General features: G+C 68.0%; 53 protein-coding genes and 1 riboswitch (2 of these 54 cut by a window edge). Of the genes, 28 read left to right on the top strand and 25 right to left on the bottom strand.

What is annotated here, in order from left to right:
- From AC3WQA_RS07690 to dusA, 4 genes are all read right to left on the bottom strand, one after another.
- Nucleotides 1–358: the start of an ATP-binding protein gene (locus AC3WQA_RS07690; protein ID WP_492674488.1), read on the bottom strand. It extends 1,052 nt beyond the left edge of the window; only the first 358 of its 1,410 coding nucleotides appear in the window; its start codon is at nucleotides 356–358; the stop codon falls past the left edge of the window.
- Nucleotides 324–1,016, bottom strand: a complete 693-nt coding sequence (locus AC3WQA_RS07685; protein ID WP_492674487.1) for a response regulator transcription factor — start codon at nucleotides 1,014–1,016, stop codon at nucleotides 324–326. The genes AC3WQA_RS07690 and AC3WQA_RS07685 overlap by 35 nt, the downstream gene beginning before the upstream one ends.
- Before the next feature lies 1 nt (nucleotide 1,017).
- A complete protein-coding gene (locus AC3WQA_RS07680) occupies nucleotides 1,018–1,353 on the bottom strand; it encodes a PepSY domain-containing protein (RefSeq protein WP_492674486.1) in 336 nt (111 codons plus the stop codon).
- An 82-nt stretch (nucleotides 1,354–1,435) separates the two neighbouring features.
- Nucleotides 1,436–2,422: a tRNA dihydrouridine(20/20a) synthase DusA gene (gene dusA, locus AC3WQA_RS07675; RefSeq protein WP_492674485.1), complete on the bottom strand. Its 987-nt coding sequence runs from the start codon at nucleotides 2,420–2,422 to the stop codon at nucleotides 1,436–1,438.
- Between the two features lie 189 nt (nucleotides 2,423–2,611).
- Between dusA and AC3WQA_RS07670 the strand changes: the two genes are divergently transcribed.
- From AC3WQA_RS07670 to AC3WQA_RS07650, 5 genes are all read left to right on the top strand, one after another.
- On the top strand, nucleotides 2,612–3,235 hold the full coding sequence (locus tag AC3WQA_RS07670; protein ID WP_492674484.1) for an OmpH/Skp family outer membrane protein: 624 nt from the start codon (nucleotides 2,612–2,614) through the stop codon (nucleotides 3,233–3,235).
- A gap of 62 nt (nucleotides 3,236–3,297) precedes the next feature.
- The gene (locus tag AC3WQA_RS07665; RefSeq protein ID WP_492674483.1) at nucleotides 3,298–4,218 is read left to right on the top strand and encodes a M14 family metallopeptidase; all 921 of its coding nucleotides are present in this window, start codon (nucleotides 3,298–3,300) and stop codon (nucleotides 4,216–4,218) included.
- Nucleotides 4,219–4,666: 448 nt separating this feature from the next.
- Nucleotides 4,667–5,674 carry an HlyD family secretion protein gene (locus AC3WQA_RS07660; RefSeq protein WP_492674482.1) on the top strand — a complete coding sequence of 336 codons (1,008 nt, stop codon included), beginning with the start codon at nucleotides 4,667–4,669 and terminating at the stop codon, nucleotides 5,672–5,674.
- Nucleotides 5,675–6,330: 656 nt separating this feature from the next.
- A complete protein-coding gene (locus tag AC3WQA_RS07655; RefSeq protein ID WP_492674481.1) occupies nucleotides 6,331–7,560 on the top strand; it encodes an aspartyl protease family protein in 1,230 nt (409 codons plus the stop codon).
- Between the two features lie 290 nt (nucleotides 7,561–7,850).
- On the top strand, nucleotides 7,851–8,729 hold the full coding sequence (locus AC3WQA_RS07650) for a 2OG-Fe(II) oxygenase (RefSeq protein ID WP_492674480.1): 879 nt from the start codon (nucleotides 7,851–7,853) through the stop codon (nucleotides 8,727–8,729).
- On the opposite strand, the gene AC3WQA_RS07645 is transcribed toward AC3WQA_RS07650, so the two are convergent.
- A complete protein-coding gene (locus AC3WQA_RS07645) occupies nucleotides 8,720–9,226 on the bottom strand; it encodes an META domain-containing protein (protein ID WP_492674479.1) in 507 nt (168 codons plus the stop codon). The genes AC3WQA_RS07650 and AC3WQA_RS07645 overlap by 10 nt on opposite strands.
- A gap of 108 nt (nucleotides 9,227–9,334) precedes the next feature.
- Here AC3WQA_RS07645 and AC3WQA_RS07640 point away from each other — a divergent pair, with 108 nt between their 5' ends.
- The gene (locus tag AC3WQA_RS07640; RefSeq protein WP_492674478.1) at nucleotides 9,335–10,084 is read left to right on the top strand and encodes an HAD family hydrolase; all 750 of its coding nucleotides are present in this window, start codon (nucleotides 9,335–9,337) and stop codon (nucleotides 10,082–10,084) included.
- The gene (locus AC3WQA_RS07635; protein WP_492674477.1) at nucleotides 10,081–10,548 is read left to right on the top strand and encodes a PIN domain-containing protein; all 468 of its coding nucleotides are present in this window, start codon (nucleotides 10,081–10,083) and stop codon (nucleotides 10,546–10,548) included. The genes AC3WQA_RS07640 and AC3WQA_RS07635 overlap by 4 nt, the downstream gene beginning before the upstream one ends.
- Here AC3WQA_RS07635 and AC3WQA_RS07630 read toward each other — a convergent pair.
- A complete protein-coding gene (locus tag AC3WQA_RS07630; RefSeq protein ID WP_492674476.1) occupies nucleotides 10,503–10,781 on the bottom strand; it encodes a hypothetical protein in 279 nt (92 codons plus the stop codon). The genes AC3WQA_RS07635 and AC3WQA_RS07630 overlap by 46 nt on opposite strands.
- A 94-nt stretch (nucleotides 10,782–10,875) precedes the next feature.
- Between AC3WQA_RS07630 and AC3WQA_RS07625 the strand changes: the two genes are divergently transcribed.
- Nucleotides 10,876–11,064 (top strand): CPXCG motif-containing cysteine-rich protein, encoded by a 189-nt coding sequence (locus AC3WQA_RS07625; protein ID WP_492674475.1) that lies wholly within the window; start codon nucleotides 10,876–10,878, stop codon nucleotides 11,062–11,064.
- 75 nt (nucleotides 11,065–11,139) lie between these two features.
- Here the strand turns inward: AC3WQA_RS07625 and pncA are convergent, their stop codons facing one another.
- Nucleotides 11,140–11,781, bottom strand: a complete 642-nt coding sequence (gene pncA / locus AC3WQA_RS07620) for a bifunctional nicotinamidase/pyrazinamidase (RefSeq protein ID WP_492674474.1) — start codon at nucleotides 11,779–11,781, stop codon at nucleotides 11,140–11,142.
- Nucleotides 11,782–11,858: 77 nt separating this feature from the next.
- On the opposite strand from pncA, the gene AC3WQA_RS07615 reads away from it, so the two are divergent.
- On the top strand, nucleotides 11,859–12,227 hold the full coding sequence (locus AC3WQA_RS07615) for a hypothetical protein (protein WP_492674473.1): 369 nt from the start codon (nucleotides 11,859–11,861) through the stop codon (nucleotides 12,225–12,227).
- Here AC3WQA_RS07615 and cls read toward each other — a convergent pair.
- The 3 genes from cls to AC3WQA_RS07600 form a co-directional block, all read right to left on the bottom strand.
- The gene (gene cls / locus AC3WQA_RS07610; protein ID WP_492674472.1) at nucleotides 12,222–13,598 is read right to left on the bottom strand and encodes a cardiolipin synthase; all 1,377 of its coding nucleotides are present in this window, start codon (nucleotides 13,596–13,598) and stop codon (nucleotides 12,222–12,224) included. The two genes, AC3WQA_RS07615 and cls, sit on opposite strands and share 6 nt — an antisense overlap.
- Nucleotides 13,599–13,757: 159 nt before the next feature.
- On the bottom strand, nucleotides 13,758–15,182 hold the full coding sequence (locus AC3WQA_RS07605; protein WP_492674471.1) for an FAD/NAD(P)-binding protein: 1,425 nt from the start codon (nucleotides 15,180–15,182) through the stop codon (nucleotides 13,758–13,760).
- Between the two features lie 401 nt (nucleotides 15,183–15,583).
- A complete protein-coding gene (locus tag AC3WQA_RS07600) occupies nucleotides 15,584–16,177 on the bottom strand; it encodes a porin family protein (RefSeq protein ID WP_492674470.1) in 594 nt (197 codons plus the stop codon).
- A 244-nt stretch (nucleotides 16,178–16,421) separates the two neighbouring features.
- On the opposite strand from AC3WQA_RS07600, the gene tkt reads away from it, so the two are divergent.
- The gene (tkt, locus tag AC3WQA_RS07595) at nucleotides 16,422–18,422 is read left to right on the top strand and encodes a transketolase (RefSeq protein ID WP_492674469.1); all 2,001 of its coding nucleotides are present in this window, start codon (nucleotides 16,422–16,424) and stop codon (nucleotides 18,420–18,422) included.
- Between the two features lie 152 nt (nucleotides 18,423–18,574).
- Here the strand turns inward: tkt and AC3WQA_RS07590 are convergent, their stop codons facing one another.
- From AC3WQA_RS07590 to AC3WQA_RS07575, 4 genes are all read right to left on the bottom strand, one after another.
- Entirely contained in the window at nucleotides 18,575–19,189 is a 615-nt protein-coding gene (locus tag AC3WQA_RS07590; protein WP_492674468.1) for a hypothetical protein, read from the bottom strand.
- A 5-nt stretch (nucleotides 19,190–19,194) separates the two neighbouring features.
- The gene (locus tag AC3WQA_RS07585; protein ID WP_492674467.1) at nucleotides 19,195–19,512 is read right to left on the bottom strand and encodes a hypothetical protein; all 318 of its coding nucleotides are present in this window, start codon (nucleotides 19,510–19,512) and stop codon (nucleotides 19,195–19,197) included.
- Nucleotides 19,513–19,989: 477 nt separating this feature from the next.
- Complete coding sequence (locus AC3WQA_RS07580) at nucleotides 19,990–20,622, bottom strand: HAD hydrolase-like protein (protein ID WP_492674466.1); 633 nt, start codon at nucleotides 20,620–20,622, stop codon at nucleotides 19,990–19,992.
- Nucleotides 20,622–21,803: a phosphoglycerate kinase gene (locus AC3WQA_RS07575; protein WP_492674465.1), complete on the bottom strand. Its 1,182-nt coding sequence runs from the start codon at nucleotides 21,801–21,803 to the stop codon at nucleotides 20,622–20,624. The genes AC3WQA_RS07580 and AC3WQA_RS07575 overlap by 1 nt, the downstream gene beginning before the upstream one ends.
- A 122-nt stretch (nucleotides 21,804–21,925) precedes the next feature.
- Here AC3WQA_RS07575 and maiA point away from each other — a divergent pair, with 122 nt between their 5' ends.
- Nucleotides 21,926–22,588, top strand: a complete 663-nt coding sequence (maiA, locus tag AC3WQA_RS07570) for a maleylacetoacetate isomerase (RefSeq protein WP_492674464.1) — start codon at nucleotides 21,926–21,928, stop codon at nucleotides 22,586–22,588.
- A 126-nt stretch (nucleotides 22,589–22,714) separates the two neighbouring features.
- Here the strand turns inward: maiA and gap are convergent, their stop codons facing one another.
- The gene (gap, locus tag AC3WQA_RS07565; protein WP_492674463.1) at nucleotides 22,715–23,716 is read right to left on the bottom strand and encodes a type I glyceraldehyde-3-phosphate dehydrogenase; all 1,002 of its coding nucleotides are present in this window, start codon (nucleotides 23,714–23,716) and stop codon (nucleotides 22,715–22,717) included.
- A 138-nt stretch (nucleotides 23,717–23,854) separates the two neighbouring features.
- On the bottom strand, nucleotides 23,855–24,223 hold the full coding sequence (locus AC3WQA_RS07560; RefSeq protein WP_492674462.1) for an ArsR/SmtB family transcription factor: 369 nt from the start codon (nucleotides 24,221–24,223) through the stop codon (nucleotides 23,855–23,857).
- Nucleotides 24,224–24,369: 146 nt separating this feature from the next.
- On the opposite strand from AC3WQA_RS07560, the gene AC3WQA_RS07555 reads away from it, so the two are divergent.
- The 8 genes from AC3WQA_RS07555 (at nucleotide 24,370) to AC3WQA_RS07520 (ending at nucleotide 34,244) form a co-directional block, all read left to right on the top strand.
- Nucleotides 24,370–25,638 carry an NAD(P)/FAD-dependent oxidoreductase gene (locus AC3WQA_RS07555; protein ID WP_492674461.1) on the top strand — a complete coding sequence of 423 codons (1,269 nt, stop codon included), beginning with the start codon at nucleotides 24,370–24,372 and terminating at the stop codon, nucleotides 25,636–25,638.
- 54 nt (nucleotides 25,639–25,692) lie between these two features.
- The gene (locus AC3WQA_RS07550; protein ID WP_492674460.1) at nucleotides 25,693–25,905 is read left to right on the top strand and encodes a YgaP family membrane protein; all 213 of its coding nucleotides are present in this window, start codon (nucleotides 25,693–25,695) and stop codon (nucleotides 25,903–25,905) included.
- Nucleotides 25,906–25,928: 23 nt separating this feature from the next.
- Nucleotides 25,929–27,023: an efflux RND transporter periplasmic adaptor subunit gene (locus AC3WQA_RS07545; RefSeq protein WP_492674459.1), complete on the top strand. Its 1,095-nt coding sequence runs from the start codon at nucleotides 25,929–25,931 to the stop codon at nucleotides 27,021–27,023.
- Complete coding sequence (locus AC3WQA_RS07540) at nucleotides 27,020–30,235, top strand: efflux RND transporter permease subunit (protein ID WP_492674458.1); 3,216 nt, start codon at nucleotides 27,020–27,022, stop codon at nucleotides 30,233–30,235. The genes AC3WQA_RS07545 and AC3WQA_RS07540 overlap by 4 nt, the downstream gene beginning before the upstream one ends.
- Before the next feature lie 26 nt (nucleotides 30,236–30,261).
- Nucleotides 30,262–31,080, top strand: coding sequence for a S1/P1 nuclease (locus AC3WQA_RS07535; protein ID WP_492674457.1), 819 nt, complete (start codon nucleotides 30,262–30,264; stop codon nucleotides 31,078–31,080).
- A 69-nt stretch (nucleotides 31,081–31,149) separates the two neighbouring features.
- The gene (gene pyk / locus AC3WQA_RS07530; protein WP_492674456.1) at nucleotides 31,150–32,625 is read left to right on the top strand and encodes a pyruvate kinase; all 1,476 of its coding nucleotides are present in this window, start codon (nucleotides 31,150–31,152) and stop codon (nucleotides 32,623–32,625) included.
- 41 nt (nucleotides 32,626–32,666) lie between these two features.
- Complete coding sequence (locus AC3WQA_RS07525; RefSeq protein ID WP_492674455.1) at nucleotides 32,667–33,110, top strand: energy transducer TonB; 444 nt, start codon at nucleotides 32,667–32,669, stop codon at nucleotides 33,108–33,110.
- A gap of 129 nt (nucleotides 33,111–33,239) precedes the next feature.
- Nucleotides 33,240–34,244, top strand: a complete 1,005-nt coding sequence (locus AC3WQA_RS07520; protein ID WP_492674454.1) for a class I fructose-bisphosphate aldolase — start codon at nucleotides 33,240–33,242, stop codon at nucleotides 34,242–34,244.
- 111 nt (nucleotides 34,245–34,355) lie between these two features.
- On the opposite strand, the gene AC3WQA_RS07515 is transcribed toward AC3WQA_RS07520, so the two are convergent.
- Both AC3WQA_RS07515 and AC3WQA_RS07510 read right to left on the bottom strand, forming a co-directional pair.
- A complete protein-coding gene (locus AC3WQA_RS07515; RefSeq protein ID WP_492674453.1) occupies nucleotides 34,356–34,943 on the bottom strand; it encodes a porin family protein in 588 nt (195 codons plus the stop codon).
- A gap of 252 nt (nucleotides 34,944–35,195) precedes the next feature.
- Nucleotides 35,196–35,834, bottom strand: coding sequence for an energy transducer TonB (locus AC3WQA_RS07510; protein WP_492674452.1), 639 nt, complete (start codon nucleotides 35,832–35,834; stop codon nucleotides 35,196–35,198).
- Nucleotides 35,835–36,275: 441 nt separating this feature from the next.
- Between AC3WQA_RS07510 and trhA the strand changes: the two genes are divergently transcribed.
- On the top strand, nucleotides 36,276–36,938 hold the full coding sequence (trhA, locus tag AC3WQA_RS07505) for a PAQR family membrane homeostasis protein TrhA (protein WP_492674451.1): 663 nt from the start codon (nucleotides 36,276–36,278) through the stop codon (nucleotides 36,936–36,938).
- Here the strand turns inward: trhA and AC3WQA_RS07500 are convergent.
- A complete protein-coding gene (locus AC3WQA_RS07500; RefSeq protein WP_492674450.1) occupies nucleotides 36,935–37,423 on the bottom strand; it encodes a DUF456 domain-containing protein in 489 nt (162 codons plus the stop codon). The two genes, trhA and AC3WQA_RS07500, sit on opposite strands and share 4 nt — an antisense overlap.
- Nucleotides 37,424–37,555: 132 nt before the next feature.
- Nucleotides 37,556–38,017: a YehS family protein gene (locus AC3WQA_RS07495; protein WP_492674449.1), complete on the bottom strand. Its 462-nt coding sequence runs from the start codon at nucleotides 38,015–38,017 to the stop codon at nucleotides 37,556–37,558.
- Nucleotides 38,018–38,079: 62 nt separating this feature from the next.
- Here AC3WQA_RS07495 and AC3WQA_RS07490 point away from each other — a divergent pair, with 62 nt between their 5' ends.
- Nucleotides 38,080–38,637, top strand: a complete 558-nt coding sequence (locus AC3WQA_RS07490; RefSeq protein WP_492674448.1) for a DUF3228 family protein — start codon at nucleotides 38,080–38,082, stop codon at nucleotides 38,635–38,637.
- 169 nt (nucleotides 38,638–38,806) lie between these two features.
- Here AC3WQA_RS07490 and AC3WQA_RS07485 read toward each other — a convergent pair whose 3' ends face one another.
- Together AC3WQA_RS07485 and ahcY are read right to left on the bottom strand one after the other, a co-directional pair.
- Nucleotides 38,807–39,295, bottom strand: a complete 489-nt coding sequence (locus AC3WQA_RS07485; protein WP_492674447.1) for a hypothetical protein — start codon at nucleotides 39,293–39,295, stop codon at nucleotides 38,807–38,809.
- A gap of 259 nt (nucleotides 39,296–39,554) precedes the next feature.
- Nucleotides 39,555–40,976 carry an adenosylhomocysteinase gene (gene ahcY, locus AC3WQA_RS07480; RefSeq protein WP_492674446.1) on the bottom strand — a complete coding sequence of 474 codons (1,422 nt, stop codon included), beginning with the start codon at nucleotides 40,974–40,976 and terminating at the stop codon, nucleotides 39,555–39,557.
- Between the two features lie 49 nt (nucleotides 40,977–41,025).
- Nucleotides 41,026–41,102, bottom strand: a riboswitch (S-adenosyl-L-homocysteine riboswitch).
- 161 nt (nucleotides 41,103–41,263) lie between these two features.
- Between ahcY and ppc the strand changes: the two genes are divergently transcribed.
- From ppc to AC3WQA_RS07445, 7 genes are all read left to right on the top strand, one after another.
- Nucleotides 41,264–43,972, top strand: a complete 2,709-nt coding sequence (gene ppc, locus AC3WQA_RS07475) for a phosphoenolpyruvate carboxylase (protein ID WP_492674445.1) — start codon at nucleotides 41,264–41,266, stop codon at nucleotides 43,970–43,972.
- A gap of 321 nt (nucleotides 43,973–44,293) precedes the next feature.
- Nucleotides 44,294–45,547, top strand: coding sequence for an efflux RND transporter periplasmic adaptor subunit (locus AC3WQA_RS07470; protein WP_492674444.1), 1,254 nt, complete (start codon nucleotides 44,294–44,296; stop codon nucleotides 45,545–45,547).
- A 179-nt stretch (nucleotides 45,548–45,726) separates the two neighbouring features.
- Nucleotides 45,727–46,497, top strand: coding sequence for an ABC transporter ATP-binding protein (locus AC3WQA_RS07465; RefSeq protein WP_492674443.1), 771 nt, complete (start codon nucleotides 45,727–45,729; stop codon nucleotides 46,495–46,497).
- A complete protein-coding gene (locus tag AC3WQA_RS07460; protein WP_492674442.1) occupies nucleotides 46,494–48,950 on the top strand; it encodes an ADOP family duplicated permease in 2,457 nt (818 codons plus the stop codon). The genes AC3WQA_RS07465 and AC3WQA_RS07460 overlap by 4 nt, the downstream gene beginning before the upstream one ends.
- Before the next feature lie 2 nt (nucleotides 48,951–48,952).
- Entirely contained in the window at nucleotides 48,953–51,367 is a 2,415-nt protein-coding gene (locus AC3WQA_RS07455; protein WP_492674441.1) for an ADOP family duplicated permease, read from the top strand.
- A 120-nt stretch (nucleotides 51,368–51,487) separates the two neighbouring features.
- Nucleotides 51,488–52,879: a sigma-54-dependent transcriptional regulator gene (locus tag AC3WQA_RS07450; protein ID WP_492674440.1), complete on the top strand. Its 1,392-nt coding sequence runs from the start codon at nucleotides 51,488–51,490 to the stop codon at nucleotides 52,877–52,879.
- A 25-nt stretch (nucleotides 52,880–52,904) separates the two neighbouring features.
- Entirely contained in the window at nucleotides 52,905–54,203 is a 1,299-nt protein-coding gene (locus AC3WQA_RS07445) for a sensor histidine kinase (RefSeq protein ID WP_492674439.1), read from the top strand.
- A 55-nt stretch (nucleotides 54,204–54,258) separates the two neighbouring features.
- On the opposite strand, the gene AC3WQA_RS07440 is transcribed toward AC3WQA_RS07445, so the two are convergent.
- The 3 genes in view from AC3WQA_RS07440 to AC3WQA_RS07430 are tightly spaced (at most 44 nt apart) and all read right to left on the bottom strand, a layout consistent with a single transcriptional unit that may run on beyond the window.
- Nucleotides 54,259–54,531: a GIY-YIG nuclease family protein gene (locus AC3WQA_RS07440; RefSeq protein ID WP_492674438.1), complete on the bottom strand. Its 273-nt coding sequence runs from the start codon at nucleotides 54,529–54,531 to the stop codon at nucleotides 54,259–54,261.
- 4 nt (nucleotides 54,532–54,535) lie between these two features.
- Nucleotides 54,536–55,165 (bottom strand): glutathione S-transferase family protein, encoded by a 630-nt coding sequence (locus AC3WQA_RS07435; RefSeq protein WP_492674437.1) that lies wholly within the window; start codon nucleotides 55,163–55,165, stop codon nucleotides 54,536–54,538.
- Nucleotides 55,166–55,209: 44 nt separating this feature from the next.
- Nucleotides 55,210–55,732 carry the end of an ATP-binding cassette domain-containing protein gene (locus tag AC3WQA_RS07430; RefSeq protein ID WP_492674436.1) on the bottom strand. Its footprint extends 1,334 nt past the window's final position, so the window shows 523 of its 1,857 coding nt (coding positions 1,335–1,857); its start codon lies beyond the right edge, outside the window; it ends in the stop codon at nucleotides 55,210–55,212.

The following is a 55,732-nucleotide window of genomic DNA, read 5'->3' as shown; positions in this document are numbered from 1 at the left end:
GGAAGTCGTGGCCGATGGCCGAGGCCGATTCCCAGCGGTAACCATCCGGGCCGAGAATCAGTGCATACAGGCCGGAGCCGGGCTGGGAGAATTTCTGTGGTGGCGAATCGGGCGGCAGCAGGCGGCCGTCGCGGTTGGCGTCGGTGTGGGTGATGATGTCGGTGATCGCGGCGTCGCGCAGCCGATCCTGCAGGTTGTTCAGCGCACTCTGCTTCTTGGCCACGGCCATGACCACGCCGACCAGGCCGAGAAAGGCCGCCAGCACGAAGCCGGTGGTGATCGCCGAGCGCGCCGCCAGCGAGAGCGGGCGGCGCGGTGCGGGCTTACTCGTCGTCGCCGTCGGTGCGGGGGATGGCAAAGCGGTATCCACGGCCACGCACGGTCTCGATGGGTTTCAGGTTGCCTTCCGGATCCAGCTTGCGGCGCAGGCGGCCGATGAAGACCTCCAGCACGTTGGAGTCGCGGTCGAAATCCTGCTGGTAGATGTGCTCGGTGAGGTCAGCCTTGGAAACCAGTTCGCCGGCGTGCAGCATCAGGTATTCCAGCACCTTGTACTCGTAGCTGGTGAGGTCGACCGGCTTGCCCTCGGCCGAAACGGTCTGCGCGGTGGTGTCGAGCTTGATCGGGCCGCAGGCCAGCACCGGCTTGGACCAGCCGCTGGCGCGGCGCACCAGTGCGTTGATGCGGGCCAGCAGTTCCTCCACATGGAAGGGCTTGACCAGGTAGTCGTCGGCGCCCTGCTTCAGGCCTTCCACCTTGTCCTGCCAGCCGCCGCGCGCGGTGAGGATCAGCACCGGGTAGCGCTGGCCCTGCTCGCGCAGCGCCCTGATGAGCTCCATGCCGCTCATCTTGGGCAGGCCCAGGTCGATGATGGCCAGGTCGAAGGGCACTTCGCGTCCGAGATAGAGTGCTTCCTCGCCGTCCTGCGCCGCGTCCACCGCGAAACCGTCGCGTTTCAGGCGTGCCGCCAGCGTTTCGCGCAGCGGCGCCTCGTCTTCCACCAACAGGATGCGCATTTCAGTGTCTCTCCTTGCCGCCGACATGGCGTGCGGGGGGCATTCGGCTGGCCGAGGCGGCTGGCCGCGCGGATTCGCCGTTGCCGGCGGGTACCGTCATCACACGTACGTGGCCCTCGGGCGTGAGTACCTTGATGCGGTATTCGGTACGCCGATCCCAGCGGCGGGATTCGGCCGACAACACCTGACCACTGGTTTCCTTCTGCACGCGGGTCACGGCCTGATCCAGGCTGAGGTCGCTGGCCACTCGTGCGGGGGGCTGCGCAGCGGCGACCGGACTTGCGACCAGCGCCAGCACCAGCCATGCCAGATGGATGTTGAATCGTTGCGTGCTCATGGTCTTGCTTGAACCACAGTCTGCCTTGGCCCGTTCAGTTTGGACAGGCCGGGCTGAATAGTGACCGGACGGGCGGCGGCTGTCACGTGACGCTCGCCATGGCCTGCTCCAGCAGCGCCCAGCCGGCACCGGGTCGGTGCGCTCCTTCGCTGAGCACGCGGCGGAAACCGCGTGCGCCCGGCTCGCCCTGGTAAAGGCCCAACACATGGCGAGTGATGTGCTTGAGCGCCGTGCCGCGCGCCAGTTCGGCTTCCACGTAGGGGCGCAGGCGTTGCAGCACGGACTGGCGCGAAGGCAGCGGCGCGCCATACAGCGCGTGTTCGAGCCGGGCGAGCAGGTAGGGATCGTGGTAGGCGGCACGGCCCAGCATCACGCCATCCACGTGGGCCAGTTGTTCCCGCACAGCCTCGACCGTGGCGATGCCGCCGTTGATCGCCACCACCAGGTCGGGGAACTCGCGCTTGAGGCGATGCACGCGCGGGTAGTCCAGCGGCGGGATCTCGCGATTCTCCTTGGGCGAGAGGCCTTGCAGCCAGGCTTTGCGGGCATGCACGGTGAGCACGCGCACGCCGGCTTCCCGCATGGTTTCGGCGAAGCGCTGCAGGTCGGCGTAGGCATCCTGTTCGTCCACGCCGATGCGGCATTTCACCGTGACTTCCACGGCCACCGCGTCGCGCATCGCCTTCACGCAGTCGGCCACCAGTGCCGGCTCGCGCATCAGGCAGGCGCCGAAGCGGCCCGATTGCACGCGATCGGAAGGACAACCCACGTTGAGGTTGATCTCGTCGAAGCCGGCCGCGGCACCCAACTGCGCCGCCGTGGCCAGCTCCAGCGGATCACTGCCGCCCAGTTGCAGCGCCACCGGATGTTCCTCGTGACTGTGCTCGAGCAGGCGCAGCGCGTGCCCGCGCACCAACGCCGCGCTGGTCACCATCTCGGTGTACAGCCGTGCGTGCGGCGACAGCAGGCGGTGGAAGAACCGGCAATGGCGATCCGTCCAGTCCATCATCGGGGCGACGGACAGGCGCCAGGGTTCGGGGTTCGGAGTTTCGCGGGGGTTGGCGGACACGGCGGGCCTTGATCGATCCCGCGGCTCGCTGCTGCGCCGGCGGGGAGGCCGGCAAGTGTGCCACCAGTGCGCGCGATCTGCGCGGATCGGCCGTGTGGCAGGCGGTTTTCTGCGAGTATGCTGGCGTTTTGCCGGGTGCCGCTGTTCGGTGCGCGGCGCCTGCCAACCCCAACTTCCGGAAACCGTCCCATGCAGATATCCCGCTCCCTGTACACCGCCGCCCTGGTTGCTGCGGCTGGCCTTTCCTTCACCCTGGCTGCGCCGGCGCATGCCGCCACTGCCGCCGCGCCGGCCGATACGCTGGTCGGCAACCCGGTGCCAGGCGTATGCATGCTCTCGCGCGAGGCGGTGTTCGCACAGGCCAAGGTGGGGCAGGCGGCCAGCGAACACCTGAAGCAACTGGCCGCCCAGCAGCAGTCGCAACTGGACAACCAGCGCAAACCGCTGGCCGCCGAAGTCCAGGCTTTCCAGGCGAAGTCGGCCTCGCTCAGCGAAGCGCAGCGCCAGCAGCAGGGCACGGCCTTGCAGCATCGTATGCAGGCGTTCCAGGGCCAGGTGAGCCAACTCGACGAGCGTGTCCAGCTGACCCGCGGCAAGGTGATGCAGCAGATCGGCGCGCAGGCCCAGCCCATCATCGCCAGCGCCTACCAGGACCACCACTGCGGCCTGCTGCTCAACCGTGATGCGGTGCTGGGCGGCAATGTGAGCAACGACCTCACCGCCGAGGTGGTGCACGGCCTGGACGCCAAGATCACCACGCTGAACTTCGAACTGGAGCCGCTGCCGGCCCAGGCGCAGCCTGCCGGCAAGTAATCGCCCCCGCATGCTGGCCGCGTGCCTGTGCGCCGGCCAGCAACCCCAAAGGAATACACACCATGCCTCATGCCGCCTTTTATCCGATCGGCACGCCCGGCACGCCATGGGGGCCGGCCGAGGTCGCTGCCTGGCGCGCGCGTCAGGTGCGCCAGCGCAGTTACGTGGACGATGTGGTAGCGCGCATCGACGCGTTGCGCGCCGGCTTCGACGTGAGCCAGTACGGCCAACTCGACTACGCGCCCGAACGCTATCCGCTTTACGCGGTGCGCAGCCGAGGCTGGCGCGACGGGCTGCCGCTGATGGTGGTCACCGGCGGCGTGCACGGCTACGAGGCCAGCGGCGTGCACGGCGCGCTGCAATTCCTGGAGCGTCACGCCGGGCGTTACGCCGGGCGCATCAACCTCCTGGCAGTGCCCTGCGTGAGTCCGTGGGGCTACGAGCGCATCCACCGCTGGAACCCGGCGGCGCTCGATCCCAACCGCAATTTCCGTGCGGGCAGCCCTGCGCCGGAATCGGCTGCGCTGTGGTCGCTGCTGGCGCCGCTGGCCGCGCAGGTGCGCATGCATATCGACCTGCACGAAACCACCGACACCGACGAGAGCGAGTTCCGCCCCGCGCTGGCAGCGCGCGACGGCAAGGACTACGCGCCCGGCACCATTCCCGACGGCTTCTACCTGTGCGCGGACAGCGCACGCCCCGAGCCGGCTTTCCAGCAGGCGGTGATCGCGGCGGTGGCCAAGGTCACCCACATCGCCCCGGCCGATCCGGACGGCACCATCATCGGTTCCCCGGTGGTGGCGCACGGCGTGATCGAATACGCCTGCCGCGAGCTGGGGTTGTGCGCCGGCATCACCGAGGCGCACTACCGCACCACCACCGAGGTCTACCCCGACAGTCCACGCGCCACGCCCGCGCAGTGCAACGATGCGCAGGCGGCGGCGGTTGGCGCGGCCATCGACTACGCGCTGGGAATACGCTGACCACGCGACAGCAGGGGTTGCACGGCGGCTGTGGTGTTGGCGCCAGAACTGGTCAGAGTTGCAGGGGGTACAAGAAACCTGGCGCGTAAATTCATGCTGATTAGGTGTGCGTTCGACCGCACATGAGCGATTGACAGTCGGCGATACGATGAATAACAACAAATGGTTGTGGGCACTTAATGCAATTTGATCGTGTGCGTAATATTTTGCGGCTAACCATGCCTAAGAAAATTTCCTATGGATGTATGCGAACGAGCCATTAACCTTTAGACGACGCGATACATGCAAAGTGTTTCGTTGACCGTATCAAAGCGCCGTATCGAACCAACAGGGAGTCGGGTTTGTCGCAGGAATTGTTTCGACAGGAAGTCACTGAGGCGAATGGCTTGGAACGATCAGCCTCGCCACTCCGCTGTCGTTCGTATGGTGGCTCTTGCTGGCATTGACGATGGCTACTGTCATCGTGCTGTTTCTGACCTTCGGCCACTACACCCGCCGCGAATCAGTCACCGGCCAGTTGTTGCCGCACGAAGGGCTGCTCACGCTAACAGCACAAACCACCGGGACGGTGACACTGGCTTTGGTACATGAGGATCAGCGTGTCACCGCTGGGCAACCGCTGGCTGAAATTTCCGCCAACCTCGATACCAGCATGGGCGACACCCATGAATTGGTTGACACCCAACTGCGTGCACAGGAAGCGCAGGCCCGTGTCACCCTCGCCAACTTGCAACCCCAGACAGAGGCTTCAACCGAAGGCCTGCGCAGCCGCATCGGCATGCTGCGTACGCAGGTCGACCAGTTGGACAGTCAGCTGGTGCTGCAACGCCAACTGACCGAAACCGACTCGAACCTGTTGAGAAGTATCTCGCCTCTGAAAAAGAGTGGAGAGATTTCCACGGTCGAATTCAGCCAGTATCAGGCAACCGTTTTGGCCCAAAAAAGCCAGACCAAAGCGGTCATGAGCCGGCGTCTCACTATTCAACAGCAATTGAGTAGTTTGCGGGCGCAGATGACGCAATTGCCGCTCACCACAGCGGCCCAGGCCAGTCAATTGCGCGAAAAACTCGCGCAGTTGGATAGTCAGATTGCCGAGAACGCAGCCGAGCGCGGCACCGTGCTGCACTCCCCGCAAGCAGGCACCGTCTCCGCCCTGCTGGTGAAGGCTGGACAAAACGTTTCGATAGGGCAGCCTTTGCTGTCGATTTTGCCACAAGGCTCTGAGCTCGAAGCCCAATTGTTGGTGCCCAGCAGTGCGACCGGATTCATTGAGCCGGGAAATCGCGTAGTGCTTCGTTATCAGGCGTACCCATACCAAAAATTTGGCCAGCAATACGGCAAGGTCATACAGGTTTCCCGCAGCGCACTTACCTCTGCTGAGGCTGCTTTGCTGTTGGGCCGTACTGCCAAGTCTCCACTATATCGCGTGATGGTCGCGTTCGTGGGTGAAGTGTGACACGCCGATTATTGGGGCGGCGTATATCCCAAGCCAATAAGCGAAGGAAAAGGAGCAATACATGCGTGATCTTACTGTTGGCGAGATAAGCCAGGTCGGCGGAGGGTCGTTTTCGTGGAACGATATATGGAACGCAATCAAGAAATACTTTAACGATAGTTCTTCTTCAGGTGAGTCGCAGAATCCCTGCGGCCCGGGAGTGGAGTGGCATATGCAGGATAACAGAACCGGTTCTGATGGTGCTGTTAGTGTTGGGGTGGTTTCGGAGGGGGCGGGAAGCTTTACCTTCCAGTACCATCATACGACGGGTGGCGGCGTGACCCAGTCGTGCACATTGCCTCTTGGTGGGGCGCCTGCCCATGGCGGCAGCGCCGGGAATAGCTCGGCCATGTCGCAATAGCGATAGAAGCTGATTTGGATTGCCGCCGCCTTTCCTCGGAGATGGGCGGCGGCATTTTTTTGATTGGAGGTGGATGACCGTGAGACTTGCGTGGATTCGCATGGCGGGCGCCTGCGTGGCTATGGTGTGCGTTTGCAGCTGTGGCGTAGATAGACACCAAAGAGTGCTTGCGCCATTTGACCAGCTGAATCATGCCGTATTGCGTGGCGACATCAAGCTTCTGCCAGACTGCCGAGGCGACAAATGTGCCCCAGCCATGAAATGGCTTGTGAAAGCGACGGCTGCCAGAATCAATTGGAAGTTGGCCGACTCGTTAGCCATGTCACAACATTGCGAGGCGTTGTCGCGAAAAAGCGGCGTCACAAGCGTGGTCAACTTGACGATAAATTACGCGTGCGCGCGACTGGTCAATCAGAATGCCACTAATTTACGTGGCTTCGACGGGAACGTTGAAACTATCGGAATGCTGGCGGCGTCCTTTGAGCAGCTTTACAGGAACCACGTCCCCGGGACGGACGGAACGCCGCTGAAAAATGCCATCATCCGCGAATCCAGGAGACTGGCCGGAGTTGGCGTTTTACCTGAGCGCGTGGTGCATGATGGAACGGCCAGGGCGGTTGAATTAGCGGCAGCCCCTGGTGCTGATGCTTCGAAGGTCGTGACCAAGAATCCTGCTTTTCCATTGGTTCACGTGAACATCAATGGGAAAATTTTGACTTTGCTCATGGATACTGGCGTAGGCTCGACGGTTCTTTCGTCATCCGCCGCGAAGAAAGTGGGGGCGAATTATGTGGCCGGCGCCGTATCAATGAACGCTGACATCGAAGGGCGAGTGGCGCCGAGCGCCGTGGCAACCGTTGCTTCGCTATCGTTTGCCGGCGTGACCATAAACAACGAATCGGTCGATGTCGCCGAGAGCGCCGGTGGCGGGCCGTATGATGGAATTTTGGGCCTGGATGTTCTTGACAAGATCGGGTCGTTCGAGTTGACGCCGACGCAATTTATCGCGAACCCCGTGTTTCCGAACGGTTGCGCCAAAGACATCACCATGGTGACCGATTTTGGCGGACCCATGGCTTTGATATCCATTCCCGGCGTGAGGTTCAACGGCAGCCCGGTTGTAGCTATTTTGGATACAGGAAATTCCATATCCGACGTGATGCCCACGTTGCAGTTTGCACAGCGGTTCGGGCTCAAGGCGTCCGGTGGTGATGTCGACATCAATATTCGTGGCAATAACGGTATCTACGCACTGAAAACCATGGCGGTCAAAGGGTCGGTTGATTTATTTGGAGACAGCCGCGAGCGAACGATGATCGTTGCTGCCAGCTATCCAGACAAGGCAATTGATTTGAATGTAGGGATGCCCTATTTCCGTGGCAAGGATCTTTATGTTGACCTCAGACGCATGGTTATGTGCGTCACCCCCGATGTGCGATTGGCGGGGAAAAAGAAAGGGGTGGAATTCGAGGTTTCCACGCCGTAACTATCAAGCCCCCTTTTGCCCAATGCTCCGAGCTTGACTGTCGGACTCCGCCAGGTGGTTTGACCATGCTGGCCGAAGGCCGGGACGACGGTGCGTGTGGAGGCGGGTTGGCTGGGGATGCTGGTGGGGGCGTGATGGGCTTTGCAGGTCATGCTTCGGACTGAGTAAGCCATGGATGTCGGCGTGATGGTATAAAGCGTGGTCGCGCGCACGCTTTGCGCTGCGCGGTTTCCGATAATACGGGTTTGGCCGGCGCCGTGCCGGCGTGCTTGTTCAGCGAGGGGAGTCGTGTGCAGGCCCAGGCAGCACTGTCTTCCGAGTGGCGCGATTGGATCATCGAGAATCTCGCGCGCGGCTGCGCGCCGCAGATGTTGGTGGAGGACATGGTGCGCCAGCGTTTCGACCGCAGCGAAGCCAGCGCGCACGTGATGCGGCTGGCCTTGCGCGAGGTGGGCGTGCCCGATGCGCCGGCGCCTGCGCCGGGTGCGGGCGCGGCCAGGCCCGCCGCCTACGTCGACGAGACGCCGCGACTGCCGGCCGACAACGTGATCCGCACCCACGATCGCGACGTGCGCGTGGCGCTGCGGCTGGCAAAGCCTGCGTTGGCGGTGCTGCATGACGTGCTGAGCGGTGAGGAGTGCGCCGAGCTGATCCGCCGCTCGCGCGACAAGCTGGCGCGTTCCACTACGGTGGACCCGCAATCGGGCCGCTACGAGGTGATCGCCGAGCGCACCAGCGAAGGCACCTTCTTCGAGCGCGGCGCCGACGACTTCATCGCGCGCATCGAGCGCCGCCTGGCCGAGCTGATGGGCATGCCGGTGGAAAACGGCGAAGGCCTGCAGATCCTGCACTACGGCGTGGGCGGCGAATACCGCCCGCATTTCGACTACTTCCCGCCCGACGATCCGGGCAGCGCGGCCGTGATGGCCACCGGCGGCCAGCGCGTCGCCACCCTGGTGATGTACCTGAACGCGGTGGAGGACGGCGGCGGCACCATCTTCCCCGAGCTGGGGCTGGAGGTGCTGCCGCAGCCCGGTTCGGCCGTCCATTTCGAATACTGCAACAGCCTCGGCCAAGTCGATCCGCGCACCCTGCACGGCGGTGCGCCGGTGCGCGCGGGCGAAAAGTGGATCGTCACCAAATGGGTGCGCCAGCGTCGCTACGGCTGACCAGGCGCGGTCACACCGGTGAAGTTCAGCAGGTCGCCGCTGCTGGTGCGCAGTTCGAGTTGCGGCGCCATGCCGCGTATCGTCACGGTGATGGCGGGATGACCTTCCAGACGGGAACTGATTTGGCCGTCCAGACGGTTCAGCGCCGGATCGGCGCAAGCCATCATGGTGTGGCGCATGGCGGACACCTGCAATTGCCCGTCCGCGACGCGGTAGTTGCCGCTCATGCCGTTGCAGCCGCCGGATACGCGCAGGCTGTCCTGGGTGAAGTCCAGCTGCAGCGGCTTGTCCGCGCGCACGAACAGCGCATCGATGCGCTGGCCATGGGCATCGGTGGCCTGGGCCAGGCGCCAGTGCTGGCGACCCAGCATGGCGGCATCGGGCGCATGCGTGACGATGCCCTCCGAGGCCTTGGGCGGCCCGCCAGCGGCGGGTGCGGCCGGGGCGATGGCGCAGGCGGCGAGGACGAGCGGCAGCAGCAACAGGTGGTGGCGCATGGCGATGTTCCAGTGGTGGCGGGCCAAGCTTAGGTCATCCGCACACGGGAGCATGGCGTCGCGCGCGGGCTGGTTCGACGGTATTCATGCACGCGGACATGGCGGACAATGACCGTCGGTTTTGCCGCGCGCGGGGTGCGCATGCTGAAGATGGTGGGCTTCGACGGCGACGACACGCTGTGGCGCAGCGAGGACTACTACCGCGCCGCCAGCGCCGAGTTCGCCGCCATCGTGGGCGGCTATGTCGACGTGGCCGATGAGGCGGTGCACGCGCGCATGCTGGCCACCGAGCGGCAGAACCTGGCGCTGTTCGGCTACGGCGCCAAGGGCATGACACTGTCGATGGTGGAAACCGCGATCGCGCTCAGCGACGGGCGCATCGGCGCGGCCGACATCCACCGGCTGGTGCAACTGGGCAAGCAGTTATTGCAGCATCCGGTGGAACTGTTGCCGGGTATCCGCGAGGCGGTGGCGGCGGTGGCAGCGCGGCATCCGGTGGTGCTCATCACCAAGGGCGACCTGTTCCACCAGGAGAAGAAGGTGGCCGAGTCGGGCCTGGCCGGGCTGTTCCGTCGCATCGAGATCGTGTCGGAGAAGGACACGGGCACCTATCGCCGCCTGCTCGACGAATTCGGCATCGCGGCGCACGAGTTCGCCATGGTGGGCAATTCGCTGCGCTCGGACATCGAGCCGGTGTTGCGCCTGGGCGGCTGGGGCGTGCATATGCCCTACCACGTGACCTGGGCGCACGAGTTGGAGAACGGCCTGGATGCCAGCCATGCGCCGCACCTGCGCAGCGTGGCCAGTGCGGCGGAGATCCCGGTCGCGCTGGCGCAACTGGCTGAGCTGGCGGCATGAGCGCCGGGCCGCCGCGCCTGGTGCTGGACACCAACGTCTGCCTCGATCTTTACGTCTACGGCAACCCGCATTGCGCCGCATTGCACGCGACGCTTGCGGCTGGAAGGCGGTGGGCGCTGACCAACGCCGCCTGCCGCGACGAATGGCTGCGCGTGCTCGACTATCCGCAGCTCGCGCTGGATGCGGCGCGCCGCGCGGCGGCCGCGGCGATGTTCGACGCGCAACTGCGGATGTGGGCGGAGCTTGCCCCGCCGGGGGCGCCCGCCTTGCCCCGCTGCAGCGACCCGGACGACCAGAAGTTTCTCGAACTGGCGCAGGCCTGTGGCGCGCAGCACCTGCTCACCCGCGACAAGGCACTGCTCAAGCTGGGCAAGCGCGCGCGGCGCGAGCACGGCTTCGACATCCTCACGCCGCAGGCTTACGCCGCGCTGGGGGCGTCGGGCGCGTCGGCGAAGCCGGTGTAGTTTTCGGGAAACACCGGCGTGCCGTCCTCCTCCAGCGCCAGCACGGCCGCCAGCGCGGCGTCCGCGGCGCATTCGGCCACGTCCTGCTGGCGGAAGCTGCGGTTCTCGCAGATCGCGTAGTACACGGGGAAGCCGTGGCCGTGCGGCAGCACCGCCAACCAGGCGGTGTAGCGCGAGCCTTCGAGGCTGGCGCCGGAGCGCACGGTGAAATCCAGGAATTCGCGTTCGGCCATGGTTCCGGTCCGGCGTGGCGTGGGGCGCCAGTGTACGCGCTGCGTCGACATTTCCTGTGCGAATCTGGTTTTGTCCCGGTTGCAGGAGCGTGTCATGCCGGTCCCCTGGCGCATCGATTGTCCCTACTGCGGCGAGATCATCGAGTTGCTGCTCGACGAATCGGAGCCGGATCAGTGCTACATCGAGGATTGCGCCGTGTGCTGCCGGCCCATCGTGCTGGCGGTGGCGTTCGACGCGGGCGGCGTGCCGCGGGTGCACTCCGCGCGCGAGGATGACACCTGAGCGCAGGTGGATAACCGGTTCGTCTGCTGCGCCCGCGCGACGGCGCTCGAATTGTTCGCGGGCGCTGGCGTGGCCTCAGTCGATGGCCGCCACCCGCGCGATGCCCTGCGCCGCCAGTGCGGCGCGGGTGGCGTCGTCGCTGGACGGCGTCACCGGGCGGCTGAGCTCCCACAGCATGCCGGCGCGGAAGCCTTGCGCCACCGCGTCCTGTGCCGTCCACAACACGCAGACGTCGCGCGCCAGGCCACACACCAGCACATCCTCCACGCCGCGCTCGCGCAGCCAGCCGGCGAGGCCGGTGGCGGGACGTGTGCCGTGCGGGCCGTGGTTTTCGCGGAAGGCACTGTAGGAATCCACCTGCGGATCGCTGCCCTTGCGCAGGATCAGATCCGCCGCCGACCAGTCGATGTCCGCATGCAGCGTCGCGCCCGGCGTGCCCTGCACGCAGTGATCCGGCCACAACGTCTGCGGCTGGCCGTGCAGTGCGATCTGCTGGAACGCCTGCGTGCCGGGATGCGCGCTGGCGAAGGAGGCGTGGCCAGCCGGATGCCAGTCCTGGGTGGCCACCACGTGGCGGAAGCGGCGCGTGGCGAGCAGGAGCGCAATGCCCGGCACGATGGCGTCACCCTCGTGGCAGGCCAGCGCGCCGCCGGGCATGAAATCCGGCTGTACGTCGACCACGATCAGGGCGGTGCGTTCGGTGATGGCGTCAGGCATGGCGATCCCGCGTGCGAGGCAAGGGCGCGAGTCTAGCGCGGGCATAATGCGGGTCGGCACCGGTGGAACAGGACGCAATGAATTACGACCAGACGTGGATGGGCTATGGCTGGGTCGGCGGCCTCGAAGCGGGCGCGATCAGCCTCGTCGCCGGCTTCGTGCTGTACCTGCTGTTGCATGGGCCGGGCCGGCGCCACGGCTGGAGCGCCGGACGCCGCATCGGTTGGGCCTATCTCGCCGCGCTGGCGCTCAGCGCCCGCAAGGATCTGTGGAACCTGTTCTATTTCAACTACGGCCGCCTGCAGTCGCTGCAGTTGCTGCAGGCCAAGCTGGCCGAAGTACACGATCCCGACGGCATCGGCACGCGCGTGCTGTGCGAGCTGGTTGGCGCGGCGGTGGGCGTGTTGCTTGGCTGGTGGCTGGCCGGGTTGCGCAAGGATTCATAACAGCGGGTCGAACAGCCGCGCCACGTGCATCAGCACGCGATGCAGGTAGGGCGCGTCCTGGTATTCGCACCGCGTCACTTCCATCGCCCTGGCGAAATCGGCGACGAGCATGGCTTCGACGTCGCCGGCGAAGGCCGTGTCCAGCGCCAGCGCACTCACCTCGAAGTTCAGCCGGAACGAACGGCTGTCGAGGTTGATGCTGCCCACCGCGGCGCAGTCCCCGTCCACCAGCAGCACCTTCTGGTGCAGGAAGCCGGGCAGGTAGCGAAACACGCGCACACCGGCGCGCAGTGCGTTGTGGGCGTGCAGGGTGGAGGCGAGGAACACGGTGCGGTGGTCGGGTCGCGCCGGGATCAGCACGCGCACGTCCACGCCGCGCAGCACGGCCAGGCGCAGCGCGGCGCGCACGGCGGTGTCGGGCACAAAGTAGGGCGTGGTGAGCCACAGTCGTCGTCGCGCCGCGTTGATGGTGGCGACGAAGAACAGCGAGCCGGTTTCCTGCGGGTCGGCCGGACCGCTGGCGATGGCGAGCACGCGCGTCGCGCCGCAGCCGGCGGGGGCGTCATGTTGCGGCGGCGGCGCGCCGGTGATCCATTGCCAGTCGTCGGCGAACAGCTGCTGCAGGTCGGCCACCGCCGGGCCGCGGATTTCCAGGTGGGTGTCGCGCCAGGGCGCCAGCGGTGGCTTCAGGCCCAGGTATTCGTCGCCCACGTTGAGGCCACCGACGTAGGCGCGTTCGCCGTCCACCACGACGATCTTGCGGTGGTTGCGGAAGTTGAGCTGGAAACGGTTGCGCCAGCGCCGCGTGGCGAAGGGATGGATCGCCACGCCGCCGGCGCGCAGCGCCTCGACGTAGTGGCGCGGCAGGTCGTGGCTGCCCACGCCGTCGTACAGCACGCACACGCGCACGCCGGCGGCGGCGCGTTCCAGCAGCGCCTGCTGCATGCGTCGGCCCAGGCCGTCGTCGTGGAACACGAAGAACTGCACCAGCACGGTGTGCCGTGCCTGCGCGATGGCGCCGAGGATGGCGTCGAAGGTGGCCGCGCCATCGAGCAGGAGGCGCAGCGCGTGGCCGTCGCGGAACGGTCGTCCCTGCATCGCCACCAGCGCGCTGAAGCGGCCGGCGCCATCGTCCGGCGGATCGGGGCGTGCGCGTGGCGCGTCGTTGCGATGGGTGTCGAGGTAACCGCGAAAGCGGCTGGCGCCGAGGAACAGGTAGGGCAGCAGGGTGAGCTCGGGCAGCAGCAGCAGACCCAGTACCCAGGCGATGGTGCCTTGCGGCGTGCGCGTGTGCATCAACGCGTGGGCGGCGGCGAGCACGCCGGCGAGGTGCAGCAGCAGGGCGAGGTCGCCGATCGGGCCGAAGCTCATGGTGCTCCTCTGAAAACCTCACGTGCCCGCGACACGCGGCGCTGCCGTGCGCGATCGAGTGCGGTAGCGCGCGACCCATAGAACCGGAACTGCGCCGGACCCGGCGACCCGAGGCACTGGCCGGATGCCGGCGCGTCGAGGGTTTCATGGCAACGCGCGCTACTCCGCCAGCAGTTGGTCGGCCACGACGCGCGCCTGCTGGCGGATTTCCGGCATCGCGGTGGACTCCCATAGCGTACCGCGCAGCAGGCTGCCAATGGCGTAGAAGCGCGGCCAGGCGCCGCCGTCGTGCCGCAGGCGGCCTTCGCGCGTGGCTTGGCAGCCCAACCCCTGCGGGTCGGGCAGCACGTGGCGGTTGAGCACGAGCTGGTGCAGCAGCGGGTCGGCGGTGGCGCCTACGTCGAGCTCCATGCCGGTGGCCTGCACCACGAGGTTGGCGTGCAGTTCTTGCATGGCGTCGCCGCCGGGGGCATGCAGCGCGAGGAGCAGGCCATCGTCCTGCGCAACAACGGCATGGACGCGGCCGCGCTGGCAGTGCAGGCGGCCGGCGCCAGCCAGTGTGGCGAGGCCGTCGGCCGTCGGCATCGGCATGCGATGGCGTGCGCGTTCCCAGACCCAGCTCAGGTGACGCAGGAAACGCGCCCGCTGATCTGGTGGCAGCGCGGCCCATAGCGCGCTGGCGTGCGGGCGCAAGGCATCGATGGCGCAGCGCCAATCTTCCTCTTGCGCCATGGCTTCGCGCACCATCGGCAACCATGCGCGGACATCGGCGGCGTCCAGCATGGCGTCGGCCAGCGCGGTGCCGTCGCCGACTGGCGGCATGGCGACGGGTGCGTGGGGCTCGGGCAGGCGGCCATGACGCGAGATGGCGGTGAAGCGCGTGGTGGGCCAGCGCGCGGCCAACTCCAGCAGCACGTCGGCGGCGGTGAGCCCCAGCCCGATCACGACCACATGGGCCGGGGCTTCGATCGGCGTCGGCGCGGCCAGCCATGGCCAGGGATCGAGCACGTAGCGACCGCTGGCCAGCGCCGCGCGGGCCACGCCGGGCAGGGGGCGTGGCGAGAGGCTGCCGACGGCCAGTACGGCGGCATCCACGCGACGGGTTTCCTCGCCGCAGAAGACGGTGGCGCCATCGACTTCGGGCACCACGGCATGCGCGCGGCGGGGGATCTGGTGCACGTCGTGGCCGCGCGCCTTGCCCAGCGCCAGCGCCTGCGTGATTTCGGCCTCCAGATAGTCGCCGTAGCGATGGCGCGGCAGGAAGGCGGTGCCGGTGAGCTGCGGGCTCGTGCCGCGCACGAAATCGAGGAAGCCCTGCGGCCGGTTGGCGAACATGCCCATGGTGGCGGCGCGCACGTCGAGCAGGTGGCGCTCCGAGGTCGTGGCGTAGGCCACGCCACGGCCCGGCGTGCCGTCACCGGTGTACCAGTCCAGGTGCAGGGGCGGTGTGTCGGGGCGTTCCAGCAGCTCACCCAGCAAGGCGGCCGCCGCCGCGCCACCGCCGATGAGGGCGATGCGGCGACGCATGCCGGGAGCGTGGTCGGCGGCAATCATCCGGGCGGCAAAGCCTGCCACGCAGGGCATTTCCCAGCCGCTCCCTGCTCCATGGAACGGCTACGGAACGGCGCACTGCCGCCGACCTGCCCGCGCATGTTGCTGCCGTCCACGTGTTTGGCCGTGGGACATCGGGGGTGGCGGGTGTCGCGCGAGGTTGGCCGGCGATTGCCCATGCGGAGCCTCGGTGTGGCGGTGTCGGGGCAGTGGAGCACGGCACCCGTTAAACGGCCGTAAGCCGCGGTGGCCACGGGTGGCCAGCGGGTTGTGGGGAAACGGCCTGCCCGCGCGACGCGTGGAGCGATCGCCGACCGACCAGGCGCACATAGGTCCGGCCGACGGCTTGACGAAGTGCGGGGATGTGCTTGGGCGACCAACGACAAGGGCGCCTTGTGGCGCCCTTGTCGTTGGTCACAACGTTGGCCCGGAACTCAGAAGCGGTATTCCGCGCTGGCCGAGATCATGTCGGTGCTGAGGTCGACGTTGCTCTTCTTGGCGTGGAAGTAGTCGTAGTCGAGGCCCACGCTGAGGTTCTGCGTGAGGCGGTAACCCACGCCGGCGCCGGTGTACCAGCTGGTCTGGCTCAGGCTCTTGTTGATCGGGTTCACGTCGTTGCTCAGGCCGTGGCCGGTCCAGCTGTAGACGCCGGCGCGGCCGCTCAGGTACCAGTTCGGGTTGAGGTCGAGCTGGGCATTGGCGCCGGCCGTCCAGCCGTGCAGCGAGGACTTGCCCGGGGCGATCACCGGCGAGCTGTTGAAGATGTTCCTGGCGTGGATGTTGCCCAGGTCGTTGTAGCCCACCTCGGCGCCCAGCGCGAAGTTCGGCGCCAGCGACCAGCGGTAGCCGCCGTTCAGCGCGTAACCGGTGTCGTGGTTGTCGTACGGGCCCTGGTTGATGGCGGTACGGCCGATGTTGCCATTGATGAACCAGCCGCCATGGTCGCTGGGCGCGTTCTGCGCGAAGGCGGCGGGGACGGACAGCAGGCCGCTGGAGGCAAGGGCAAGGGCGAGCAAGGTCTTCTTCATGGAGTGTCTCCTGTTATTTGGGAGCGGCGCCCGACAGGGGGAGGGAGGCGCCGCGTGACCGGCGGCACTGTGGCGGCCGGTCACGTCGCTTGGATGGTTGCCAGGCCGGTAAGTTTCAATACCGATTGGTTCAGTATTAAGTTTCGATTAACCTTGGCGCTGGCCGCGCGCTCTTGTGCGGCGCGACAGTGCGTGCCGGATCGGCGACAATGGACGCTTTCCGTTGCCCCCGGAGCGCTTTGTCATGACCACCCGTCGCCAACTCGCCAATGCCGTGCGCGCCCTCGCCATGGACGCCGTGCAGCAGGCCAATTCCGGCCACCCTGGCATGCCGATGGGCATGGCCGACATTGCCGAGGTGCTGTGGAACGACTTCCACCAGCACAACCCGGCCAACCCGCACTGGGCGAACCGCGACCGCTTCCTGCTCTCCAACGGCCATGGCTCGATGCTGCAGTACGCGCTGCTGCACCTGGCCGGCTACGCCTTGCCGATGGAGGAGCTGAAGCGCTTCCGCCAGCTCGGCTCGCGTACCCCCGGCCACCCCGAGGTGCACCACACGGTCGGCGTGGAAACCACCACCGGCCCGCTGGGCCAGGGCATCGCCAACGGCGTGGGCTTCGCGCTGGCCGAGAAGGTGCTGGCCGAGCGCTTCAACCGCCCCGGCTTCAACGTGGTGGATCACCACACCTGGGTGTTCTGCGGTGACGGCTGCCTGATGGAAGGCATCTCGCAGGAGGCGATCTCGCTGGCCGGCACCTGGCGGCTGGGCAAGCTCACCCTGATCTACGACCACAACAACATCTCCATCGACGGCGAGGTGCCGGGCTGGTTCACCGACGATACCGCCGCGCGTTTCGAAGCCTGTGGCTGGCACGTGGTGCGTGATGTGGACGGCCATGACGCCGCCAGCATCAAGGCCGCGCTGGCCGCCGCCAAGGCCGAAACCGGCAAACCCTCGCTGGTGATGTGCAAGACCCTGATCGGCTTCGGCTCGCCCAACAAGGAAGGCAAGGAATCCAGCCACGGCGCGCCGCTGGGCAAGGACGAGATCGCGGCTACCCGCGACATGCTGGACTGGCACTACGCGCCGTTCGAGATCCCCGCCGAGATCTACGCCGGCTGGGACGCCAAGGTCGCCGGCGCGAAGCGCGAAGCCGCCTGGAACGCGCTGTTCGCCGACTACGCCAGGGCTTTCCCCGAGCTGGCTGCCGAGTTCAACCGCCGTCAGGCCGGCACGCTGCCCGCCCACTGGGCCGCCGAGTCGCAGGCCTATGTGGAAAAGATGCAGCTGGAAGGCCCGGAAGTGGCCAGCCGCAAGGCCTCGCAGATGGCGCTGAACGCCTTTGGCCCGCTGCTGCCGGAACTGATCGGCGGCTCGGCCGACCTGGCCGGCTCCAACCTCACCCTGTGGAAGGGTTCGGTCAGCGTCACCGAGGCCAATCCCAACGCCAACTACATCCACTCCGGCGTGCGCGAGTTCGGCATGACTGCCATCGGCAACGCGCTGGCGCTGCACGGCGGTTTCATTCCGTATGACGCCACCTTCCTGGTGTTCTCCGACTACGCCCGCAACGCGGTGCGCATGAGCGCGCTGATGCCGGCGCACAGCATCCACGTCTACACCCACGACTCCATCGGCCTGGGCGAGGATGGCCCCACCCATCAGCCGGTGGAGCACCTGGCCACGCTGCGCTACATCCCGGGCAACCGTGTGTGGCGCCCCTGCGACGCGGTGGAGTCGGCGGCGGCGTGGAAGGACGCCATCGAGCACCGGGACGGCCCCTCCTGCCTGGTGTTCTCGCGCCAGAACCTCAAGCACCAGCAGCGCACGCCGGCGCAGCTCGCCGCCATCACGCGCGGCGCCTACGTGCTGTCCGACCCAGCCGACACCAAGTTCAAAGCCATCCTGATCGCCACCGGTTCCGAAGTGGAGCTGGCGATGGAAGCCATGCGCACGCTGGCCCAGCAGGGCGTGCCGGTGCGCGTGGTGTCGATGCCGTGCACCGAGGCCTTCGACGCGCAGCCGCTGGAATACCGCGAAGCCGTGCTGCCCGGCTGGTGCCGCGCCCGCGTGGCGGTGGAAGCCGGCACCGCCGACTTCTGGCGCAAGTACGTGGGCCTGGACGGCGAGGTGATCGGCATGACCACCTTTGGCGCCTCCGCCCCGGCCGACCAGCTGTTCGAGCACTTCGGCATTACCGTGCCGCATGCGGTGGACGCGGTGAAGCGCGTCATCGGCTGACGGCAGGCGCCGCGCCACAAAAAACGCCGCGTTCGACGCGGCGTTTTTTGTGGCGCGCGACCGATGCTGGCGGTGGCCTCGCGCGACCTGATTGGCAATGAAACTCAGCCGGCACCGCGCCGTTCTCGCTCACGGCGCCTTGATTGATCCACTTATCTGCCGGCACGCCCGCCGACGTGCGAAGGCGGGGTACGTTCAGGCTGTCGAATAGCTTGATGGGGCGAGATGACGGTGGCGGGCAGGGGCGCCGGCTCGTAGTAAAAGTCGTTGCCAAGTACGGTCTTGTAAAAGAGAAACTGTCGTCCTGGTGACCCGCTTCCCGAAGTGCGCCAAGCCACCAGCGTGCCGGGTGATGGGTCACGGTAATCGGTGGATTGGGCGATGGTGATGGCTGTTTGCACGAAGTCGGCATAGGCCGCGTGGCGGCGATCATGCGGATTGTTGGCGATCGCCAGTTCGGCTTCCAGATTCCTGCGGATGGCTGCACTGTACGCGGGGTAGCTCCCAAATCCTTGGAACTGGCCTCTGGCCTTGATGATGCCAGCGATATGGGTGGCACCCCGGGCTCCGAACGGGGCCGGGTTGCGAAGGCGGTTCCAGAGTACGGCGTCCATCAATTGCATGGCTTCACGGGCAGCTTCCGGTGCGTAGCTGGCGTAACCGGGGCCGGGGCATTCCGCCAGCAGGATGCGTGCTTCTGCCCCAGCGTCGGTGTTGCGGTCGGGCAGGGTGATGGCTTGGGGTGTGGCGGGCGTCGGAGCGTTCACGTCATTCAGTGACCGTGCTGCAGCGTGGCTGGGCTGACCATGAGCCCGCTGTGGCGGCAGCGTGACATCTGTTGCGCGACCCAAGTGCGCGTCACGCGGTAAGAGCTGCCGTGAAGTTGGTCTTCCGACGCCACGACGTCGGCGGTCAGATCGAGTATTCGGCGTGAGCCAATCAAGGTGGACGCGCCGCCACCCCAAAGGATCATGCGCTGCCCGCGAGGCCAGATCACCCATGCCCAGCGTGTTCCGTCGGCGGCCTGTTCGCCGATGATGCATACCTGCCAGTCGTGGGGCGCGTGCTGACTGCGCAGATAAGCGAGCAAGGGGGCCTGGTAATGGGCAAAGGCCGGATCACTGGCCAGCCGAAACGTGGTTGGCGCCGGTGCGTCTGCACCATGTGCGAGGCGTAGTGGTGCACCGGCGCACAGGGCGAAGGTCAGTGCGAAAAGAGGGGATATGCGCATCCTGGCTTGGCCTTGGAGGAGTCGGTTGCGGCAAAAAATTTAGCTTGCGCCCTGAAGATTTGACTGGCAAGCGGCCACCCAATACGCAGCTACAGCCGCCAAGCGGTTGCGTTTTGCCGGACGCGCAGCGTGCAGGTCTGGCGTGATCTGCACGCCGCCGCAGGCAACGGGGGCAAAACCCTGGTTGCCATTCGGACGGCGGTGGCCTGCGGCCATCGAACACCAACGTACAAGAAGCCTGCTGGCGGGTGATGCCTCAAGCAAAGCATCGCCCGCCAGCAGGCTCCTGCAACAGGGCGGTGTTGGCGTGCTACTGCGTGTGCTGCGTCGTGTGGCTCAGGCGCCCAGTTGTCCAGCCAATTCGTCCGGCGTGGTCGTGAGCGCGTGGGCGCCGGCCTGCTGCAGTTCCTCGCGGCTGCCGAAGCCCCACAGCACGCCGATGCCGCGCACGCGGTTGGCCACGGCGCCTTCGATATCGAAGCGGCGGTCACCGATCATCGCGGCTTGGTCGGGCGCGGCGCCAAAATCCGCCAGTGCGGCGGCGATCATCGTCGCTTTCTCGCTGTGCGCGCTGGACGGATCGGGGCCATACAGCTTGTCGAAGGCATCGCCGAACGGCAGCGACTCGACGATGGGCCGCGCGTGGCGCGCGGGCTTGCTGGTGACCACGGCCAGCCGATGGCCGGCGGCCTGCAGGCGGGCGATGGCCTCCGCAATGCCGGGGTAGACCGCATGCTCGCGCCAGCCCAGCGTGGCAAAGCGTTCGTGGTAGTGGTCCACCGCCGCCTCCACGCGCGCGGCATCGTGGCCGAGCAGAGGCGCAAAGCTGTGCCGCAGCGGCGGGCCGATCCATGGCCGCAACTCGCTTGGCGCCGGCACGCCCAGCCTGTCGAAGGCGTGGCGGATGCAGGCGGTGATGCCTGGTTCGGAGTCGATCAGGGTGCCATCGAGGTCGAACAGGCAGAGCATTACTTTGCGGCCCGTGCCTTCAGCGCCGCTACTGCCGGCAGCTCCTTGCCTTCGAGGAATTCGAGGAAGGCGCCGCCACCGGTGGAGATATAGGAAACCTGGTCGGCGATGCCGTACTTGTCCACCGCGGCCAGGGTGTCGCCGCCGCCAGCGATGGAGAACGCGGGCGAGGCGGCGATGGCGCGCGCCAGCGTCTCGGTGCCCTTGCCGAAGGCGTCGAATTCGAACACGCCGACCGGGCCGTTCCACACCACGGTGCCGGCCTTGGCGATCAGCGCGGCGTAGTTCGCGGCGGTCTGCGGGCCGATGTCCAGGATCAGCTCGCCCTCGCGCACCTGATCCACCGGCTTCACCGTGGCCGGTGCGTTGGCGGAGAACGCCGGTGCCACCACCACGTCGACCGGCAGCGGCACCTCGGCGCCGCGCGCCTTGGCGTCGGCCAGCACCTTCCTGGCGGCGTCGAGCAGATCCATCTCCACCAGCGAGTTGCCCACGTTGTGGCCCAGCGCGGCGATGAAGGTGTTGGCGATGCCGCCGCCCACGATCAGTTGATCCACCTTGCCAATCAGGTTGTCGAGCAGGGTGAGCTTGGTCGACACCTTGGAGCCGGCCACGATGGCGAGCAGCGGCTTGGCGGGATGTTCCAGCGCCTTGCCCAGCGCGTCCAGTTCGGCGCACAGCAGCGGGCCGGCGGCGGCGACGGGCGCGAAGCGGATCACGCCGTGGGTGGAGGCCTGCGCGCGGTGCGCGGTGCCGAAGGCGTCCATCACGAAGATGTCGCACAGCGCGGCGTACTTCCGCGCCAGCGCCTCGTCGTCCTTGCCCTCGCCCACGTTCATGCGGCAGTTCTCCAGCACCACCACCGAGCCGTCGGCCATGTCCACGCCGTCCAGGTAGTCGCGCACGAGGCGCACCGGTTGGCCGAGTTTTTCGCCCAGCCATGTCGTCACCGGCGCCAGCGAGGCGGCTTCGTCGAACTGGCCTTCCTTGGGGCGGCCCAGGTGCGAGAGCACCATCACCTTGGCGCCGGCGTCGCGCGCGGCCTGGATGGTGGGCAAGGCGGCGTCGAGGCGCTGGGTGGAGGTGATCCTGCCGTGGTCGTCGATCGGCACGTTCAGGTCTTCGCGGATCAGCACGCGCTTGCCGTGGAGGTCGAGGTCGCTCATGCGGGTGACGGTCACGTGGGTTCCCCTCAAAGGGTTGGGAAAGGGCTGTCTGGCAGGCGGAAAACGTGTATTGTCCGATCCGTGCCCGAACGATGCAAACCGACGCTGCTGATCCACCCCGTGCAGGAGGAGCAACGATGGCTGAAGGTCTGGTGTTGTACGGCTACTGGCGCTCCAGTGCCGCCTATCGTGTGCGCATTGCCTTGCAGCTCAAGGGGCTGGCCTATGAATACCGGCCGGTGCACCTGGCCAGGGATGGCGGCGAGCAGCACGCCCCAGCCTATGCGGGGCTGAATCCGCAGGAGCTGGTGCCGAGCCTGGTCGACGGCGAACGAGTGTTCACCCAGTCGCTGGCGATCATCGAATACCTGGATGAGGTCTATCCCGAATCGCCGATGCTGCCGATCGATACGCGCGGCCGTGCGCGCGTGCGCGCGTTGGCGCAGATGGTGGCCTGCGACATCCATCCGCTGGGCAACCTGCGCGTGCTGCAGCATCTCGAACGCGAGCTGGGTGCCGACGAGGCGCAGCGCGCGGCATGGTCGCGCCATTGGATCGCCGTTGGTTTCGCGGCGCTGGAAGCGATGCTGTCCAATGACGTCAACACGGGCACCTTTTGCTACGGCGACGAGCCGGGCCTGGCCGATGCCTGCCTGGTGCCGCAGGTGTACAACGCGCAGCGCTGGAAGCTGAGTCTGGATGGCTACCCCACGATCCGTCGCATCCACGCTGCCTGCCAGCGGCTGGAGGCGTTCCGGGCAGCGGCACCGGAGGCGCAGGTGGACGCGCCACCACCGTGATGCCGCGCGGAATGGCACCCCGGGATGGCTTCGCGGCGCCTGCTCCATGACCAAGCAAAAAGCCCGCTTGCGCGGGCTTTTTGCTTGGTCTTCGCGGCCAGCGGATGAGCGCCGGGCTGGTGGGGTTTACCCCGCCACCACGCGCACCATTTCCAGGCACTTGTTGGAATAGCCCCACTCGTTGTCGTACCAGCTGACCAGCTTGACGAAGCTGTCGTCCAGCGCGATGCCGGCGTCGGCGTCGAAGATCGAGGTGCGTGCGTCGCCGCGGAAGTCAGTGGCCACCACTTTGTCGTCGGTGTAGCCCAGGATGCCCTTCAGCGCGCCTTCGCTCTGCGCCTTCATCTCGGCCTTGATCTCCTCGTAGGTTGCCGGCTTTTCCAGCTCCACCGTGAGGTCGACCACCGACACGTCGGAGGTCGGCACGCGGAAGCTCATGCCGGTGAGCTTCTTGTTGAGCTCCGGGATCACCACGCCGACCGCCTTGGCCGCGCCGGTGGACGACGGGATGATGTTCTCGAGGATGCCGCGGCCGCCGCGCCAGTCCTTGTTGGACGGGCCATCGACGGTCTTCTGGGTGGCGGTGGCGGCGTGCACGGTGGTCATCAGACCGCGCTTGATGCCCCACTTGTCGTTCAGCACCTTGGCCACCGGCGCCAGGCAGTTGGTGGTGCAGCTGGCGTTGGAGATGATCTTCTCGCCGGCGTATTTCTTATGGTTCACGCCGTACACGAACATCGGTGTCGTGTCCTTGGACGGGGCCGACAGGATCACCTTCTTCGCGCCGGCATCAAGGTGTTTCTGCGCCGCCTCGGCGGTGAGGAACAAGCCGGTGGATTCGATCACCACATCGGCGTGCACCTCGTTCCACTTCAGGTTGGCCGGGTCACGCTCGGCGGTGAGGCGGATGGTCTGGCCGTTCACCACCAGGTTGCCGCCTTCCACCTTCACGTCGCCATCGAAGCGGCCGTGCACGGAGTCGTGCTTGAGCATGTAGGCGAGGTAATCCGGCTCCAGCAGGTCGTTGATGCCGACGATCTGGATGTCTTTGCCGAAATTCTGCACCGCAGCGCGCAGCACGTTGCGACCGATGCGGCCGAAGCCGTTGATGCCGACCTTGATGGCCATGGGGACACTTCCTCCGGTTCGATGACAGGCAAGCGCGACCGGGCCCGGTCGCGCTGGAACGCGCATTCTAGCCGAAGCGTCCGCCGCCTTCTTGATCCAGCACACCGTGGACGGCCAATGGTGGCGGTACTGTCTGGCTCAGCGGCGGCCCTTGCGCGGGCGCGGTGAAACGTCGCACGACGGCGTCTGGCCGCTGGCGCAGTAGATGCCATACAGGGTGGCGATGATGCTGCGGGTGGGGCCGTGTTCCAGTGCATACCAGATGGTTTGCGACTCGCGCCGGGTGCGCACCAGGCCTTCGTCACGCAGGCGGGCGAGGTGTTGCGACAGCGCCGACTGGCTGAGGTCGGGCAGTTCCTCGTTGATCTGGCCCACGGACATTTCCTGGTTCACCAGCAGGCACAGCACGCGCAGGCGCTGCGGGTTGCCCAGTGTCTTGAGCAATTGCGAGGCCTCTTCGGCGCTCGCGCGCATGGCGGAAAGATCGGTGGCGGTGGGGGCTGGCATGACGGGCCTCGGCACGTATGGCCGTACGGATGGTGGCTTGACTTTAACACGAAACACTAATTAAGCTTTAGCTAATTTAGATTGATGGCAAATTCCGCTCCGTCGCCGGACGCGGGTATCCCGACAACCGCTGGAGGAGGTGCGTCATGGCAAGCATCGTCGTACTGGGAGCGGGGCTGGGCGGCACGGCGGCCGCGTATGAGATCAAGGCCGCGCTGGGAGCGGCACACCAGGTCACCCTGGTGGGTGATGGGCCGAATTTCCAGTTCACCCCATCCAACCCCTGGGTGGCGGTGGGTTGGCGCAAGCGTGAGCAGATCCAGGTGGCGGTGGCCGAACCGATGCACCGGCACGGCATTGACTTCGTGGCGACGCCGGCCACGGCGGTGCAGCCGGCGCAGAACCGCCTGCAGCTGGCCGATGGCCGCGAGCTGAGCTACGACTATCTGGTCATCACTACCGGCCCGCGGCTGGCTTTCGACGAGGTGCCGGGGCTGGGGCCGGAGGGTGGCTACACCCATTCGATCTGCACCGGTGCGCACGCGGAGGCCACTTGGCGCGCGTATCAGGCCTTGCTGGAAAAGCCCGGCCCGGTGGTGATCGGCGCCGCGCCCGGCGCCAGTTGCTTCGGCCCGGCCTACGAGTTCGCGATGATCGTCGATGCCGACTTGCGCCGGCGCCAGCTGCGCGACCGCGTGCCGATGACCTATGTGACGCCCGAGCCCTACATCGGCCACATGGGGTTGGGCGGCGTGGGCGACTCCAAGGGCTTGCTGGAGTCGGCGCTGCGCGAGCGCGACATCCGTTGGGTGGCCAATGCGCGTGTCACGGCGGCCGAGCCGGGCGTGCTGCAATTGGAGGAGCTGGATGCCGCCGGGGCCGCGCACAAGCGCGAGCTGCCGTTTGCTTTCGCCATGCTGCTGCCGGCCTTCACCGGCATCTCTGCGGTGCGCGGCGTCGAGGGGCTGGTCAATCCGCGCGGTTTCGTGCTGATCGACGAGCACCAGCGCAATCCGACGTTCCGCAACGTGTTTTCCGCCGGGGTGTGCGTGGCGATTCCGCCGGTGGAAGTCACCCCGGTGCCCACCGGTGCACCCAAGACCGGTTTCATGATCGAGTCGATGGTGAGCGCGATCGCCGCCAATATCCGCGACGAGCTGGCCGGCAAGCCGGCGGTGGCGCGCGCCACCTGGAACGCGGTGTGCCTGGCCGACATGGGCAACACCGGCGCGGCCTTCGTGGCCTTGCCGCAGATTCCGCCGCGCAACGTGACCTGGGCGCGCGTGGGCAAGTGGGTGCATCTGGCCAAGCTTGCCTTCGAGCGCTACCACTTGCGCAAGGTGCGCACCGGCAACACCCATCCGATCTACGAGCGCGCCGTGCTCAAGCTGCTGCGTATCGCATCGCTTCGCTGAAGCCATGGACCAACCACGCTTTCATCCACCGCATCACCTCACGGGAGTATCACCATGAACATCGATCGCGTCGTGCTGGGTTTCGCCGGCAGCATGATCCTCGCCAGCGTCGTCCTGGCCCATTTCGTCTCGCCGAACTGGTTGTGGCTGGCCGTATTCGTGGGCGCCAACCTGTTGCAATCCTCCTTCACCGGGTTTTGCCCGCTGGCGCGCATCCTTGCCAGGCTGGGCCTGAAACCTGGCTGCGCCTTTCCGCACCACTCCTGATCCCCTCGCCGTGGAATCGCCTTGTGAAACCGTATCTGTCGCGCCTCGCTACCCCCGTGCTTGCCGTGCTGCTCGTCGCTTGTGGCGGCAAGCCGGCGGCGCCAGTGGCCAGCCACGCCGCGCCGCCGTTGGCGACGCTGGTGGTGGGCACGGATACCGCCGGCGGCGGCCAGCAGCATTGGGACGGCACCGTGCAGGCGGTGCAGTCGGCGGTGCTCACGGCGCAGACCAATGCGCGTGTGCTGGCGCTGCCGCATGAGGTGGGCGACACGGTGAAGCGGGGCGATGTCTTGCTGCGCCTCACCGACGTGGAGCAGCAATCCGCCGCGCTGGCGGCCAGGGCGCAGGTGGCGGCGGCCAAGGCGGCGTATGTCGAGGCCGAGGCGAACTACCAGCGCTACGCGGCGATCTATCCCAAGGGCTACGTCGCCAAGGCCACCTACGACCAGTCGCTGGCGCAGCGCAACGCCGCCAAGGCCCAGCTCGATGCCGCGCAGGAGCAGGCGCGCAATGCTGGCGCGCAGCAGGATTACACCGTGGTGCGCGCGCCCTTCGACGGTGTGGTGACGAAGCGTTACGTGCAGGTGGGCGAGGCGGTGGCCGGGCCGCCGTTTCCGCAGTCGCTCATCGCCATCGCTTCGCTGGCGCAGCTGCGCGTGGAGGCGACGCTGCCGCAGGCGGTGGCCGAAGCGCTGCGCGTAGCGGGCCATGCCGAGGCGCTGACCGATGGCGGTCGCCGCATCGAGGCCGGCCAGCTCACGGTGTTTCCGGTGGCCGACCCTGCCACGCATACGGTGACGGTGCGGCTCGACCTGCCGGCGGGTACGCAAGGCCTGTATCCCGGCATGACGGTGAAGCTGGCGTTTGCCGGCGCGGCTATCGCCGTCGACAAGGCGGCGTTGTCGGTGCCGGTGAGCGCCCTGGTGCATCGTGGCGAGCTGACCGGTGTCTACGTGGTCGAGGGCGGCACGGTGTCGCTGCGCCAGCTGCGCGTGGGCGAGGTGCAGGGCGGGCGTGCCACCGTGCTGGCGGGGCTGACGCCGGGTGAGCGCGTCGCGCTCGACCCGGATGTCGCCGCGCGCTGGCTGATTGCCCAGCGCGGCAAGGTCGCGCCATGAGTGCGCCGTCGTTGTCCTTCGCCGGGCGCATCGCGCGGCTGTTCCAGAGCGCGCCGCTGACGCCGGTGCTGGCGCTGGCGGCGCTGCTGCTCGGCCTGGCCGCCACGGCGATCACGCCGCGCGAGGAAGAGCCGCAGATCGACGTCACCATGGCCAACGTCACGGTGCCGTTCCCCGGCGCCTCGGCGCGCGACGTGGCCAACCTGGTGACCTTTCCGCTGGAGCAGAAGCTCGATGAGCTCCAGGGCGTCAAGCACGTCTACTCGGTGAGCCGGCCCGGCGTGGCCGTGGCCACGGTGGAATACGAAGTGGGCGTGCCGCGGCAGACCGCCATCGTGCGGCTGTACAACCAGATCTACCAGAACCGCGATGACCTGCCGGCCAGGCTCGGCGTGGGCCAGCCCATCGTGCGACCCATGGGCATCGACGACGTGCCGGTGATGGCGCTCACCTTGTGGAGCGATCGCGCCGACACCGGCCCGGTGCAGCTCGCCGAGGTGGCGCATACGCTGGAGACGCAGCTCAAGCGCATTCCGGGCACGCGCGACGTCTACACCATCGGCGCCCCCGAGCGGGCGGTGATGGTGACGCTCGATCCGGGCCGGCTCGCCGCCTACGGCATGGGCGTGAACGACCTGGCGGACGCGCTGAAGGCCGCCAACGTGGTGGCGCAGGCGGGCGATCAGGTGGCGGGCGACCGCGATACGCCGGTTACCGCCGGCAGCTTCCTCGCCAGCGAGAGCGACGTGGCGAACCTGGTGATCGGCCTCAAAGATGGCGCGCCCGTGCACCTGTCCGACGTGGCGCGCATCCAGCGCGGCGCCGACCTGCCATCGAGTTACGCCTGGTTCGGCACGCCCGCCGGCAAGGCCGGGCCGGCCACCGGCAACGCGCCGGCGGTGACCATCGCCATCGCCAAGCAGGCCGGCAGCAACGCCGCCGACATCACCCGCGCGGTGCGCGCGCGGCTCGCGGCGCTCAAGGACGTCGACATTCCCGCCGGCATGCACGTGGCGGTGACGCGCGACTATGGCCAGACCGCCACCACCAAGGCCAACAGCCTGCTGCTGCATCTGCTGCTGGCCACGCTGTCGGTGGTGCTGCTGGTGGTGTTTGCGCTGGGCTGGCGCGAGGGCATGGTGGTCGGCAGCGCGGTGATCGTCACCCTGATGCTGACGATGTTCGCCTCGTGGGCGATGGGCTTCACCATCAACCGCGTGTCGCTGTTCGCGCTGATCTTCTCCATCGGCATTTTGGTGGACGATGCCATCGTGGTGGTGGAGAACATCCATCGGCACATGGCGCTGGGCGGGCGCTCCTTGCGCGAGGCGATTCCGGAAGCCGTGAGCGAAGTCGGTGGGCCGACCATCCTGGCCACCTTCACCGTGATCGCGGCGCTGCTGCCGATGGCCTTCGTCTCCGGCCTGATGGGGCCGTACATGCGACCGATCCCGATCAATGCCTCGGCCGGCATGCTGCTGTCGCTGATGGTGGCGCTGGCGCTGACGCCGTGGCTGGCGCTGCGCCTCTTGCGCCCACATGCGCACGAGGGCGCCGGTGGCGATGCGCACGCGGCGGCCGGCGGACGGGTACTGCGTTTCTTCCAGCGCCTGATGCGACCCTTCCTCGAAGGCGCGCGGGCGCGCCGTCGGCGGCGTCTGCTGTTCGCCGGCATGGGCGTGCTGGTGCTGGCCTCGGTGGGGCTGGTGGTGGCCAAGGCGGTGGTCCTGAAGATGCTGCCCTTCGACAACAAGAGCGAGTTCGAGCTGGTGGTGGATATGCCCGCCGGCAGCACGCTGGAGCGCACCAATCAGCTCCTGCACGCCCTGGCCACGCAGGTGGCGACCATCCCCGAGGTGAAGGACTGGCAAGGCTATGCCGGCTCTGCCGCGCCGATCACCTTCAATGGCTTGGTGCGCCAGTACTACCTGCGCCAGGGGCCGCTGGTGGGCAACCTGCAGGTGAACCTGGTGGACAAGGACGCGCGCCATCGGCAGAGCCACGCCATCGCGCTGGCCGCGCGCCCCGCACTGGCGAAGATCGCGGCGCGCTACGGCGCCTCGCTCAAGCTGGTGGAAGTGCCGCCCGGCCCGCCGGTCATGGCGCCCATCGTGGCCGAGGTCTACGGGCCCGACGCGCATGCGATCCGCAAGGTCGCGCTGCAACTGCAAACCCTGTTCCGCGCCGATTCCGATATCGTGGACGTGGACACCAGCGAGGAAGCCGACGCGCCGCGCGCCGTGGTCAGCGTCGACCGCGAACGCGCCGCGCGGCTGGGCGTGTCGCAGGCGACCGTGGTGCAGGCGCTGCGTGCCGCGCTTGTCGGCGATGATGCCACTTACCTGATGGATGGCCAAACGCGGCACGCGCTGCCGGTGCGCCTGCGGCTGGATGCCGCCGACCAGTCCAGCATGAACCGCCTGCTGTCGCTGCGCGTGCGGGCGCAAGGCGGTCAGTTGGTGCCGTTGTCGGCGGTGACCCAGGTGCGCGAAACCGGCTGGGAGGATGCGATTTATCACAAGGATCTGCTGCCCTATGCCACGGTCACCGGCGATGACGCCGGCAGCACCGACAGTCCGCTTTACGGCATGTTTGCGCTGGTCGGCAAGCTCGCGCATGACACGCTCGACGGCCAGCGCGTGAGCCAGGATTTCATCCGCCAGCCGACCGATACCAGCGGCATCGCGGTGAAGTGGGATGGCGAATGGCAGATCACCTACGAGACGTTCCGCGACATGGGGCTGGCCTATCTCGGCGGCCTGCTGCTGATTTATCTTCTGGTGGTGGGGCAGTTCAGGAGCTACCTCGTGCCGCTCATCATCATGGCGCCGATTCCGCTCACCGTGATCGGCGTGATGCCGGGGCATGCGTTGTTCGGCGCGCAGTACACCGCCACCTCGATGATCGGCATGATCGCGCTGGCCGGCATCATCGTGCGCAATTCCATTTTGCTGATCGACTTCATCAACCACGCACTGGTTGCTGGTCGGCCCTTGGCCGATGCGGTGATCGATGCGGCGGCGGTGCGCGCCAAGCCCATCGCGCTCACCGCGCTGGCGGCGATGCTGGGCGGCTTCTTCATCCTCGACGACCCGATTTTTCAGGGTCTGGCGGTGTCTCTGATCTTCGGTGTGCTGGTGTCCACCGTACTCACCTTGGTGGTGATTCCGCTGCTGTATTACGGCTATCTGGCGCGCAAAGTGGCAGGATAGGCGGCTTCGCCCTTTGGATTTCGCCCATGTCGCTGCGTCGTCGTCTGCTTGCCGCTTTACTTGCCACCGCCTTCGTGGTGCCCGCCGCACAGGCTTGGGGGCCGCTGGGCCACAGCATCGTGGCCGCGCTCGCGCAGCGGCAACTCGATCCGGCCGCCGCCGCCGAGGTGAAGCACCTGCTCGCCGCCGATCACACGGATCGGCTGGCGGATGTCGCGGCTTGGCCCGACCAGCTTCGCGATGCGCCGGCACAGAAGGATTTGTGGGAGCGCACGCGCAAGCTGCATTACATCGACTTTCGTGGCGGCCCGACCTGCGATTATGTACCGCCGCGTGATTGCCGCGACGGCGAGTGCGTGGTGGGCGGCCTCGCGCGCTATGTGACCATCCTCGGCGACAAGACGCGCAGCGACGCTGACCGCTTGCAGGCGCTGATCTTCGTCACCCATTTCGTGGGCGACATCCACCAGCCGCTGCATGCCGGCTATCGCGACGACTTCGGCGGCAACAAGTATCAGGTGCGCTTCAATGACGAAGGCAGCCACCTGCACAAGGTGTGGGACTCAAGCCTGCTGGAGACGCGCGGACTGGACTGGCCGGCCTACGCGGCCCAGCTTGCCGCCGAAGGGCCGGTGACGCTGCCACCGGCCATCGCGCCGCTGGACGACCCCTACGCGCAGTGGGCCGAGGCCTCCTGCCGGCTCACCGCCGCGCCGGGCTTCTACCCCGCTGGCCACCGCATCGGCCCGGCCTACGTCGCGGCCGAGCTGCCGCTGGCGGAGCATCAGCTGCGCCTGGCCGGTGCGCGGCTGGCGCGGCTGCTCAATACCACTTTGCGGAATTGAGCAAGCCCCGCCGGATGGGCGCGGCGGCTCGCGTATAGTCGGGCAGACCACCGCAAAACCATTGCCCGCATGAGCCAGCCAGCCCAGACCCGCCGCACCCGTATCGTCGCCACCCTCGGCCCTGCCACCGACGCGCCCGGCATGCTCGAAAAGATCATCGCCGCGGGCGTGGACGTGGTGCGCCTGAACCTCTCGCACGGCACGCCCGACGACCACCGCGCGCGCGCCGCCGCAGTCAAAGCCGCAGCGGAGGCGGCCGGTCGCGAGGTGGGCGTGCTGGCCGACCTGCAGGGGCCGAAGATCCGCGTGGAGAAGTTCGCCGCCGGCCCGGTTCAACTGGAAGTCGGTCAGCCCTTCGTGCTCGACTGCCGCGCCGATGCGCCGCCCGGCGACGTCACCCGCGTGGGCGTGAGCTACCTCGACCTGCCGCGCGACGTGCACCCCGGCGACGTGCTGCTGCTGGACGATGGTTTGGTGGCGCTCACCGTGAACGAGGTCGCCGGCAGCGAGATCCGCTGCAGCGTGCTGGTGGGCGGCAAGCTGTCCGACCGCAAGGGGCTGAACCGCCAGGGCGGCGGGCTGTCCGTCTCCGCGCTGTCGGACAAGGACAAGGCCGACATCAAGCTCGCCGCCGAGATCGGCGCGGACTTCCTCGCCGTCTCCTTCGTGCGCACCGCCGAGGACATGCACCAGGCACGCCGCCTGCTGCGCGAGGCCGGCGGCAACGCCGCGCTGGTGTCCAAGATCGAGCGCGCCGACGCCATCCCCGTGCTGGGCGAGATCATCGATGCCTCCGACGTGGTGATGGTGGCGCGTGGCGACCTCGGCGTGGAGATCGGCGACGCCGAACTGCCCGGCCTGCAGAAGAAGATCATCCGCGAGACGATCCAGCGCAACCGCGCCGTCATCACCGCCACGCAGATGCTGCAGTCGATGGTGAGCTCGCCGATCCCCACCCGCGCCGAGGTGCTGGACGTGGCCAACGCGGTGATCGACGGCACCGATGCGGTGATGCTGTCGGAGGAAACCGCCGCCGGCGCGCATCCGGACAAGGCGGTGGCCGCGATGGCGCGGATCTGCCTCGGCGCCGAGCGCCAGTTCGAGCCGCGCGACAGCCTCACCCGCGCCCATCACCGGCTGGATCGCACCGACCAGGCCATCGCGCTGGCCGCGATGGTGCTGGCCGGCCAGCTCGGCGTGTGCGCCATCGTGGCGCTCACCGAATCGGGCGCCACCGCGCAGTGGCTGTCGCGCTACCGCAGCGCGGTGCCGATCTACGGCCTGTCGCCGCTGGCCGCCGCGCGCCGCCGCATGCAGGTGCTGCGCGATGTGCGTCCGGTCGCCTTCCACCATGGCGAGAAGCAGAGCATGGCCGCTTCCACCCGTGCCGCCGTGCGCCTGCTGTTCGAGCAGGGCAAGCTCGCCGTGGGCGACAGCGTGGTCATCACCTACGGCGACCGCGTCGGCCACGTCGGCGGCACCAATACGCTCAAGCTGCTGTCGGTGGGCGCAGGCGGCGCGGTGGACAGCATCCGCGAGCTGTGACGCAGTTAGACTGGGGCAGCCCCCACTCCCCGGAGATGCCGATGCGCCCGTTCCGTCGCTTCCTGTCGCGTTCCCTGGTCCTGTTGTGCTCCCTGGCCTGCGCCGCGCCGGCGCTGGCGCAACAGGCCAAACGGATCGGCCCGCAGGATCTGTATCACTACTGGATACGGCTCAACACCAAGGTCAACGCCGACCTGCCCAATTCGGGGCTGAACCTCGACAAGCCCGGCTGCGCGGCGGTGACCTATGTCATCGGCTCCGACGGCGTGCCGATGCAGGTGCAACTGGCCAAGCTGGTGCCCAAGAGCGACCTGGGCAACGCCGCCGTCAGCGCGGTGAAGAACTTCCGCTACGGCCCCTCGCTCACCAACAAGATTGGCCAGCCCATCGCCACCTACTACGTCGTGCCCTTCAACGCGCCCGACGGCGCCGAGGGCATGCAGAAGGTGATGGCGCCCTGCAAGCTGGACGGTTACGGCCACTGATGCCGCAGGCGCCGGGCTCTGCAGCGCGGCTCCGGGTGATTTCGATATAATCGTGCGTTACCACCGCCGCCCCGCCCGGGGCAGCTTCACCCTTTGGCGGGCGCTGGCGCCTCGCTGCACGGAGCCGACATGAGTATCGAAGACCTCGAAAGCGTTGCCCTGGCCATGGTCGCCCCCGGCAAGGGCATCATCGCCATCGACGAATCGACCAACACCATCGCTAAGCGGTTCGCCGCCGTGGGTATCGAGAACACCGAGGAAAACCGCCGCGCCTATCGCGAGCTGCTGCTCGCCACGCCGGGCCTGAACGAGCACATCTCCGGCGCGATCCTGTACGACGAAACCATCCGCCAGAAGACCAAGGATGGCGTGCCCTTCACCCAGCTGATGAAGAAGCTCGGCATCATCCCCGGCATCAAGGTGGACAAGGGCCCGCAGCCGCTGGCCGGCTTCCCCGGCGACGTGGTCACCGAAGGTCTGGACGGCTTGCGTCCGCGCCTGGAGGAATACGTCAAGCTGGGCGCGCAGTTCTGCAAGTGGCGCGCGGTCATCAACATCTCCGAGGACAACCCCAGCTCCACCGCCATCGAGGCCAACTGCCACGCGCTGGCGCGCTATGCCGCGCTGTGCCAGGAGGCCGGCTTGGTGCCGATGGTCGAGCCGGAAGTCATCATGGATGGCGACCACTCGATCGAGGTGAGCTACGAAGTGCACGAGGCCGTGCTGCGCAGCCTGTTCAACGCGCTGTACGAGCAGAACGTCATGCTGGAAGGCACCATCCTCAAGGTGTCCATGGTGATTCCGGGCAAGGACTGCGACGAGCAGGCCGAAGTCGAGGAAGTGGCCGAAGCCACCGTGCGCGTGCTGAAGACCTGCGTGCCGGCCTCGCTGCCGGGCATCGTGTTCCTCTCCGGTGGCCAGACCGACGAGCAGTCGACCGCGCACCTGAACGCCATGAACCGCATCGGCCCGCACCCGTGGCCGCTGTCCTTCTCCTACGGCCGCGCCATGCAGCAGGCCGCGCTGAAGCTGTGGGCCAAGGACATGACCGCCAACTACGCCGAAGCGCAGAAGACCGTGCACAGCCGCGCCCGCGACAACGGCCTGGCCGCGCTGGGGCAGTGGAACGGCTGAGGGCGGTATAGCCGGGAGTCGGTCGGGCGGCCCCGGTCACGGCGGCCCGGCTCAAACGAAACGGGCGCCTCGCGGCGCCCGTTTCGCATTCTGGCGATGCCAGTGCGTCGATCAGAAGCGGTATTCGCCGCTGACCGAGAAGACGCGCGTGCCGATGTCGTAGCCGCCGTGGTTGCGAATCTTGTAGTAGTCGAAGTTCGCGCCCACGCTCCAGTGCTGGTTGATGTCGTAGCCGGTGCCTACGCCCGCGTACCAACCCAGCCCCTGCTTGCTGCCGTGCCAGGTTTGCGAGATGCCGCCGTTGTTGATGGTGGCCTTGGCCTTCAACTTCCACAGATAGCCGCCGGTGCGGGCGGACATGTACCAGTGGTCGTTGAAGTTGAAGTGGCCATTCAGGCCCAGGTTCCAGCCGTCAGCGCGGAGCTTGGCGCTGTCGCCCAGGTTGTCTTTGGCGCTGCTGCTGCCCAGATTGGTGTAGCCGACTTCGAAGCCGAGGATGCCCTGGTCGCGCCAACCGGCGTTGAGCATGAAGGCGGTGTTGCTGTCGGTGCCGGAGCCCAGGCCGTTGGCGGTGGCCTTGTAGTGGGCGGTTCCCACGTTGCCATTGACGAACCAGCCGGTGGTTTGGTCGGCATGGGCGGCGCTGGTGGCGATCATGCCGGCGGCGGCGAGGGAAAGAATGATGGGTGTCTTGAACACGTGGAGCCTCCTTGGCGCAAAGTAGATAAGCGTGGCTGCGAGGCGCAGCCGGGCGACTGTAAAATTTTCGTATATGGTTTGCAACCACGGGGTGACGAACGACAGGGCGCCACGGCATACCCGGTTTGCCGCTAGGGAGTCCATCCGGTTTTGGCGATAGCCGCCCAAGCTCCTGGTGCGAAGCCGTGTCTCTTGGGGGTTCGGATAAACGAAACGGGCGCCTCGCGGCGCCCGTTTCTTCTTGCGCAGTTGCTACAGATCGCGCAATGCGAAGCTCACCGGCACGTGCGCCCAGGCGCGCACCGCGTGGCCGTCGACGATGGCCGGCTGGAAGCGCCAGTGCGCCAGCACCTGTTCGCGGGCGCTGCGGTCGAGCAGGGTGGAGCCGCTGCCGTGTTCGATCTCGACCTGCACCGGCTGGCCAGCCTCATCCACCAGCACGCGCAGCAGCACGGTGCCTTGCAGGTGCTGGCGCAGCGCCAGCGGCGGGTACTGCAGCGGCGAGGCGCGATAGGCGAGGCTGGCTTCCACTGGCGCGGCCGGCGTCATTGCCGTCGGGCCGGGCGGGATCGGCTGCGGCATCGCCTGCGTGCCCTCGGTGCTCGGCATCGGCACCGGCGCACTGACTGGCGGCGGCACCCGCACCGCCACCGGCGGGGCATGCGGCAGTGGCTTCAGGGTGATCGGCGGCGGTGGCGGCAGGGGTGGCGGCGGTTCGATGAAGATGACCTGCGGCGTCGTGGTCAGTCGATGCCACAGGGACTGCATCGGCGGCGGCAGCGGCCGGGCGAGTATCAGCAGCGCAGCGAGATTGAGCGCGATGGCGGCGGCGAACGCGGCGATGCGCGCGGGTTCGGGGCGTGGAGCAACAGCCAAGCGTGAAGGCAACATGGGGGAACCTCCTGCCAAGGGTGTTTGCGTTGTGGTGCGCCGCGACGCTGTCCGTGGAGCCTGGGCCGTAAAACCATTCGAGGCGGGTTTCGCCGTCCGGATGATTTCTGCGGCGCTGGCTCCTGGTCAGAGGGGAATGTCGTGGCGCAGCTTCAGCCTCGGTTTGGCGACGTCCACGCGGCGTGAAAGCCGGCCGTTCGCGCAAAAAAAGCCCCACGGGGAGGTGGGGCTCAATGGCGGATGTCGGGGAATGGGAGTTCATCCGCGCGCACAGCCTCGCGCAAACGGCATGGATGCCGCGTGCAAGCGTGGTGAATGCGATATTCACGCGTGCGCTGGGGGATGGTGCGCTTTTGCCGCATCGCAACACTGGGCAGGCGGAGGCGTTCGCGCTATGGTGGGGAAGTCCATACCTGTCGCAACGCCGCCGCTGGAGACGCCATGACCGCCGCCACCCTTGCCTTGCCGCGCTATCGACGCGGCGACGAACTGGCCAGCAGCCTGCTGCACGGCCTTGGCATCGTGCTCAGCATCGGCGGGCTCACCACCCTGGTGGCCTTCGCCGCACTGCATGGCAGTGCGCGCGCGGTGACCGCCAGCGCGGTGTACGGCGCCACGCTGATCCTGCTCTACACCGCCTCCACCCTGTACCACGCGATTCCGGTGCTGGCGGCCAAGCCGGTGCTGCGCATGCTCGACCACATCGCCATCTACCTGCTGATCGCCGGCACCTATACCCCATTCACCCTGATGGCGTTGTCCGGAGCCTGGAGCTGGGGCCTGTTCTCGGCGGTGTGGACGCTGGCGCTGGTGGGCAGCGTGCTGGAATTGGGCTGGTTCCGCCGTTTCCGCTGGATGGCGGTGCTGCTGTATGTCGCCATGGGCTGGATCGGCATGCTGGCGTTCAAGCCCTTGTCGGCGCATCTGCAGGCGGGCGGCATGACGCTCTTGATCGGGGGCGGGCTGGCCTACACGCTGGGCGTGCCGTTCTATCTGTGGCGCAAGCTGCCGTTCCAGCACGCGCTGTGGCACGCCTTCGTGCTGGCCGGCAGCGTGCTGCACTACTTCGCGGTGCTGTTCTACGTGCTGCCGGCGGCGCGTTAACCGAACAGCATCGCGAGGCCGAACAAGCCCACCATCATCAGCGAGATCGCCAGTTTCAGGAGCGCGCCCAGTACGAGGCCCAGCCAGGTGCCGATGCCCACGTGCGTCGAGCGCAGCACGCTGGCGCCCGACGACAGCTCGCCCACCAGCGCGCCGACGAAGGGCCCGCACACGATGCCCGGAATGCCGAAGAACATGCCGGCGAACGTGCCCAGCGTGGCTCCCCACAGCGCGCGCCGGCTGGCGCCCACGCGCTTGGCGCCCAACGTGCCGGCGATGAAATCCACGATTACGCCGAGCGCGCCCAGCGCGCCGATCAGCAGCAGCCACCACCAGCCGAGGTGGCGGTAATCGTCCACCGCGGCAATCAGCCAGATGCCGCCGAACACCATCGGGATACCCGGCAGGCTGGGCAGGATCGTGCCCGCCAGGCCTCCCAGTATCAGCAGTGCGCCCAAGGTGTAGAACACGAGATCAAACCACATGGCGTGCTCCTTGGCTGGGGCGATCATGCTTGATCGCGAGGGTTGGATGGCCGGCCATGGCCGCGTTTTCAAGGGCTTTTGCGTTCGTTCCTGATCGCGAAGATCAAACGGGCGGCCGTCCGGGTCGCGCTTTCAAGGGCGCAGCCGCTGGGTGAGGCCTCGCAGGAAATGCCGCAGCAGCTGGTCGCCGCAGGGGCGGTAGTTGGGGTGCTCGGGCTTGCGGAACAGCGCGGAGAGTTCCGACTTCGACAGCGGGAAGCCGACCGCGGCGAGGATGGCATGCATCTCCTCGTCGCGCAGCTCGAAGGCCACGCGCAGCTTTTTCAGCACCAGGTTGTTGCTGACGCGCCTGGCTACCGGCGGTGCCGGCCGGCTGTCGTCGCGGCCACGGCGGTGCATCACCAGGCCGTCGAGGAAGTGCGCCATCACCTTGTCGGGACAGTCGCGGTAGCCGGCTTCGTCGTCCTTCTTCAGATAGGCGTCGAAGTCGGCCTGCGGCACGCTGAGGCCGGCCAGTGCGGCGATCGTGGCCAACTTCGCGTCGGGCAGATCGAGCATGTAGCGCACGTTGCGCAGGATGTCATTGTTCATCATGCGGCGATTGTATCGGGGCCGGGCGCCTGCGCTACGCTGCGGCTTTCTCCATTGCGTCCGCCATGTCCATTGTCCTCACTCCGTTCGCCCGTGCCCGCCTGTTCCCGCGCGAGGCGCGCGCCAACACCATCCAGGATGCCACGCCCGAAGCCTTCGAACGGCATGTGAACGCGTCGGCGCCATGCAAGGTGATCGCTGGCTATGCGCCGTTCTGCCAGCTGCACGTGCATCGCAACTGGACGTCCACGCGCTGCCTCACCGCGCCGATCACCGCGGCCAACCGGCACCTCTTGCGCAGCGGTTACGAGGCGCGTACCAAGGCCGAGCTGCCGGTGCTGGTGCGCTGGTTCGAAGGCGTGCTGCCGCCGGTGGCGGACTGGCTCATCCCCATCCTCTACAGCCGCGAGCAACTGGCGAAGGAAGGCGAGCCGATCGCGGCCGACTGGGGCATCGTCGGCTGCCTCTACACCATGGCGCCGGAGGAAATCCCGATGGCGCCGATCACCATGCTGCGCAACGCGCTGGGCGTGGAAGAAGGCGGCTCCGGTGTGCCGCTGGACCGGGCGGCGTATCGACGCGCGGTGGCGTTCTGGGAGAACAACGCAAACTGGCGGGCGTAGCTTCGAGTTGTCGGGTGAAGGGAGCGCCCTCCGGCAGGAGGGCGCCGGGTGGCCGAGTCGCCCCAGCTTCGGCGAACCCCCTGGGGATTGCCGCCGCGATGACCCTCGCCAGCATGACGCGGGTCGCGTGCCCGAAGCGGCGATGGCCGCTACCTATGCATGCGTCTGCTCAGGGTTGCTTGTCCAGCGAGACGGCCATGATGGTCAGGTGCATATTGGCTAGCGAACTGTGCGACTCGCGCAGCAGCGTCTGCTTGAATTCGTTGCATGCCTTGCAGAAAGGAAAATCGTCGATGACGAGTAGGGTGATTTCGGGTTTGCCGGTGCCGGCATCCTTGCCCAGTTTGGAGACGCCAAATTTTGTGGAGGTCACCGCTTCACAGGCTTTGCTGTTGTGGCGCAGGCTGTCGTTGATGAAATCGACGACCTTGTCGGCGCGCAGCGCCTTGCCGTCGGTAACACCCACGCATTTCCCGGCAGGGGAAAAAACCAGCAGCTTGGGGAATTCCTTCGAGTTTCCCTGATTCTCATAAGCCGCCAGGTAGGCGGCGTAGGACATTTTTCCGTGGGTCACATTCGGGAACATGCCGGCATCGGTTGCCAGGCCGCTTGCGGAGAACAAGGCGAGACCTGCCGCCAGCAGGAGAGGATATTTCATGGTGTGAGTGGCCTTGTTGAGAGGGCGGCCTGAAAGCGGCCGCCGGTGTCGTGTGGTTGCGTGCGCCGCGTGGCTGATGATTGCTCACCGGCTTGTGCGGATTGGGTTGCGCTCAAGGTGATTCCCCTTCCGCCTTCCAAAAACGGGAAGGCGGACGGTTGACCGGAGCGCCGCCAAATGGTTCAGGGCGAACTCGCGTCGTTTGCCACATACGACGGGCCACCGGGAAGGCGCCTCCCTGCGCCTTCCCGGCAAATACTCAGTAGCGGTAGTGATCCGGCTTGTACGGGCCTTCCACCGGCACGCCGAGGTAGGCGGCTTGTTCGGCGGTGAGGGTGGTGAGCTTCACGCCGATCTTTTCGAGATGCAGGCGGGCGACTTCCTCGTCGAGCTTCTTCGGCAGGATGTAGACCTTGGCGGTGTAGCTGTCCTTGTGCGCCCACAGGTCGATCTGCGCCAGCGTCTGGTTGCTGAAGCTGTTGCTCATCACGAAGCTGGGGTGGCCGGTGGCGCAGCCCAGGTTGACCAGGCGGCCTTCGGCGAGCAGGAAGATCGAGTGGCCGTCCTTGAACGTGTACTTGTCCACCTGCGGCTTGATGTTGAGGCGCGCCGCGCCGCTGGCGTTCAATGCGTCCACCTCGATCTCGTTGTCGAAGTGGCCGATGTTGCAGACGATGGCCTGGTCCTTCATCGCCTGCATGTGTTCGAGGCGGATGATGTCCTTGTTGCCGGTGGTGGTGACGTAGATGTCGCCGCGGCCCAGCGTGCTCTCGACGGTGTTGACCTCGAAGCCTTCCATCGCCGCCTGCAGCGCGTTGATCGGGTCGATCTCGGTGACCACCACGCGTGCGCCGTAGGCGCGCAGGCTGTGCGCGCAGCCCTTGCCCACGTCGCCGTAGCCGCAGACCACGGCCAGCTTGCCGGCCAGCATCACGTCCATCGCGCGCTTCAGGCCGTCGGCCAGCGACTCGCGGCAGCCGTAGAGATTGTCGAACTTGCTCTTGGTCACCGAGTCGTTGACGTTGATCGCCGGCACCAGCAGCTGCTTCGCTTCGGCGAGCTGGTAGAGGCGGTGCACGCCAGTGGTGGTCTCTTCGGAGACGCCCTTCCAGTCGGCGACCACGCGCGTCCAGTAGCCGGGGCGCTCCTTCGCCACGCGCTTCAAGAGGTTCTTGATGACCTGCTCTTCATGGCTGCCGGAGGCGCTGTTGATCCAGCTCGCATCGCCCTTTTCCAGCTCGTAGCCCTTGTGGATCAAGAGCGTCACGTCGCCGCCGTCGTCCACCACCAGCTGCGGGCCGAGGAAGCCGCCCTTGCCGTCGGGGAAGGACAGCGCGTCCAGCGTGCAGTCCCAGTATTCCTCCAGCGTCTCGCCCTTCCAGGCGAACACCGGCGTGCCGGTGGCGGCGATCGCGGCGGCCGCGTGATCCTGCGTCGAGAAGATGTTGCACGAGGCCCAGCGCACGTCGGCGCCGATGTCCTTGAGCGTCTCGATCAGCACCGCGGTCTGGATCGTCATGTGCAGCGAGCCGGTGACGCGCACGCCCTTGAGCGGCGTGGTCGCGGCGTACTTCTTGCGAATCGACATCAGGCCCGGCATCTCGTGCTCGGCGATGTCCAGTTCCTTGCGGCCGAAATCGGCCAGCGCGATGTCGCGGATCTTGTAGTCGGTGGTGCTCATGGGTGGCTCCGGTTCGTGGATGAAAAGCCGCGTTGCCGGGGGCAACGCAACAAACCGGGCGCCGTTGCAAAAAGAGACCGCCGAGCCTGGCCGTGCACATCCACGGTCGCAGCGCCCCTCGACGGGAGGCGGCGATTATAGCGGCTGCGCGCAGGTGTCACCGGCGGTGCGGCGGCAGGTGTGCGGAGGGGAAGGTCGGTATGCCGAAAAATCATTTTGCGGCATTGCAGCAATATGCCGTGGCCTGCGCTAGGCTTGGGTATCCATCCCTGCGAGCCGATGCCGTCGTGACCCACGCCTCCCGCAGTACCGAAGCCGCCCTGCCCGATGCCCCGCTGCGCGACGACGTGCGCCGGCTGGGCGCCCTGGTGGGGCGGATGCTGGCCGAGCAGGCATCGCCGGCTTTCCTCGCGGAGGTGGACGGCCTGCGCACCGCGGCCATTGCGCGCCGACAGGAAGGCGCGTCGCTGGCCGCGCTGGCCGATCCGCTGGCGGGGCAGGATGCCGCCCATGCCGAGGCGCTGGCGCGGGCCTTCGCCACCTACTTCAACGCGGTGAACGTCGCCGAGCGCGTGCACCGCATCCGCCGTCGCCGCGACTACCAGCGCGCGGGCGTCGCGGCGCAACCCGAATCGCTGCGCGACGTGCTGGCGCGGCTGCAGGCGCAAGGCGTGGGCGCGGACGAACTGCTCGACTGCCTGGGTCGCCTGGAAGTGGAGCCGGTGTTCACCGCGCACCCCACCGAGGCGGTGCGCGCCTCCCTGCTGGAGAAGGAGCAGGCCATCGTGCACGCCCTGGTCGACGGCTTCGACGCCGGGCGCACGCCGCAGGAGCGCGATGAGGACGCGGCGCGCATCCACATGGCGCTCACCGCCGGCTGGCAGACGGCGGAAGCGTCGAAGGTGCGCCCCAGCGTGCAGGACGAGCGCGACCATGTGGGCTTCTATCTCGCCGATCCGATCTACCGCGTGGTGCCCGCGCTGTACGAGGCGCTGGCCGATGCCCTGCAGGCGGTGTACGGCGTGGCGACGCCGCTGCCGCGTCTGCTCTCCTTCGCCACCTGGGTGGGCGGCGACATGGACGGCAACCCCAACGTGGGTGCCGACACCATCGCCGCCAGCCTTGCGGCGCAGCGTTCGCGGGTACTGCAGCGCTACATCGCCGACGTTGCCGCGCTCGCGCGTCTGCTCAGCCAGACCGAGGATCGCGTGGCCGTATCCGTCGCGCTGAGCGCGCGCCTGGACGATTACCGCGCGCGCCTTCCGCAGGCCGTGGCGCGCATCCGCCCGCGGCATGCCGACATGCCCTACCGCTGCCTGCTCACCCTGATCGGCGCGCGGCTGGAGGCGACCCACGAGGACGCGCACCCGGAGGCCTACGCCAGCGCCGACGAGCTGCGTGCCGATCTCGAACTGATCGCCGCCAGCCTGATCGAGCACCGCGGCCTGCATGCCGGCGCCTACGCGGTGCAGCGGCTGGTCTGGCGCGTGCGCAGCTTCGGTTTCCACCTCGCCCGGCTCGACGCGCGGCAGGATTCGCGCGTGCATGACGACGCGCTGGCCGCCTTGTTCAACGATGCCGATTGGGCCGCGCGCGATGTGGCCGAGCGCGTGTCGACGCTGCACGCGCACCTGCGCGGCGAGCGCGCCTTCGTCGCCAGCGAGGACAGCGTGGCCACCTCGCTGCGCGCCGTGTTCGCCGCCCTGCGCGACGCGCGCCAGCGTTACGGCGCGCAAGCCCTTGGCCTCTACATCATCAGCATGACGCGCTCCGCCGCCGACGTGCTGGCGGTGCTGGCGCTGGCGCGGCATGGCGGCCTGGTCGACGGCGACAGCGTTCCGCTGGACATCGCCCCGCTGTTCGAGACCATCGACGACCTCGCCAATGCTCCGGCCACGCTGCGCGCCCTGTTCGCCGATCCGCTTTACCGTGCCCACCTCGCCGCGCGCGGCGATCGCCAGTGGGTGATGCTGGGCTACTCCGACAGCGGCAAGGATGGCGGCACGCTGGCCTCGCGCTGGGGCTTGCAGCGTGCCCAGGTGGAGTTGCTGGAGGTGGCGCGCGAGCACGGCATCGCGCTGGCGTTCTTCCACGGCCGTGGCGGTTCGGCCAGCCGCGGTGGCGCGCGCATCACGCCGGCGCTGCTGTCCTCGCCGCGCGGATCGGTGGCGGGCATCCTGCGCGTCACCGAGCAGGGCGAGGTGATCCACCGCAAGTACGGCATCCGCGCGCTGGCGCTGCGCAACTTCGAGCAGACCGTGGGCGCGGTGCTGCGCGCCAGCCTGCGCCCGCGCGACGAGGAAGCGCGCGAGGCCTTGTGGCGTGAACGCATGCACGCGCTGTCGGCGCGCAGCCGGCAGGCCTACCGCGCGCTGGTCGAACGCGCGGGCTTCGTGGAGTATTTCCGCGGCGCCACGCCGATCGACGTGATCGAGCGCATGGCGCTGGGCTCGCGCCCCTCGCGCCGGCGCAGCATGCGCGGCGTGGAGGACCTGCGCTGCATCCCCTGGGTGTTCGCCTGGACGCAATGCCGCTCCATCCTCACCGGCTGGTATGGCCTGGGCAGCGCGCTGGCATGGGGCGTGGCCGAATACGGCGAGCAGGCCATGGCCGAGATGGCGCGTGACTGGCCGTTCCTCGCCAACGCGCTGGACGACGTGGAGATGCTGCTGGCCAAGTGCGACCTCGCCATCGCCGAGGCGTTCTCGAAACTCGCCGGCCCGCTGCACGAAGGCTTCTTCGCCCTGATCCGCGCCGAGTTTGAGCGCAGCCGCGATGGACTGCTGCGACTCAAGGGCGCCAGCGACCTGCTCCAAGGCGACCCGCGCCTGGCCGCCTCGATCCGCCTGCGCAACCCCTACATCGACCCGATGAGCCTGCTGCAGGTGGATCTGCTGGCACGCTGGCGCGCCGGCGACCGCCAGGACGACGCCCTGCTGCGGGCGCTGGTGGCCTGCGTCAACGGCGTCGCGCAAGGCTTGCAGAACACCGGCTGAGAGGCCGTGATTTTTTTCAGCCTCGAAGCCCGGCCACGGGTGGCCGGTCGCGGGTCGGTCACGCAAGTGATGGATCCACGCAGGCGCGTACGACGAACCTGCGCCGGACGCGACGCTGAGGATTTCCGCAGGAAGCGGAAATCCTCAGCGGCTCTGAAGGCCGCCCGGCTCGCCGGATCATGGCGTCCGCCCACGGACGTCGTGATCCGGATGCGGACGGCGTGCCGCCGTGGCCCGCGCGAACCGATCGCGCCGCCGCCTTGATCCGCAAGACATTTGCCGCCGGCACGTGGTTGGCACGCGGCTTGCCATGCATGCCGCATGGATATCGCCAACCCGATCTATGGCACGCGCAAGCGCCGCCGCTTCAAGCTCATGCTGGGCGGCGGCATCACCGTCGTGGCCGCGCTCGCCGTACTGGTCTGGCGGCTGGGGCCGGCACTGCCCGTGGCGGAGCGCGGCAGCCTGTGGATCGACGCCGTGCAGCAGGGCGACATGCTGCGCGAGGTACGCGCCACCGGCACGCTGGTGCCGCGCGAGATCCGCTGGCTGGCCGCCGCCACGCCCGCCACCGTGGAAAAGATCCTGGTGTGGCCGGGCGCGACGGTGCAGCCCGCCACCGTGCTGATGAAACTCGCCGATCCGGCCACCGAGGACGCGCTGCGCAACGCGCAGGCGCAGGTGGCGGCGGCGCAGGCGCAGGTGGCCGCCAAGCGCGCCGAGCTGGCATCGCAACTGCTCGACCAGCGCAGCGCGCTGGCACAGGCGCGCTCCGATTACGCCTCGGCCAAGGTCAAGGCCGATGCCGACGCCATCGCCGCGAAGGAGCACCTGATCCCGCGCGTGCAGTTCGAGCAGGGCCAGATCGCGCTGGCCCAGCTCAAGGAGCGCAGCGGCATCGAGCAGCAGCGCGTGGCCGCGTTCGCCGCCAGCATGCAGGCGCAGATTGATGCGGCACGGGCCGCGCTGGTACAGCAGCAGAGCAACCTGCAGCTGCGCCAGCGCCAGGCCGATGCGCTGCAGGTGAAGGCTGGAATCAGAGGCGTGCTGCAGGAAGTGGCGGTGCAGGAAGGTGCCCAGGTCGCCACCGGCGCCAACCTCGCCCGCGTGGCCCGGCCCGACGTGCTGATCGCGCGCCTGCAGGTGCCCGAGGTGCAGGCCAAGGATGTGCAGATCGGCATGGCGGTGAGTGTGGACACCCACAACGGCGCGGTCGACGGCAAGGTGGAACGTATCGATCCCGCCGTGCGCAACGGCAGCGTGCAGGTGGACGTGAACCTCGCGGGCAAGCTGCCGGAAGGCGCGCGGCCCGACCTCTCGGTGGACGGGCGCATCCTGATCGCCCAGCTGCATGAGGTGCTCTCGGTGGGCCGCCCCGCGCTGGCCAAGGCCGACGGCACGCTCAGCCTGTTTCGCCTCGACGCGTCGGGAGACACCGCGACCCGCGTGCCGGTGCGCGTCGGCGCGGCTTCGGTGGACCGCGTCGAGATCCTGCGCGGATTGAAAGCCGGCGACCGGGTGATCCTTTCCGACACCAGCCAGTGGGACAAGTACGACCGCATCAAGCTGAAATGAGTGAACCCTCTCCCTTTGGGAGATGCCGTGCTCGAGCCCATCTCCCTCCGGGAGAGGGGTTGGGGAGAGGGTGCGAATCTCGCGATACGCCGTGTTTCACCCGAACCCTCATCCGGCCCTTCGGGCCACCTTCTCCCGAAGGGAGAAGGAACATCCAAACCATCGAGCCTGGATACGTCATGACCCACCCCGCCAACGTCATCACCCTCACCGAACTGCGCAAGGTGTTCCAGACCGATGAGGTGGAAACCCACGCGCTCAGCGAGGTGCACCTCAGCATCGCGCGTGGCGAGTACGTTTCCATCTCCGGCCCGTCCGGCTGCGGCAAGACCACCTTGCTGTCGATCCTCGGCCTGCTCGATACCGCCAGCAGCGGCAGCTACGTGTTGAACGGCCACGACGTCGCCGCGCTGGGGGCCGCGCAACGCGCACGCATCCGCAACGCCGAGATCGGCTTCATCTTCCAGGCCTTCAACCTGATCGGCGACCTCACCGTTGAAGAAAACGTGGAGCTGCCGCTCACCTACCGCGGCAACATCCACGCCATCGAACGCCGCGCCCGCGTGCAGGAAGCGCTGGAACGGGTGGGCATGGCGCACCGCATGCGGCATTACCCCGCGCAGCTCTCCGGTGGCCAGCAGCAGCGCGTCGCGGTGGCGCGCGCGCTGGTGGGCAAGCCCGCGATCCTGCTCGCCGACGAACCCACCGGCAACCTCGACTCGCGCAACGGCGAAGCGGTGATGGCCCTGCTCGCCGAACTGCACCAGGGCGGCGCCACCATCTGCATGGTCACCCACGACGCCCGCTACGCCGAGCTCGCCCAGCGCAAGATCCGCCTGTTCGACGGCCGCGTGGTCGACGAGGAAACCTTCCACCGCCTGCGCACCGAAGACGAAGCGCGCCTCGACGCGCTGATCGGCAGCCGCCTCGAAACGGGCGCCGGCGCATGAACGCCATGCTGTCGAACATCTGGCTCACCGAAATCTGGCGCGCCTGGCGCGCCAGCCTGCGCCGCCCCGGTTTTCTGCTGCTGGCCGCTGGCGTGCTGGCGCTGGGCATCGCCGCGAGCGTGGCGGTGGCCACGCTGATCCAGAACAGCTTGTGGCGACCACTGCCGGTGCCGCAGCCAGCGCAGCTGGTGGTGATCGGCAGCCTGCACGACAACGGTCATCCGGGCGGCATCTCGCCGCACGAATACCAGTACCTGGACAAGCTCGATGGCGTGGTTTCGCTGGGGTTGTGGCGGCCGCGCTCGACGGTGAACGTCGCTGGTGCCGGCGCGCCGACGCAGGTGCCGGTGATCTACATGGATCGGCCACTGCTGCCCACATTGGACTTGCAGCCGGTGCTGGGGCGCAACTTCGACGCGCAGGAGGATCGCCCGCACGGGCCGCCCGCGGTCATCCTCGGCTACGGTTTCTGGCAGCGCAGCTACGGCGGCGACCGTCGCGTGATCGGCCGCAGCCTGCAGGTGGAGGGTGTGCCGCACACCATCGTCGGCGTGCTGCCGGCGGCCTTCAACACGGTGCTGGGACCGGGCGACGTGGTGCTGCCGACGGCCTTGCCGGTGGGCAGCCACGACTACAACCACAACGGCACGGTGGCACTGGCGCGACTGGCTCCCGGTGCCGACATGGCCGCGGTGTCGGCACAGGCCGATGCGCGCGAACGCACGATGTATCGCGACATGGGCATGGGCGGCAACTGGAAGAAGCCGCGCTTCGGCGCCGAGGGCCTGGCCTCGACCGCGCAGCAGGATGCGCGGCCGATGCTGCTGCTGTTCATGGCCAGCGCGCTGCTGGTGCTGCTGATCGCGCTGGTCAATCTGACCAACCTGATGCTGCTGCGTGCGCTGTCGCGCAACCACGATACCGCGGTGCGCAGCGCGTTGGGCGCGCCGCTGCTGCGGCTGATGCTGCCGGCACTGGGCGAGGGCCTGCTGATCGGCGGTGTCGGTGCGCTGGCGGGCATGGCGCTGGCGACGGCGAGTCTGGCCTTGCTGCAGGGTTTCATTCCTGCCGCATGGCTGTGGGGTGGACGCCTGCATGTCGGTGCTGCGGCGTGGCTGTTGTCGTTCGCGGTGGGTTTGCTGGGCGCGCTGCTGACGGCAGGGCTGGCGCTGTGGCGCAGCCGCAGCGCGACTGCGGTGGATGAATTGCGCGAGGGTGGCCGCAGCGGCATCGGCCTGCGCAGCGGTCGGTTGGGCCGCGTGCTGGTGGTGGCGCAGGTGGCGCTGGCGGCGGTGCTGCTGTGCGCGGCCGGCGTGTTCATGCACGGGCTGTACGACGCGTCGCGGTTGCAACTGGGCTTTGCCGACGACAACGTGCTTACCTTCGAGCTGGCGCCGGTGCAGGCCGATTACACCGATGTGACCTCGGTGTGGAACCTGTCGCAGCGCCTGGCGCAGCGTTTGCACGCGATTCCCGGCGTCACCGACGCCACCGTGACCACCAACCTGCCCGTCAGCGACAACATGTACGGCCAGTTGCAGAGTGGCGTGCACACGGCCGATGGCAAGGAGTTCGTGGCGCAATACCACGGCGTTGGGCCCAGCTTTTTCAAGCTGTTCTCCATCCCTCTCCTGGAAGGCCGTGACTTCGACAGCAATGATGTGCGCGGTGGTGAGCGAGTGGCCGTCGTCAGTCAGGATCTGGCCGACACGTATTACGGCGGCCACGCGGTGGGCAAGGTGGTCGACGTGCCTCGTGATGAGGGCGGTGTATGGCCGCTTCATATCGTCGGCGTGGTGGGGGCCACGTATCAGCGCGGCGCACTGCAACCGAAGCAGCCGGTGATCTACGTGCCGTTGGCGCAGGTGCCCGAGACGATGATGGTGATCTTCCGCCGCCTGGAGCCGCTGCGCTTCGCCCTGCGTGGCCACGGCAACCCGATGGACTGGCAGGCTGGCGTGCGCGCGGCACTGGCCGAGGTCGCGCCCGAGCAGCCCATCGCCAACCTGCGCACCATGCGGAACATCGTGCACCAGACCACGGCGAGCGCGCGGCTCAGCCTGTGGCTGATCGGCCTGTTCGCCGCGCTGGCCTTGCTGCTCGCCGCCGCCGGCCTGTACGCGGTGATGGCGGTGGCGGTGGCCGCGCGCGAACGCGAGTTCGGCGTGCGCATGGCGCTGGGCGCCGCGCCGTGGCGGCTGCTGCAACTGGTGTTGCGTGGTGGACTGCTGCAGGTCGCGGTGGGATTGGCGATCGGCGTGGTCGCCGCAGCGGCTGCATCGCGCGCCGTGGCAGTGCTGCTGATGACCTTGCTCGGCCGCAGCAAGGTCTTTGACCCGGCGGTGGCGCTGGGCGTGTGCGTAGTGCTCGCCATCGCCGGCCTGCTGGCCTGCCTGTTGCCCGCGCTGCGCGCGGCACGTACCGCACCGATGCATGCCTTGAAGGGAGAGTGACGATGGTGGCTCGCGAGTTGCGTGAGGCGTGGCGGCGGCTTACCAAACGGCCGGGGTATGCGTTGCTGTCGGTGGCGGTGCTGGGCGCGGGGCTGGGGGTGATGCTGTTCCTGTTCACCATGGTCAATTCGGTGATCCTGCAGCCGCTGCCGTTGCCGCAGGCCAGTCGGCTGGTGGCGGTGGGCGAGCCGACGAACAGCGGTATCGCCGGGATGGATCGCGCGCAATACCTCGCGCTGCACGGCAAGTTGCGCAGCATGGAGGCGATGGGCGCGTATGCGGAAACCAACCTCAATCTCGACAGCGGGCATGGCGCCGTGCATGACGGCGGCGGCCTGCTGACGGCCTCGATGATGGACGTGCTCGGCATCAAGCCGCTGCTGGGCCGTGGTTTCGAGCCGGCTGACGATACGCCTGGCGCGCCGCGGGTGATGCTGCTCGGCGAGCCGCTGTGGCGGCATGCCTTCGGCGCCGACCCGCACATCGTTGGACGTGCCGTGCAGGTGAATGCGCAGTGGGTCACCGTGGTCGGCGTGCTGCCGGCCAGCTTCCGCTTTCCCTGCGGCACGGTGGCGGCGTGGCTGCCGCTGCGCCTTGCGCCCAACACGCATGGCGATGTCGCGGTGGCCGCGCGACTGGCGCCGGGCGTGCAGCTGGCCCAGGCGCGGGCGGAGCTGGATGCCTGGGCCGGTCGCCTGCAGCGAGCCATGCCGATGTCTGCGCAGCAGACCATGGATCGGCTGGTCATCTACCCGTTGTCGGTGGCGTTCTCGCCGCTGGATCTGCGCCACTGGATCTGGCTGATGTTCGGCGCCGGCGTGCTGGTGCTGCTGCTGGCGTGCATCAACGTGGCCAACCTGCAACTGGTGCAGACCCTGCAGCGACGGCAGGAACTGGCGCTGCGCAGTGCGCTGGGCGGCAGCCGCGCGCGGCTGGTGTTCGGTGCGCTGGTGGAGAGCGTGCTGTTGTCGGCGGCGGCGCTGGCGCTGGCCTTCCTGATCGCGCACGCCGGCGACCGCTGGCTGGATGCGACCTGGATCGCCAGCCATCCGGACTCGATGCCGAACGCACATGGCATCGACGCCTGGGTGATCGGTTTCGGCGTGCTGGTGGCCTTGCTCAGCACGGTGCTGACCGGCGGCGTTCCCGCATGGCGTGCCTCGCGGCCCGACTTGCAGGATGCCTTGCGCGACGGCAGCAAGGGTTCGGGCGGCGGCTTCGCCCGCGTGGCGAAGTGGCTGGTGATGGCGGAGGTGGCGCTTACCGTGGTGCTGCTGGTGGGCGCGGGCACCTTCGTGCGTGCACTCGATGCCTTGTTGTCGCAGCCGGTGGTGGGGGCCGCGCACGCCGCGCAGGTGCTGACCGCCAAGGTATCCCTGCCGGCGCAGGCGTATGCGGACGACGCGCAGCGCATCCGTTTCCTCGACAACGTGGTGGCGCGCTTGCGGCGGGCGCCGGGCGTGGTCGATGCGTCGGCCGCGAACACGGTGCCGGGCGCGATTCTCGGCAGCCACGAGGACGTCTCGCTGCCGGGGCAGCCGCAGCCCGACACCGGCTGGCCGCGCGTGCAGATGGGCATTGTCGATGCGCATTTCCTCGACACCTTCGGCGTGAAGCTGCTGGAAGGCCGTTACTTCGATGCGCGCGATACCGCGAGCAGCGCACCGGTGGTGGTGATCGATGCCCGGATGGCCGCCGCGCTGTGGCTGCACGCCGATGCCCTGGGCCGCCAGCTGGTGCTCTATCCCGGCAAGGCCTGGGCGCGCACGGTGACCGTGGTGGGCGTGGTTCAGACGCTGCAACTGGATGGCATGTTGGAGCGCTCGCTGCCCGGCCTGCTGATGCCGCTGGCGCAGTCGGCCACCACATCGCCGCTGCGCAGCGTGGGTCTGAACGTGCGCGTGCATGCGGATGCCGCGACGTTCGCGCCACGGCTGAACGACGCCGTGCATGGCGTCGATCCGCAGGCGGCCGTGTATGCGGTGCGCAGCCAGGCCAGGAGCATGGCGATACAGCGCGCGGGCATGGTGGTGCTGACCGATGTGTTCAGCGTGCTGGGCCTGGTCGCGCTGCTGCTGGCGGCGGCCGGGCTGTACGGTGTGCTGGCGTTTTCGGTGGCGCAGCGCACGCGCGAGCTGGGCATCCGTCGCGCAATCGGCGCGGGTCACGGCGCCATCGTGCGCACGGTGGCGCGGCAACTGGCGTGGCAGCTCGGCATCGGCCTGCTGGCGGGCTTTGCGCTGGCCATGCCATGGTCGAAGCTGTTGGCCGATCCCAATATGCGCACCCGCGCGCACGACCCGGCGGTATTCGTGCCGGTGCTGCTGCTGGTGCTCGGCGTGTCCATGCTCGCTGCGCTGGTGCCGCTGCTGCGCGCGCTGCGCGTCGATCCGGCCGTGGCACTGCGTTACGAGTGAGCACCACGACCGCAGGAGCCCGCTGGCGGGCGATGCTTTTGCCCTGATGCATCAAACAACAGCATCGCCCGCCAGCGGGCTCCTACTATGCTGCGAGGGCCACATGACGAACGGGAAACCATGACGCGCGAATCGAACCCCGCAGTGTTGCTGGCCGACGACCAGGCCGACGTGCGCGAGGCGCTGCGCCTGCTGCTGAAGGCCGAGGGCATCGCCAGTCACGGCGTCGCCGACCCTGCGGCGGCGCTGGACGCCGTGCGCCGGCGCGAGTTCGCCTGCGCGCTGGTCGACGGCAACTACTCGCGCGACACCACCTCGGGCGAGGAAGGCCTGGCGTTGCTGGAAGCCTTGCGCCAGACGGCGCCCGATCTGCCGGTGGTGATGATGACGGCCTGGGGCAACGTGCCGCTCACGGTGGCGGCGATGCGCGCCGGCGCGGCGGATTTCATCGAGAAACCGTGGGACAACGCGCGCCTGGTCAGCGTGCTGCGCGCGCAGATCGCGCTTTCCGAAAGTGCGCGGCGCGAGCGTCGGCTGGCGGCGGAGAACGCGTTGCTGCGCGGCGAGGCGGGCGGGGATTTCATCGCCGAATCGCCGGCGATGCGCCGCGTGCTGGCGCTCATCGAGCGCATCGCGCCCAGCGACGCCAACGTGCTGGTGCTGGGCGAGAACGGCACCGGCAAGGGCGTGGTCGCGCAGCTGCTGCACCAGCGCTCGGCGCGCGCGGCGCAGTCGTTGGTCAAGGTGAACATGGGCGGCATCAACGAGAGCGTGTTCGAGTCGGAGATGTTCGGCCACGTGCGTGGTGCCTACACCGATGCGAAGAGCGAGCGCATCGGCCGCTTCGAGCTGGCCGACGGCGGTACGCTGTTCCTCGACGAGGTGGGCAACGTGCCGGCCGCGCAGCAGCCGAAGCTGCTGCGCGTGCTGGAGGACGGCGAGTTCGAGAGGCTCGGTTCCTCGCGCACGCAGAAGGTCGACGTGCGGCTGGTGTCGGCCACCAATGCCGACCTTGCCGCGATGGTGGCGGAGGGTCGCTTCCGCCGCGATCTGCTGTATCGGCTCAATACGCTGGAGCTGCGCCTGCCACCGTTGCGCGAACGCGCGGAGGACATCCTGCCGCTGGCGCGCGCGTTCCTGGCGCGCAACGCGCAGCGCTACGGCCGCGACGGCTTGCGGCTGGCGCCGTCGGCCGAGCGTGCGCTGGCCGCCTGGCGCTGGCCCGGCAACGTGCGCGAGCTGCAGCACCTGATGGAGCGTGCGGCGCTGCTGGCCGAGCACGACGAGGTGGGCGCCGTCGCGCTCAGCTTCGGCGAGGCCGCCGCGCCGGCGGCGACGGATCTCGATGGCATGACCCTGGAACAGGCCGAGTCGCAACTGGTGCAGCGCGCGCTGGAACGTTTCGACGGCAACCTGCAGCGCGCCGCCGATGCGCTGGGCATCACCCGCCAGTCGCTGTACCGGCGCCTGGAGAAGCACGACCTGCGCGACGCGAGCGGCGATGCCGGCTGAGCCTTCCGCCCGTCGCGCCGGCCGCATGCCGCGTTTCGAGCGGCGCGTGCTCGTGGGCAGCCTGCTGGTGGCGATGCCGGGCTTGCTCGTGTCGATCGTGCTGGTGTCGTCGCCGTCGTGGGATGCCTCGCTGCGCTGGACCTGCATCGCCGTCGCCGCTGTCGTCACCGCGATCCTGGCGCGCTGGCAATACCGCCGCCTGGTGTTTCCGCTCTACGCCTTGTCCGGCCTGCTCGAAGCGCTGCGCCAGGGCGACTACAGCCTGCGCGGCGTGCAGGGCAGCGTGCTGGGCGACGCGATTGTCGACATCAACGCACTGGCCGAGCGCCTGCAGCGCGAGCGGTTGGAGTTCGAGGAATCCTCCTACCTGCTCGGCAAGACGCTGGCGGCGTTGGACAGTGCGGTGTTCGTGTTCGACGAGGGTCAGCGCTTGCGCCTGCTCAACCCCGCCGCGCAACGCCTGCTGAATGCGGAGCGCCACCGTCTGTTCGGATTGAGCGCCGTGGAACTCGGTCTTGCCGCCTTGCTGGAAGGGCCGGCGACGTGCCTGCTGACCCACGTATTTCCGGGGCGCAGCGGACGCTTCGACGTCCGCCACGCCACGCTGCGCAGCGGCGGTCGCGGCGGTCAGCTGCTGGTGGTCAACGACGTGGGCCGCGTGCTGCGCGCGGAGGAGCGCGCGGCTTGGCAGCGCCTGCTGCGCGTGCTCGGTCACGAGGTCAACAACTCGCTGGCGCCGATCCAGTCGATGGCCGGCACGCTGGCCACGCTCGCCGCGCGTGAGCCGCTGCCCGAAGACTGGCGCGAGGATTTCGCGAGTGGACTGGGCCTGATCCAACACCGCGCCGAGGCGTTGGGCCGCTTCCTCGCCAGCTACAGCAAACTCGCGCGACTGCCGCCACCTCAGCCGCGTGCCGTGCCGCTTCCCGCGTTGCTGGCCAAGCTGGCGCAACTGGAAACGCGCCTGCCGGTGGCGCTGGAAACCGGCGAACCGCTCACGGTGCGGGCCGATCCCGACCAGCTCGAACAGGCGCTCATCAACCTCGTGCGCAACGCGGTGGAGGCCACGTTGCCCGCAGGTGGCGTACGGCTGCGCTGCCGCTGCGACGGCATGCGCGCCGTGATCGAAGTGGAGGACGACGGCCCCGGCCCGCCGCCCAGCGAAAATCTGTTCGTGCCGTTCTTCACCACCAAGCCCGGCGGCTCCGGCATCGGCCTCGCGCTGGCGCGGCAGATCGCCGAGGCGCACGAGGGCGGCGTCAGCCTGCAACCACGCGATGCCGGCGGCGCCCTCGCCACCCTGTGGCTGCCCTTGACGCCGTAGGAGCCCGCTGGCTGGCGATGGTTTTGTTTTAAAGCCATCGCCCGCCAGCGGGCTCCTACGTGGAGGCGGTGCGCAGGGCGGCGAGGCGGCGGTCGCGTGGCAGTTTCTTCCAGGCGATTTCCAGCCGCAGCGCCTCGCTGCGGCTGGCGACCCATACCCAGCCCAGCAATTGTCGTGGCGGATTGGCGCGGGTGAAGCGCGCGCCCTTGCCACTGAGGTGTTTGGCGTAGCGCTGCCGGGGGTCGCGCGCGATGCCGGTGTAGACGCGGCCATCGGCGCATTCCAGCAGGTAGACGGCCCAGGCGTCGGCGCTGGGCGCGTCGCTCATGCGCTCAGGCCCATTCCACCAGGGCTTCTTCCGCGCACATGCGTGGCCACGACGGCCGCGCCTTGAGCCGGGCGGCGAAGGCGGCGACGTGCGGCCACGCGGTGGCGGGCTTGGGCATGTTGCGCGCCCAGCGCATCAGCATCAGGGCGTAGAGGTCGGCCAGGCTGAAGGTGTCGCCCAGCAGGTAGGGGCCGTGCGCGGCGAGGTGGGCGTCGAGGTAGTCCCAGCACTTGCCGATGCCGATGCGCGAGTGTTCCTTGACGGCATCGCCGCCCTCGGCGACGTGGTCGTTCGGGTAGAACCACTGGCGGAACAGCGGCTGCAAGGTGTTGGCGAGGTAGAGCATCCACTGCAGGTAGTCGGCGCGTGCGGCGCTACCCGGCGCGGGGGTGAGGTTGGCCTCGGGGTGGCGCTCGGCCACCAGCAGGGCGAGCGCGGCGGCTTCCATGTGCGGCTTGCCGTCGACCACCAGCGTGGGCACCACGCCGTGCGGGTTGATCGCGAGGTAGGCCGCGCTGCGCTGTTCGCCCTGCTCGATGTCGATGCGCTTGAGCTCGTAGGGTGCGCCGGTTTCGATCAGGGCGAGATGCACTACGAGGTTGGCGGAGCCGGGGGCGTAGTAGAGCGTGTACATGGCGGATGTCCGTGGGTGGAAACCACCGATGATACGCCGCGCGGTCAGCTGTCCAGTTCCGTCCAGCGCGCGTAGGCGGTTTCCAGCTCCGCCTGCAGCTGTGCCAGCGCCTCGTTCGCCTTGACGATGACGCTGCTGTCCTGCTGGAAGAAGGCAGGGTCGTTCATGGCCTCGCCGCGCGCGGCGAGGTCGGCTTCGAGTTGTTCGATGCGCGCGGGCATCTGTTCCAGCTCGCGCTGGTCCTTGTAGCTGAGCTTGCGCCTGGCTTCCGGCGCGGTGGCCGGCGCCGGGCTTTTCGCGGTTGGCATGGCGATCGGCGGCGGCGCGACGGAGCGCTGGCGCAGCCAATCGCTGTAGCCGCCGACGTATTCGCCCACCCGGCCCTCGCCTTCGAGCACCAGCGTGCTGGACACCACGTTGTCGAGGAAGGCGCGGTCGTGCGAGACCAGCAGCAGGGTGCCTTGGTAGTCGGTCAGCAGTTCTTCCAGCAGTTCGAGCGTCTCGACGTCGAGGTCGTTGGTGGGTTCGTCCATCACCAGGAGGTTGGACGGTTGCGCGAACAGCTTG

The organism is Rhodanobacter sp. FW106-PBR-R2A-2-24 (assembly GCF_058789615.1).
This window is presented reverse-complemented; position numbering and strand designations above follow the sequence as displayed.

Coding starts and splice junctions, on each gene's coding strand:
- AC3WQA_RS07685 (WP_492674487.1), bottom strand. CDS start 1,016: ATGCGCATCCTGTTGGTGGAAGACGAGGCGCCGCTGCGCGAAACGCTG.
- AC3WQA_RS07680 (WP_492674486.1), bottom strand. CDS start 1,353: ATGAGCACGCAACGATTCAACATCCATCTGGCATGGCTGGTGCTGGCG.
- AC3WQA_RS07670 (WP_492674484.1), top strand. CDS start 2,612: ATGCAGATATCCCGCTCCCTGTACACCGCCGCCCTGGTTGCTGCGGCT.
- AC3WQA_RS07665 (WP_492674483.1), top strand. CDS start 3,298: ATGCCTCATGCCGCCTTTTATCCGATCGGCACGCCCGGCACGCCATGG.
- AC3WQA_RS07660 (WP_492674482.1), top strand. CDS start 4,667: ATGGCTACTGTCATCGTGCTGTTTCTGACCTTCGGCCACTACACCCGC.
- AC3WQA_RS07655 (WP_492674481.1), top strand. CDS start 6,331: ATGAAATGGCTTGTGAAAGCGACGGCTGCCAGAATCAATTGGAAGTTG.
- AC3WQA_RS07645 (WP_492674479.1), bottom strand. CDS start 9,226: ATGCGCCACCACCTGTTGCTGCTGCCGCTCGTCCTCGCCGCCTGCGCC.
- AC3WQA_RS07640 (WP_492674478.1), top strand. CDS start 9,335: ATGACCGTCGGTTTTGCCGCGCGCGGGGTGCGCATGCTGAAGATGGTG.
- AC3WQA_RS07635 (WP_492674477.1), top strand. CDS start 10,081: ATGAGCGCCGGGCCGCCGCGCCTGGTGCTGGACACCAACGTCTGCCTC.
- AC3WQA_RS07630 (WP_492674476.1), bottom strand. CDS start 10,781: ATGGCCGAACGCGAATTCCTGGATTTCACCGTGCGCTCCGGCGCCAGC.
- AC3WQA_RS07625 (WP_492674475.1), top strand. CDS start 10,876: ATGCCGGTCCCCTGGCGCATCGATTGTCCCTACTGCGGCGAGATCATC.
- pncA (WP_492674474.1), bottom strand. CDS start 11,781: ATGCCTGACGCCATCACCGAACGCACCGCCCTGATCGTGGTCGACGTA.
- AC3WQA_RS07615 (WP_492674473.1), top strand. CDS start 11,859: ATGAATTACGACCAGACGTGGATGGGCTATGGCTGGGTCGGCGGCCTC.
- cls (WP_492674472.1), bottom strand. CDS start 13,598: ATGAGCTTCGGCCCGATCGGCGACCTCGCCCTGCTGCTGCACCTCGCC.
- AC3WQA_RS07605 (WP_492674471.1), bottom strand. CDS start 15,182: ATGCCCTGCGTGGCAGGCTTTGCCGCCCGGATGATTGCCGCCGACCAC.
- AC3WQA_RS07600 (WP_492674470.1), bottom strand. CDS start 16,177: ATGAAGAAGACCTTGCTCGCCCTTGCCCTTGCCTCCAGCGGCCTGCTG.
- tkt (WP_492674469.1), top strand. CDS start 16,422: ATGACCACCCGTCGCCAACTCGCCAATGCCGTGCGCGCCCTCGCCATG.
- AC3WQA_RS07580 (WP_492674466.1), bottom strand. CDS start 20,622: ATGCTCTGCCTGTTCGACCTCGATGGCACCCTGATCGACTCCGAACCA.
- maiA (WP_492674464.1), top strand. CDS start 21,926: ATGGCTGAAGGTCTGGTGTTGTACGGCTACTGGCGCTCCAGTGCCGCC.
- gap (WP_492674463.1), bottom strand. CDS start 23,716: ATGGCCATCAAGGTCGGCATCAACGGCTTCGGCCGCATCGGTCGCAAC.
- AC3WQA_RS07560 (WP_492674462.1), bottom strand. CDS start 24,223: ATGCCAGCCCCCACCGCCACCGATCTTTCCGCCATGCGCGCGAGCGCC.
- AC3WQA_RS07555 (WP_492674461.1), top strand. CDS start 24,370: ATGGCAAGCATCGTCGTACTGGGAGCGGGGCTGGGCGGCACGGCGGCC.
- AC3WQA_RS07550 (WP_492674460.1), top strand. CDS start 25,693: ATGAACATCGATCGCGTCGTGCTGGGTTTCGCCGGCAGCATGATCCTC.
- AC3WQA_RS07540 (WP_492674458.1), top strand. CDS start 27,020: ATGAGTGCGCCGTCGTTGTCCTTCGCCGGGCGCATCGCGCGGCTGTTC.
- AC3WQA_RS07535 (WP_492674457.1), top strand. CDS start 30,262: ATGTCGCTGCGTCGTCGTCTGCTTGCCGCTTTACTTGCCACCGCCTTC.
- pyk (WP_492674456.1), top strand. CDS start 31,150: ATGAGCCAGCCAGCCCAGACCCGCCGCACCCGTATCGTCGCCACCCTC.
- AC3WQA_RS07525 (WP_492674455.1), top strand. CDS start 32,667: ATGCGCCCGTTCCGTCGCTTCCTGTCGCGTTCCCTGGTCCTGTTGTGC.
- AC3WQA_RS07520 (WP_492674454.1), top strand. CDS start 33,240: ATGAGTATCGAAGACCTCGAAAGCGTTGCCCTGGCCATGGTCGCCCCC.
- AC3WQA_RS07510 (WP_492674452.1), bottom strand. CDS start 35,834: ATGTTGCCTTCACGCTTGGCTGTTGCTCCACGCCCCGAACCCGCGCGC.
- trhA (WP_492674451.1), top strand. CDS start 36,276: ATGACCGCCGCCACCCTTGCCTTGCCGCGCTATCGACGCGGCGACGAA.
- AC3WQA_RS07500 (WP_492674450.1), bottom strand. CDS start 37,423: ATGTGGTTTGATCTCGTGTTCTACACCTTGGGCGCACTGCTGATACTG.
- AC3WQA_RS07495 (WP_492674449.1), bottom strand. CDS start 38,017: ATGATGAACAATGACATCCTGCGCAACGTGCGCTACATGCTCGATCTG.
- AC3WQA_RS07490 (WP_492674448.1), top strand. CDS start 38,080: ATGTCCATTGTCCTCACTCCGTTCGCCCGTGCCCGCCTGTTCCCGCGC.
- AC3WQA_RS07485 (WP_492674447.1), bottom strand. CDS start 39,295: ATGAAATATCCTCTCCTGCTGGCGGCAGGTCTCGCCTTGTTCTCCGCA.
- ahcY (WP_492674446.1), bottom strand. CDS start 40,976: ATGAGCACCACCGACTACAAGATCCGCGACATCGCGCTGGCCGATTTC.
- AC3WQA_RS07470 (WP_492674444.1), top strand. CDS start 44,294: ATGGATATCGCCAACCCGATCTATGGCACGCGCAAGCGCCGCCGCTTC.
- AC3WQA_RS07465 (WP_492674443.1), top strand. CDS start 45,727: ATGACCCACCCCGCCAACGTCATCACCCTCACCGAACTGCGCAAGGTG.
- AC3WQA_RS07460 (WP_492674442.1), top strand. CDS start 46,494: ATGAACGCCATGCTGTCGAACATCTGGCTCACCGAAATCTGGCGCGCC.
- AC3WQA_RS07455 (WP_492674441.1), top strand. CDS start 48,953: ATGGTGGCTCGCGAGTTGCGTGAGGCGTGGCGGCGGCTTACCAAACGG.
- AC3WQA_RS07450 (WP_492674440.1), top strand. CDS start 51,488: ATGACGCGCGAATCGAACCCCGCAGTGTTGCTGGCCGACGACCAGGCC.
- AC3WQA_RS07445 (WP_492674439.1), top strand. CDS start 52,905: ATGCCGCGTTTCGAGCGGCGCGTGCTCGTGGGCAGCCTGCTGGTGGCG.
- AC3WQA_RS07440 (WP_492674438.1), bottom strand. CDS start 54,531: ATGAGCGACGCGCCCAGCGCCGACGCCTGGGCCGTCTACCTGCTGGAA.
- AC3WQA_RS07435 (WP_492674437.1), bottom strand. CDS start 55,165: ATGTACACGCTCTACTACGCCCCCGGCTCCGCCAACCTCGTAGTGCAT.